Genomic DNA, 56,441 nt, shown 5'->3' on the forward strand with positions numbered 1-56,441 from the left:
TTTCGCCACCGCCAAAGCATCCAAACTCTCTTTGAACGAATCCGGCGCAATCACGATTTTCATCACTCACCTCCAGCCAAATCCACACGCAAAAACCCATAGCCCTCGGGCGAGATTTCTTTTTCACCCAGACGCACATTCAGCGGCTCGGCAAAACCCGGCATATCCAGCACGCAAGTGTGATACTCGCCGTTTTCACCGCAGGCATCCGCACCACGCTCGATCAAGCTGCGAATCACCGCGTGCGATAAGGTTTCCCCGAGCAAATCGACGCAATCCGCCCGTGCCGAGACGATCAAGGCGCGCATGCCCAGTTGCAACATCTCGTTCAGCAAATCCATACGCGATGCCTGCCACAACGGTAACCACGCCTGTACACCGACCTGCACGCAAACCTGCTCCTCCCAATCGCGGTGCGCCTGCAAATCAATATCGCCAAACACCACGTGCGATGCGTTCAAATTCTGCGCCAATGTTCGGGTTTGCTTCACCCACGCCGATTCATAGTTCGCCCAATCGGCCTGACCAAACGCCATCGGCAAACCCAAAGCCGCCGCCTGCGCGCGTAACACCGCCACCGGCAAACCGTGTGAGCGCGAACGCTCGCCGTTCTCCGCCAGCATATTCAGCAACCCAACCGGTATCGCGCCCGACTGACGCGCCCGCCAAAAAGCCAGCGCGCTGTCCTTGCCACCGCTCCAACTGGTTAAAAATCGGATGTCCTGAATGTCCTGTTCCATGCTCAAAAAATCACCGCCCACGCGTATAATCCTTACCTATTGTTTGCACACATTATGACACCGATCAAAACGATTATGAACAAAACCTGCCCACGCTGTGCCGCTGAATTTGAATGCGGCGGCTGCACCACCGGACGCTGCTGGTGCAGCGACTTTCCACCCATCCTCAGCTGTCGCGGCGCGGACGGCCACGAAGCACAATGCCTCTGCCCCGAATGCCTCAAACAATTCACCCAAGCGCACATCAATCAACACATCGACACCGCCGCCGTGCACCGCAAAGCCCCCGCGCAAGCCAGCGCATGCGCCGAACTACCACTGATCGAAGGACTGGACTACAGCATAGAAAATGGCCGTTGGGTATTCAGCCGTTGGTATCTATTGAGAAAAGGCCAATGCTGCGGCAATGGCTGCAAAAATTGCCCGTATGGGCATGTGAATGTGAAGTAACCGTAGGTGTGTAAATCTCTTTTTATTTGCACACCAAAAAGCCATCCATTTTCAAAAAAAAGTGGGCAAATACCATTTGCCCACCCTACTTGTTACTGGCTATACGCTTAATTTCAGTATTTACGTAGCTCGTGCACTTCGTCGCTGTCAGGCAAATGAACGCGCCGTTTTTACGGTCGGTTTGCTGTCTAAGCGTTTGCGTGCAAACGCGAGTTTCAAACCGACCTGATTCAAGCGTTCATTGATGTGCATGGCCGCGAACTTGATTTTTTTGACTACTTTTTTGATCAAGCAAAAAAGTAGTCGCCGCGCGGCGGAGAGCAGCATTCTCAACTCAAGCTCAGTCATACGCACTAATACGCGATGAAACCGCTAATCATACCCATGCACTTTCAATACACCATGCGTCGCGATTCGCTACACTCATGGCGACCTACAGCATCGAGGCTACGCGCTTCTTTACTATAGCCGTGATTTAGGCCGCATAGTAGAAGTCCTCCTTCTCTATTTTCGCGGCCAATCAATGTGTGAACTGGCAATTCAATCATCGAGTTACCAGAGCCTTAGAGCCAATTGACCAGCAACAACTAAAATTGGCGATCTTCCTATTTCGTAGGTATTAGATGAGTTAGCGCCGGTTTTTGGTTTTGCTTTTTGACCTTCAATAACCCATGTATTTGAGAAAGATGCTCCTGTTTTTGGCTTCAATTCTTTGCCATCCCAAATCCAAGTGTTTGAAAAGGACGCACCGGTTTTTGGTTTTATTTCCTTGCCATCAAAAACCCAAGTGTTTGAAAAAGAGGCGCCACTTTTTGGCTTGAGTTCTTTTCCGTCACAGACCCAGTTGCTCGGTAGTTCAGTTTTATTCGCCATAATAATATCCTTTGTTTATCTAGAAGCTAGGCTTCGATTCAGTGAAAGCTAACTATACTTATGCGTCAATATGACACATAACATAATTTAATAAAGACGCATAACATTCTGAACTATCTAGTAACTGTTTGATTCAATTAACTAAAAAACAATATCAGTGCGTTATACAACCTAAATACAGACAAAAACATCATCCATATTTTTTTTGATTCTACATCATTTTCTGTATCAAAAACCGAACCCTTACCCGACCAAATCAAAAAAATTATGGATTCCCCATCGCCAACCCCACCGCCAGCACATCAATCAAAGCCAATTGCAAAATCCGCGTGAGCATGGCGGGTTTGATGTGTTGGCGTTGTTCGTCGGTGTTGAGGATAATGAGGGTGTCGGTTTTTTTGGCGAGCGGGGTTTTGGCCGGCGCCATGCTGATGATGGTTGCGCCGTGCGATTGGGCGAGTTCCGCCGCTTCGATGAGCTCAGGGGTTTCACCGGAGCGCGAGATGAAAAATGCAATGTCTTGCGCGCCCAGACGCGAGGCGCACAGGTTCATCATGTAGGCGTCGGTACGCGCGGCGGCGTTCAGTCCCGAACGGATGAGTTTGTACTGTGCGTCGTCGGCGACGGGTGCGGAGCTGCCGAGACCAAACACGTCCACGCGGCGTGCGCTTTGTAAGCGTTGCATGGCTTGCTCGATGGCTTGTGCGCACACTTCTTGGCGCAGTGTGAGCAGCGCGCTGGCGGTGTTGCCCAGCACTTTGTTAGCGATGTCGGCGACGCTGTCGTCCGCACTCAGGGCTTCAAACTGTACGGCGGATTCGCCGCTCAGTGAGCCGGAGAGTTTGATTTTGAGGTCTTGCAGCCCGTCGCAGCCCATGCTGCGGCAGAATCGGATCACGGTGGGCTGGCTGACCTGCGCGGATTGGGCGATGTGTTGAATCGGGCTGTTGACGAATTGCTCCGGCTCGGCCAGCGCCCAGTCGGCGACGCGCGCTTCGGATTTACTCAGTTGCGCGCGGGCGTTGCGTATGCGCGCCAGCCATACGCCTTCGCTGTTGCCTTGTTTGCTGTATGGACGATTCATAATCCCGAATCAGAGTTCTTCGTGCCAGTTGTTACCATCGCGCGCGACCAGCGCATTGGCCGCCGGAGGCCCCCATGTGCCGGAGGCGTAGGGTTTCGGCGCAACGTTCTGTTCTATCCAAGTATTCATGATGGGTTCAACCCAGCGCCATGCTTGCTCTTGCTCATCGCGGCGAACGAACAGGGACAGGTTGCCGGACAGTGCGTCGAGCAGTAGTCGTTCGTAGCCGTCCATGCGGCGCTCGGGGAAGAAGTCGTCCGCATCCATGTCCAAATGCACGACGCCGAGCTTCATGCTGTTGCCCGGACGTTTGGCCAGACAGTACATGCGGATGGATTCCTCCGGCTGCAATTCGATCACGAGGCGGTTGGAGCCTGCGGGCATTTTGCCGATGAGTTCATACGGTACGGATTTGAATACGATGACGATCTCGGCCATGCGTTTGGGCATACGTTTGCCGGTGCGCAGGTAAAACGGCACGCCGGCAAAGCGCCAGTTGTTGATCTCGGTTTTGAGCGCGACGTAGGTTTCGGTGGTGCTGTTGGCTGGTACGCCCTGCTCTTGTAGATAGCCTTGTACTTCTTTGCCGTGCGAGACGCCGGCGATGTATTGGCCGCGCACGACGTCTTCCAATACCGTTTCGGTCGTCCACGGTTTGAGCGCACGCAGCACGCCGAGTTTTTCATCGCGAATATTGTCCGCATCCATGGTTGCGGGGGCATTCATGGCGACGAAACAAAGCAATTGCAGTAAGTGGTTTTGCACCATGTCGCGTAGTGCGCCGGTTTGATCGTAGAACTCGGCGCGACGCTCCACGCCCAATTCTTCGGAAATGGTGATTTGCACATTGGAAATGTAGTCGCGGCGCAAAATCGGCTCGAAAAAGCTGTTGCCAAAGCGCAGCGCCATCAGGTTTTGTACCGATTCTTTGCCCAAATAGTGGTCAATTCGGAAAATCTGCTGCTCGGAAAAATGGCAGGCGAACATGTCATTGATCTCTTGGCACGAGGCCAAATCGTGACCCAGCGGTTTTTCCACCACGATGCGTGAGTTTTGATTCAGCCCTTGCTCGGCCAATCCCGCACAAATATCATCGAAAATCGACGGCGCCACCGCGAGATAGAACACGCGCTGATTGCCCGCATCCTGCGCATCGAGCATATTTTTCAGCTCGGCAAAAGCGCCCGCTTCGGTCGCGTTGAACGGCAAATAGAGCACCAATTGCAAGAACTCTTGCCAACGTTGCTCGTCAAAGCGGTCTGTGACATTCGGCTTGACCGCCTCGTTCATCCAATCGCGGTAGGTCTCGTGCGTATACACGGTCCGTGCAGCACAAATCACACGGCTATTGGGCGCAAACGCGCCGTCTAAGAAACTCTGATACAGTGCCGGTAGCAATTTGCGCATGGCCAAATCACCTGTACCACCGAACATCACTAAAGAAAAAGCAGGAATTTTCATAATTTCCTCTGAATTTGAATGCTTTAATAAAGCGTTTTAAATAGTCATTAAAAATACTTTTTTAAATATTGCCGTAAAATGTAGGGAAAGTAAATAATCTTTGACTAATTTTTTTAGTTTTACTACAATTATTCAAGCAAAACTATAATTTTAATCATATTCAAGCAAAGGCCAATATGAGTACATCAAACCACATTCACCCGCAATTACATGCCATCACCGAGCGCCTGATTGAGCGCAGTCGCGCCAGCCGCGCACGTTATTTGCAACGCGTCGAACAAAGCGCGAAAGAAACGCCTTCGCGCGATCGTATGGGCTGCGCCAACCTCGCCCACGCCTACGCCGCCGCAGGTCAAGATCAGTTTCGCCTGAAAGTCGAGCGTGCGCCGAATCTCGGTATCATCACCGCCTACAACGACATGCTTTCGGCGCACCATCCCTACGCACACTATCCGAATCGCATCAAGGCGCAAGCGCGCAAACACGGTGCAACCGCACAGGTCGCCGGTGCAACGCCAGCCATGTGCGACGGCGTGACGCAGGGTTACGCGGGCATGGAGTTATCCCTGTTCTCGCGCGATGTGATTGCCCAAACCACCGCGATTGGCCTGTCGCATCAGGTATTTGACGGCGCACTGCTGCTCGGCGTGTGCGACAAAATCGTTCCCGGTTTGTTGATGGGCGCTGCTGCGTTTGGTCATTTGCCCGCATTGTTCATGCCCGCAGGGCCGATGACCACCGGCATTGGTAATGATGAAAAAGCCAAAGTGCGCCAGCGTTACGCCGTCGGTGAGGCCACGCGCGAAGAGCTGTTGCAGTCAGAAATGAGTGCCTACCATTCCGAAGGCACCTGTACGTTCTACGGTACTGCCAACTCCAACCAAATGATGCTCGAATTCATGGGTTTGATGCTGCCGGGCAGCGCCTTTGTTAATCCGGGCACACCACTGCGCGCTGCATTAGACGACGCGGCAGTGACACAATTATTGGTCAACCTGAATCATCCGAATCTGACGCTGGCGCAGTTGCTCAACGAAAAATCCATCATCAACGGCGTGATCGGCCTGCTCGCCACCGGCGGCTCAACCAACCACACCCTGCACCTCGTGGCGATTGCACGCATGGCGGGGATCGAGTTGCGTTGGGAAGACATGCATGCGCTCGGCGAAATCATTCCGCTGCTCGCGCGCGTCTATCCGAATGGTTCGGCGGACGTGAACCAATTCCACGCTGCGGGCGGGCTGGGCTATGTCATTGGTCAATTGCGTCGCGCTGGACTGCTGCACGACGACGTGGACACCGTGGTATCGAATCAAATGGGCAAAGGGCTTGCACCGTATACGCAAGAGCCGTATTTGGATGGCGATACATTGAAATGGCGTGTCGGCGTAGTGCGCAGCTTGGACAAAAACATTGTGCGCCCGTTCGCCGAAGCATTCTCGCCTGATGGCGGCTTGAAACTGCTGCAAGGAAATCTGGGTAACGCCGTGATTAAAACCTCGGCGGTCAAACCCGAACACCGCGTGATTCGCGCACAGACCAAAGTATTTGAATCGCAAACCGAATTGCAAGCTGCGTTTGACGCGGGCGAATTGGACGGACAGGACTTCATCGCCGTGGTGCGTTTCCAAGGGCCAAAATCCAACGGCATGCCTGAGCTGCACAAACTCACACCGCCGCTGGGCGTGCTGCAAGATCGCGGACAAAAAATCGCTCTCGTGACCGATGGCCGTATGTCCGGCGCTTCGGGCAAAGTTCCTGCGGCCATTCATGTCTCGCCCGAGGCTTTGGACGGCGGCTTGATTGCCAAAATCCAAAACGGCGACTGGATGGTATTGGACTCCGAAAACGGCGTATTACAACTGGAGGTCGATGAAGCTGAACTGGCCGCCCGCCCGAATGCCGTGAAACCGCCCGCCGTGACCGAATACTGGCTCGATATGTTTGCCGTGGCGCGACGCCATGTCGGACGCGCCGAGCTGGGTGCGACTTGGTTGCTGGAGGATGACACGCTGTGACCCGAGTCTTGTTCATCTGCGGCAAAAATCAACTGCGCAGCCCGACTGCGGAGCAGGTTTTTGCTGATTATGCACACACCGAAACCGATTCGGCAGGCGTTTCACACGACGCCGACGTGATGGTATCAGCGGAGCAAATCGAATGGGCAGATGTCATTTTTGTCATGGAAAATACCCACCGGCGTAAATTGACGCAAAAATACCCGCGCCTTTTGCACAACAAGCGCATTATTTGCCTCGATATTCCCGACCACTACCAATACATGCAAGCCGAGTTAATCGAATTGCTCAAACGCAAAGTAACGCCCCACCTCAGTCATTCATAAAGGAGCATCATGAACAAACTACACACCGCCCTCGCCCAATGCAAAATCGTCCCCGTCGTCGTCGTGAACGATGTCAACCATGCTGCGCCGCTCGCCCGTGCTTTGCAAGACGGCGGCTTGACCGTGGTGGAAGTCACCTTGCGCACACCTGCTGCATTGGAGGTCATCAGCACCATGCGCGCGACATGCCCTGAGCTGGTGATTGGCGCGGGTACGATTTTGAATGATGACAATATTCGCGCCGCACGCGATGCAGGCGCCGAGTTTGGTGTCAGTCCGGGCACGTCGCCGAGCTTGCTCAAAGCGATTGTCGAATCAGGTTGGTCATTCATCCCAGGCTGTGCCACGCCTTCCGAAGCATTGACCTTGGCCGATGCCGGATTCAAAGTGGTGAAACTCTTCCCCGCCGAAGTGGTCGGTGGCTTGAATATGATCAAATCTTTGGCCTCGCCTCTGCCACACATTCAATTCATGCCGACCGGCGGCGTGCGTCTGGAAAAAGTGGCCGATTATGTGGCGCAACCGAACGTCGTCGCACTCGGCGGGACATGGATTGCACCGGCAGACAAGCTGGCAAACAATGATTTTGTCGGCATTCAGGCGCTCGCACGCGAAGCGTTTTTGGCTGCGCAATCACCACAAGCGGCACAATAAGCATTGATCGCCATGAACATCGAGATTTTATACGGCGCTGCAAATCCCGAAAGCGAACGCGCGGGTTTGGCCGAATCGCCGTTGTGGGATGACCAACGCCAATGTTGGTTTTGGATTGATATTCCGAAACGCCGCATTCATCGCCATTCGGATGCAGAACACCGTGTATGGCAGTTGCCACAGCGTGATGCATTTGACCCGGGTGCGATTGCCTTGAGCGATTCGGGTGAATTACTGCTCGCGCTGCGGGCAGGTATTGCCCGATTGAATCCGGATATTGAAAGCGCCGATATTACGCCCGAAATTTGGATCGCCGCACCCTACGACACCGCCACCACACGTTTTAACGACGGCGGTGTGGATGCGCAAGGCCGCTGGTGGATTGGCTCGCTATTCGCGCCGAAAACCCATGCCGGTGCGGGGTTGTATTGTCTCGAACGAGGTGAACTCAAAGCCATTCTCGGTGAACAAGCCGCGCAAAAACCGTGGCAAGACTGGGGCGTGACCACGGCAAACGGCTGGGCGATGTCACCCGACGGTACGCGCGTGTATCACGCCGACACGCAGGCACACACGGTGTATCGCTATGATTTTTCAGAAAAATTACCCGTAGAAAGCGCATTGAGCCACCGCCAAGTGTTTGTCCAGACGGTGGACACGCGCCAGCAAAGTAATCCAAGCGAACCGTATCAAGGCCGCCCCGATGGCGCAGTGGTTGACTCGGCTGGGAATTATTGGGGCGCACTGTTTGAAGGCGGGCAAATCGTGCAAACCGCACCCGACGGTACGGTGCTGCAAAAAATCGCTTTACCGGCGAAATGCCCGACCATGCCATGCTTTGGCGGCGCAGACTTAAAGACCTTGATCATCACCACGACGGGCGATCGCCCCGTGGATGAGCTGGCTCAATATCCAGCCAACGGATTCATTCTGAGCATCCAACTGCCGGTGGCAGGTTTGCCGACGCGGCGTTACCGCCCTCAATAAATAGGTGTGCATCAAATAAGACCCATAGAAAAAGCAAGCGGTAAGCTTGCTTTTTCATTGCGCTGACTGTGATCCGGTTTATTTCACCGCATCCGCACAGCCTTTGTACACGCTCTTGCCATAGGCCAAAGTGGCGGTGAATTGGCGTTTATCACCCGTTTTAATACACTCGGACGTTTTGATGTCCAAGCTAAATGGTGTATTGCCATCTTTGCCGTTGAAAGTAGCGCCTTTGGCATAAGCGGAACGCTCCACTTTGATGGTGTGTTTTTTGCCATCCGGTGTCATGATTTCCGGTACCTCAAAGGTAACGGTGTTGCCGTCAATCATGGCTTCCCAAGCCGGTGAAAAACCATTGGCTTTGAACTTGGTTACAACGGTGTCAGTCGTTGCATTCGCAGCGGCTGGTGCTGCCGCTGTTGGTGCAGGTGCTGGCGCTGCGGCCGGAGCAGTCGTTGCCGGTGCAGCAGGTGCTGGTGCCGGTGCTTTTTCTGCTGGTTTTGAGCAAGCGGCTAAACTCATACACAACAGACCTGCTGCCGCAGTCATTAACAATTGGTGCTTCATAACAAACTTCTCCCTTGAGGTTGGATCGCCGCCACCAACCCGATGGCGGTCGTATCACTGGTAAAACGGTTCACTCGCTAAATGGATGACACAACATTGAATCCATTCGTTTAATTTAGCGCATCGCGGCGAACAGTTGATTGGCATTGTATTGCATCATTTTCAAATAGGTAGCACCATAGGCCTCGGTTTCTGATGAGAGCGATTCCGAATAGAGTTTGCCACCCACACGCACGCCGGTTTCGCTGGCAATTTGCTCAATCAGCTTCGGATTGCTGATGTTTTCGACGAACAACGCCCGAATTTGGTCTTGTTTGATCTGTTCAATCAGTTGCGCAACCTGTTTGGCCGAGGGTTGGCTTTCGGTGGTCAGTCCCTGCGCAGAATGAAAGTCCACGCCATAAGCCTTGCCAAAGTATTCAAACGAACGGTGATTCACCACCGCTTTGCGTTGCGCGCGCGGAATGCGATCCAGAATCTGGTGAATCTGAATGGATAGCTGGTTCAACTGCGCCGAATAGGCTTGCGCACGCTGTTTGTAATAGGCTTCTCCGGCAGGATCAGCGGCGATCAAGCCTTTCAGGATATTCGGCACATAATATTTTTCCACCAAAGTCGCATCGAGCCAAGCATGCGGATCCATTGCGCCATGAGCGTGACCATCTGCAGGTGCGGCTGCATTTTGGTGATCGCGCTCATGGTCATGTCCTTGCTCGCCGTGCTTGGGCGCTTCGATGGCAGGCACGCCGTTGCTTGCCACCACGCTCACGCCTTTAAATCCCGAGTTCTCCTGCATCCGCGCCATCCAGCCCTCATAATTCAAACCATTGCTCACGAATACCTGCGCATTTTTTAATTTTTGCAAATCCTGTGGCGTCGGCTGATACACATGCGCGTCTTGATCAATGCCGACCAAATTCTCAACTTGCACACGCTCCCCACCAATTTCACGCGCCATATCACCCAAAACGCTGAAACTACTCACCACACGCAGCAACTGCCCTTTGGCCGGATCTACCGAAACCGCTGTTTCAGCCGCTTTCGGCGCGCTGCCTGCCTCGCCAGACGCAGTGGGTTTTGAACCCGCGCCCTGACCACAGGCCAATACCCCCACACTGGCAAACGCCATAACCACTTTAGAAAACCAACGCATACAACCTCCCTATTATTTTTCAAAATGTTTCAACCGCACCAAACGCGGCAAGACCCCACCCACAGAGCCGAACAACAAAGACCCCACATACATCAATCCGGCAATAAAAATAATCGCCGGCCCCGAAGCCCACTCAAAATGGTATGACAACAGCAAGCCCAAAAAACCCGAGGTCAATGCAATCAATACCGAAATCGTCAACATCTTTCCGATACTATGCGACCACAATCGCGCGCTGATCGCCGGCAACATCATCAAACCAACCGACATCAGCGTGCCCAGCGACTGAAAACCCGCCACCAGATTGAGCACCACCAGCATCAAAAACACCAAATACCACACGCCGCCGCGCCCACCGACCGAGCGCAAAAAAATCGGGTCAACACCCTCAAGCACCAGCGGACGATAAATCACGGCCAAGCCGAGCAAGGAAACCGTCGAGACCATGCCCATCAACAGCAACGCCGCCGTATCCACCGCCAACACCGAGCCAAACAAAATGTGAATCAAATCCACCTGATTGCCCGATTTGGAAATCATCAGCACACCCAAGGCCAAGGCCATCAGATAAAACGCCGCAAAGTTCGCATCCTCTTTCAAATTTGAAAAACGCGTTGCCAGCCCTGCCAACATCGCCACCACCACACCGGCGAAAAAGCCACCGACACTCATGGCTGGCAAACTCAAGCCGAACCACATAAAGCCCAAGGCCGCGCCGGGCAAAACCGCATGACTCATCGCGTCACCCATCAAGCTCATGCGGCGCAACACCAGCATCAAACCCACCGGCCCGCTGCCCAAAGCCAAAGCCAAACAACCAGCCAAAGCACGGCGCATAAAGGCAAAATCGGCAAACGGTGCAATCAGCATCTGATACAAACTCATACGCGCCCTCCCGAATGCGTGTGCGCATGTTCGCCATGAGTATGGCCATCATCGTGCGAATGGTCGTGCGAATGATGGTCGTGCGTGTGATGATCGTGCGAGAGCTGCTCGACATAAATCGCCTGCACATTCAACTGCTCATCGGTCAAACAGACCTCACCCTCATCGAACCAATGTGCGCAGCGCTCATTCGCCCGCATCAAGTTTTGTGCAGTCAGCACCTCATTCGGCGTGCCCCACGCCACCACCTCATGCGCGAGCAGCAAGGCACTTTGAAAATACCGCTTGACCTGCTCAAAATCATGCAGCACCGCGATCACCGTGCGCTGCTCCTCTTGCCAACGATGTACCAAACCCAGCAACACCTCCGTGGTTTTCGCATCCACCGCATTGAACGGCTCATCGAGCAAAATCACCGGCGCATCCTGCACCAAAATCCGCGCAAATAACACCCGTTGCAATTGCCCAATCGACAACGCCGCCAAAGGCCGAGCAGTAAAACCCTGCATGCCCACCTGTTCTAACGCCTGTTCCACCCGTGCCAAACCCGCCTCATCCATGCCCGCAAACGCGCCCATGCGTCGCCACAAACCTGTCGCCACCAGCTCAAATACCGTCATCGGCATCGACAAATCAATCTCCGCCTTCTGTGGCAGATAAGCGATCTCATTCGGTGAGCAATCGCTCAAAGCCACCTTGCCATGATCGAGCGGCAAAATCCCCGCAATGGCCTTGAGTAAAGTACTTTTGCCTGCACCATTCGGCCCGACGATGGCCGTTGCCACGCCGCATTCAAAGCGTCCGCTGACGTGATGCACGGCGGGACGGCGCTGATAACTGACCGTGATATTGCTCACGTACACGCTCATCGCGCACCCCCTGAGTCACCCGCTGTCCAACCCAAGGCCCACGCAATCACCAGCCACAGCAGCGCCAACAGCCCCGCCGCCAGCGCGAGCCGAGTCACGACGGACATGGTGAGAAGATTTAATTTAGGAATTTTCATAGAACTTTGCTGAATATAATGTGCTGAATGATGACGGGTTCGGCGCCGCTTTTGCCTTCGCTCTTTGGCAAGAGAAATGCAAAAGGAAGGAAAATGTACCAACAGCCTTGTTATGATTTTTTAATCTGTTCGCTGCACTGCACGCAACGGCCATTGAGCAATAATTGCTGCTCGTCCATTTCAAACCCATGACCAGCGCATAACTGACGCAAGGTCATGAAACCTTCATCCGCCGCCATTTCATCGACTTTGCCACAATCGCGGCAAGTCAGAATCACACTCGGATGCGCGCAGTCCAAATGACGGCACACCACATAGCCATTGAGCGCCTCGACACGGTGCAAAATCCCCTGCTCCACCAAAAACTCCAAAGCGCGGTACACCGTCGGCGGCGCGGCCGAGCCGCGTGCCTGCTGCAAATCACTCAGAATTTGATAGGCTTTAACCACACCGTCGTGCGCCAAAACCAAATCAAGAACTTGGCGACGCAAATCGGTCAGATTCGCACCGTTTTTCAGGCAATGTTCGGCTGCGGATTGAAGAAATTGAGCATTGTTCATGATGTTATCAGTAGGGATTGATTTTAATTGTTATATTATAACATTAAGTCTGCGCAAGCAATAAATAATGAATGACTTACAACACGTCCAAACTCATTCATCCCAGCGTCAACCAAATCGCATCTTTGGAGTTAAACTGTGCGTATTAAACCCATACGAACAAAAATGGATGAGGAAACCAACTATGCTGAAAAAAACCGCTTTTCTCCTGCTCGTGGCTGGTGCGCTGTGCCTGCTCGCGTTCAATTTGATCGGCTCTACCGTCGATGCGCAAGGTGTTTTGCATGAGCCGTTTGGTCTGCTGCCAATTGGCTTTTTGCTGATTGTACTGGGCGCACTCATTTATATATACCAGTTGGCCAAAAACAAATGGGGTGCAGGCAAACGATAGGCCGGTGCTGACGCAGCACTGAGCCGCCAACTCCACTCATCAGAAACACCACAAAAAAAGCCTCCGACATCGGAGGCTTTTTACTCAAAACACATCCTTGAGCACTCATCAATCCATCGGATATTCCACAATGCGGTCAATCACAAATTGACGTGACGCTTCGCCATCGCGCATTTTGTATTGGATTTGGCGCATTATGCCGGTGCTCGGGCGGCTATTCGTATCTTGAGGAGCATAGACAGGGAAACGTTGTACAAACGTATTTTCCACCACAGCAAATTCATCGTGCCCCATATAGCCTTTGCCCGCTTTGGCGTGATCAGCAATATTCGGGAAAGGGACTTGGCTCAATGACTTATTGCGATTGGATGAATACGCAATTACATTACCATAGCTACCGCTGCCAGCTGATTGCGTATACACCAGCAATTCAGGATAGCCATCGACATTGAGGTCGCCCAATTCAGCACCCACCACTTGGCCATCGACTGGCATTGTGATTTTGCTATTGTCCACTTTAAATCCGTAAGGCTGGATGGTCAACTGCTGAGTAGAGCCTGCCCCCGTAGCACTTACGTTAAAACCCACCTGATTCCATGAGTTTAAATTTTTCTGGAATACGCGTGGATCGACTTGGCGCTGATCGAGTTCGCCATTGATTTTGCGGTAAGTGTCGGCCAAGCTACCGCCACCGGAGCAGTAATAATTCAGCACGCCGCGATCCGCATCGGATTTCGTCGAGATGGTGACCGTATCACGGGCAAAGGTGAACAGAATGTTTTTGCCTTCCACTGACGCTTGATACACCGTCGGGCTGAGTGGCTGTACCACCGCATCAAACGTGCAGGTTGGTTTCTTTTTATCCGCGCGTGAGCGTACGGCAATGCGCAGCTGCTTCTGATCCGCAGGAGCAACCGTTACACCGACCCAATCGTAACCTTGTGCCCGTTTGTCGTAGCCTTCGGACGCATACGAACCCAACAGCTGCTGAGTAGTTGTCGCACCCGGAGCGGAAGCCTGTGGCTTGGTTGCTGGAGCAGTGTCAGCCGGACGTTGCGCCGGCGCGCTGGCACAACCCATAATAACTAATGCACACGCACCCAACACACTTTTTTGCAGAAAACTCATAACGAATCCTTTTATCAATAATTAGTACGTCCCTCACAATGAACGCCTTGATTAAACGCACGATACATCTTAGCGTTGACGGATGAATATAACTTGTCAACGCATCAGATGGCTGCTCACAACACTTTTTCCCAAGCCTCAACTTCACCCGCCACTGGCACAAACAAAGGGTGGCATTCGGGCGTTACCACACCCGCCCATTGTTCATACACCGCGGGTGAGCGCGCGGACAACTTGCGCAACAGGTGCGCCCACTCATACGCCAATTGTCCCTCAGTCACTGTCATGCGCGCGATGGCCGATAAAGACTCAGCCTGCACTTTGCTCGCATCAAAGCGATAACCCCGCGCCACCGCCTCGGCATATACAGCCTGCAAATAGCACTCCATCGCGCCCAGCGGATCCGCATGCTGTTGGAATCGCAGCAACTGCGGATGCTGGCGGTAGCCTTTCGTTTCGCCCTTGAGCACCGCCCGCGCGAGCAACGACTCACGCCACAAGGCAACCAAACCCTGCGGATCAAGGTATTTCGGATGTAAAGACCAAACACGCATAAAACTCCCAACCCAAACAATTACATTCAATCACTCAGCGCTCGATAACTAACCAAGCGTTGCTCCAGCGTCCCCGTGTGCAGCTCAATCAAATGGCCATCAAAATCATGCACATACAGCGATAATCCCTCGCCTGCGACACGCGGACGAGGCGGCTGAAAACGCACGCCCAACCGCTGCAAATTGCGTTCATACTCCGGCAAAGATGCCTCATCTACAGCAAACGCCACATGCCGATACGAGCGCTCGGCAGGCTCACCCTGCATCACCGCGATCCACACGCCGCCCAGCACAAAAAATCGCTCAGGCGCGGTGGAAAAATACCGCTCGCCACTGTCATACACCATCTGCGCACCCAAGCCCTCACACCAAAACTGTGTGGCTCGCTCCAAATCACGAACGATAAAGGTGATATGACTGATACCGGAAATCGACATAAATAGCCCTCTAAAAATAACATAATACTTTAAGGAATCACGGAACAAGTCACGCAATCAGAGAATTGAAATAAAATAGTCACATCTTAAAAACACCAGAGGCATCCGATGCAGCAACTCAGTTTATCCGGCACGTTTGACAAATATCGTAAACGCACCAAACAAGAAATCTTCCTTGAGAAGATGGACAAGCTCATTCCGTGGAAAGAACTGTGTACCGTGATAGAACCGCACTATCCCAAAGTTGGCAAGGGTCGTCCACCACGAGGTCTGGAGCGGATGCTGCGGATGTACTTCGTAGCCCACTGGTTCAACCTTGCCGATGAAGCCTGTGAAGACTTTCTGTACAACATGCCCACAGCCCGCCATTTCTGTAAATTCGACCTTGGCAATGAACCCATCCCCGATGCCACGACATTGGAGAACTTTCGCCACCTACTTGAACGTCACAAGCTCGGCGAGCAACTCTTTGGAGTGGTCGGCAGCCTTCTGGACAATGCGGGGCTACGACTATCTGGCGGCACGATCGTCGACGCCACCATCATTGCTGCACCGAGTTCTACCAAAAATGCAAAGAGCGAACGCGACCCTGAAATGAGCTCCACCAAGAAAGGCAATCAGTGGCACTTCGGTATGAAAGTACATATCGGCGTGGACAGCAAAACCGGGCTTGTTCACAGCAGCACCGTGACTACCGCAAGTATTCACGACAGTCAGGAATTACCCAATCTCATGCACGGTGATGAAACTCGCGTGTACGGCGATTCGGCCTACATCGGCCAGAAGACCACTATGCGTGAACGCTCATCCAAAGCCAAAGACTTTACCAATCACCGCAAATTCCGCAATCGTGACCTGACCGATGAACAGCGTATGAGCAATCGCCGCAAGAGTTCTGTGCGTGCCCGTGTTGAGCATCCCTTCCTCTGGATCAAACGCATTTGGGGCTTTGCAAAAGCGCGCTACCGTGGCTTGGCTAAAAACGCTAATCGTGCGTTTGTCCTGCTTGCCTTGTTCAACATCGTCAAAGGAAATCGACCTTTGACACCATAAATCCGTCTGCAATGCGCCAAAATACGGCGCATTGCAGTAAATCACCCGTTTATCGGGACTATTTGTGATGAGTTTGAGGGGGATTCCGTTTTCAAACTCATCACTTCAATTGAAAATGGGATGGTGTGAGCTTAATCCGCGCTTCCTTAACTTATTTTAAGTCTTTGACCTTTAGCGTCATTGGCCGAACCCAAGAGAACAGCCATAAGCCTAAAGCAATCAACGTACCTACGAACAACGTAAATACGCCCGCAATAAATAAGCCTATAAAAGGACTAAGCAATAAACCCAAAGCACCCGTCAATGGCTGACCATTCCACCTCACTGTGTTGAACCCAAAAAGCGCCAATACGCCCATCAGCGTAGAAAACGGTACCATAAAACTTAAAAGACCAACCCCAAACAGCTTGTATATTGACCCGACAGATAAACGAGCAATTTGTATTGTATGCATAGTCATAATCATTCTTTCATAAAGCAAAAAGGGGAATTGGATTCCCCTTTGAGGCTGTTGACAAAGTGGTACATACGCCTAAAAAAGCTCCGTCATTCCCGCATGATTTTAGCGGGAATCTATTTTGAGACTCTAACCAATTGTTTCTATTAGAATTTCTGGATACCCACTTGCGCGGGTATAACGGCATTTTTCTTAGATTTTGTACTGAATTTGACATTGAGAAGGTTTGTCAGCAATTTGAAAGGGGAATTTGATTCCCCTTTCTCTACCATCACAAACCTAATTTTTGAATCACAAAGTCGATGTCTTTATCGCCTCGACCCGACAAATTGACCAAAATCGTTTTGCCCTGACCTTCCGCGCCCAGCTCGCGCGCGCGGCGCAGCGCATAGGCGACGGCGTGTGAGGATTCCAGCGCAGGGATGATGCCCTCTTCGCGTGAAAGCGTCATGAATGCATCCAAGGTTTCTTTGTCCGTTGCGGTTTCGTAGTTCACACGACCGATGTCTTTCAGGTGGCAATGCACCGGCCCGACCCCCGGATAATCCAAGCCGGATGCGACGGAGTGTACCGCCGCTGGGTTGCCATGTTCATCTTGCAACACATAGCAACGGAAGCCTTGAATATGTCCCGGTTTGCCCAGCGTCAATGTCGCCGCATGACGACCGGTGTCCAGCCCTTCGCCCGCAGGCTCTACACCCACGATGCGCACCTCTTTTTCATCCAAAAATCCGCTGAACAGACCAATCGCATTCGAGCCGCCCCCCACGCAGGCCGCCACTTCGTCCGGTAATTTTCCGGTCATTTGTTCGAACTGTTGGCGCGCTTCGCAGCCGACGATGGATTGAAAATACGACACCATTTCAGGAAATGGTGATGGCCCGACCACCGAGCCGATGGCAAACATGGTGTTCACCGGATCTTGCAAATACGCGCCAAACGCGCTGTCCACCGCTTCTTTGAGCGTGCCCGCCCCTTCGGATACGGGAACCAGTGTACAACCGAGAATTTTCATGCGAGAGACGTTCGGATGCTCTTTGGCGATGTCCACCACACCCATGTGAATTTCGCATTCGAGGCCGACCAATGCGGCCGCCGTGGCCAAGGCTACACCGTGTTGCCCTGCGCCGGTTTCGGCGATGACCTTTTTCTTGCCCATTTTTTTGGCCAACAAGACTTCGCCGATGCAGTGATTGATTTTATGCGCGCCGGTATGGTTCAGGTCTTCGCGCTTGAGGTAAATCTGTGCGCCATTCGGCACCAGATTGGAGAGATTTTTCGCGTGGTAAATCGGGGATGGACGACCGACGTAGGTTTCTTGCAAGCGTTGCATTTCATTTTTAAACTCGTCGTCCTGGATGATGTCGTAAAACGCCGCTTTGATTTTTTCCATTTCTGCGGCCAGCACCGGATGGTCTACCGCGCCGCCGTAGGAACCGAAAAAGCCTTGCTCGTTCGGGCGCATCATTTGGGGTAAATCGTTGATATTCACACAGTTCATATTTTCCTCACTTAAAGGTTAACTAAAGGGTTAATTAAAAGGTTAGTTCAAAGGTTGGTTAGAAATCAGATGATTGCGCTTTATAAAACGCGATGGCTCAGAGCCGGAATGCTGCTGCGCACCCGCTCAATTCGAGACAGTTTGATCGGTGCGGCGATCACGCCTTCGCCGGTTTCGTGCACGGCTTGCACCACACCCCACGGATCGATAATCATGCTGTGGCCAAAGGTTTGGCGGCCATTGTCATGGCGTCCGCCTTGTCCGCACGCCACCACATAGCATTGGTTCTCCACCGCACGCGTACGCATGAGTAATTCCCAATGCGCCTGTCCGGTGGTGAATGTGAACGCCGCGACGTTTACCCAAGCGATCACATCACGCGCCGCGCGATACAGCTCGGGAAAGCGCACGTCGTAGCAAATCGACAAACCGATTTTGCCCCACGGGCTGTCCCACACCACAGGCGCTTGCGCGGTATCACCCGCATAAATCGTGCGCGCCTCGTCGTAGGACTCCATACCGTTATTAAAGCCAAACAAGTGGATTTTGTCGTAGCGCGCCACCACCGCGCCATCGGGTGCGTAGACCAAGGTGGTGTTGTACACCTTGTCTGCATCGGGACATTTGAGCGGAATCGTGCCCGCGATCACATAGACCTGATGTTGTTTGGCAAGCATTTGCATCGCCAATTGAATCGGCGTGCTGTCATCGGGCAGATCGGCGCGATAGTCTTCGGCCACTGCCACTTTATCCGTGTCTTTTTGCCCCATGATACAAAAATATTCGGGCAATACCACCACCTGCGCGCCCATGTCCGCCGCCTGCGCAATACCGCGCGCGGCTGCATCAAGGTTATCTTGCACCGTGGTTGAGGAGACCATTTGTACGCAGGCAATCGTTAAGGGAGGATGTAGGTCGAGTTCGGACATAAAATCATTTCTAAAGAAGGATTACCTGTGCATGATAAAGTCTACCCAAGCACAAAAGCAATATCGGTGAATAAAAAAGCCCGAATCCGCAGAATCGGGCTTGTCCATGCCTATCATTTAGCCGGGCGTCGCTTCGGCCTCGATCAGATGATTCGTCCCCGCGCGCTCACGGTAAAAAGCGAGGAAGCGCGCGAAGCGTTTGATCGCTTCTTTGAGCTCTTCTTCATGCGGTAAAAACACAAAGCGCAGATGATCGTTTTTCACCCAATTAAAGCCGGTGCCTTGCACCACCAGCACTTTTTCACGCTCTAAAAATTCGAGTACGAACTCTTGATCGTTTTGAATCGGGTAAATCTTCGGATCCAGTTTCGGGAACAGGTACATGGCGGCGTTCGGCTTGACGCAGCTCACGCCCGGAATCGCGGTGATCATGTCGTAGGCCAAATCACGCTGGCGACGCAAACGACCACCCTCGGCAATCAGATCGTTGATGCTTTGATAACCGCCGAGCGCGGTTTGAATCGCATGTTGACCCGGCGCATTGGCGCACAGGCGCATGGAGGCGAGCAACACCAGCCCTTCGATGTAGTTTTTCGCCGCTTCTTTCGCGCCCGACAAAATCATCCAGCCGGCGCGGTAGCCACAGGCGCGGTAGTTTTTCGACAGTCCACCCATGGTGATAAAAAATACATCATTGGCCAACGAAGCCATGGAAACGTGTTTGTGACCGTCGTACAAAACTTTATCGTAAATTTCATCCACCATCACAACCAAGCCGTTTTCACGCGCCACCTGAATGATGTCGAGCAGTACTTCGGTCGAGTAAATCGCGCCGGTCGGATTGTTTGGGTTGATGACCACAATGGCTTTGGTATTCGGCGTGACTTTGGCGCGAATGTCGCTGATCGACGGATTCCAGCCGTTTTCCTCTTCGCACAAATAGTGCACCGGTGTACCACTGGCCAAACTGGTCGCGGCCGTCCACAGAGGATAATCAGGGGACGGCACGAGCACTTCATCGCCCGGGTTGAGCAAACCTTGCATGACAAAGCCGATCAATTCGGACACGCCGTTGCCGACGATGATGTCGTCCAAGGTCACGCCTTTGATGTTTTTTTGTTGCGCGTCGTGCTGAATCGCCTTGCGCGCGGAGAAAATCCCTTTGGAATCGGTGTAGCCACCCGCTTGGCTGATGTTACGCGCCAAATCCTGCTCCATCTCCTCGGGTACTTCGAATTTGAATGCGGCCAAATTACCGATGTTCAGTTTGATGATGCGCTGCCCATCGGCCTCCATTTGTTGCGCCCTTTGCATGATCGGGCCGCGGATATCGTAACAAACATTGTCGAGTTTATGAGATTGGATGATGGGACGCATGATAATTAATCGTAAAGTTAAATGAACGGGATAAATACTTATTCTGCTTATTCGCAAAGGCAAAACCATGAATTCATGGCGGATCCGGTTTGATGTGATATTTATTGGTGATTTAATCCGAATACACACGCAAAACTTGCTAAAATGCCTCAAACTCGTGCAAACATTCGGTGTTCGCACACTGATTTTTTTGCACTGCAACAGTATACGCCTGTTCCCCGCATTTTTCCATATAAAAGTCTATTTTTTGATGGTTTTCAAAAAATATTCTGGATAAATTTAAATAAACATTAAATTTTATTAAATTATGTTCGCAGAAGCCCAACCCAACCCATTGCAAAACACCATTACCTCGTGCGTGGACGGTGAAATTGCCATCAATAAAGTACCGCATCACAGCAGCCTGTTGATCCCGCCCATTGGCACGGTCAAAACCCTGCCCATGCGCACCGTACAGGAGCTGAGCAGCGCCGATCTGCCGATTTGGCAAGAGATGCTCAGCGGCCAGTGCAGTGACAATGGCGAAAAACCTGAGGTGGTGATCATCGGTACGGGTAACCGTCAGGCATTTTTGCCACCGAGCGTACTGGCGCCGTTTTACCAAGCCGGCATCGGTGTGGAGTGCATGACTTCAGGTGCTGCCGCGCGCTCGTACAATGTGCTGATTAGCGAAGACCGCCGCGTACTGGCATTGATTTTGCTGCCCACGACGGACAATTGATGAATATGACAAATGTTAAATAATTGATTTCAAAATATTTTTGATAAAGGAACACCATGAGCACAAACGCATCTCTGAATCACGTTGTCACAGACATTGATCTACACATGACCACCGCCACCGCAGGCGAATATCAGCCGTTCAAACTGTCCGATTACCGTGGCAAAACAGTGATTTTGTATTTCTATCCGAAAGACAGCACCCCCGGCTGTACCAACGAATCCATCGCGTTTCGTGAAAACTTCGCATCATTTGCCCAAGCCAACACCGTGATTTTCGGTATTTCGCGCGACTCGCTCAAATCACATGACCGCTTCAAGGCCAATCTGGAGCTGCCGTTCGAGCTGATCAGCGATCCCGAAGAAGCGCTGTGCCGCCAGTTTGACGTCATCAAGCAAAAAATGATGTATGGCAAACAAGTCGTCGGCATTGAGCGCAGCACCTTTGTCATCGATGCCAAAGGCACGCTCATCCACGAATGGCGCAAAGTCAAAGTGGACGGTCATGTGAACGAAGTTTTGGCGTTTGTGCGCACGCTGTAAAATAATTGACACATGACAAAAAGATGTCACAGTCACATCGTACAATGACATACAAGTAATAAATTAACCACCCAACGGAGAGCGACGCACCATGCCACTACCCAAAGCCCCGAGCAAAAAAGGCAGCTTATTAACGCAACTGACGTCCAACGCAACGTCTAATGCGACACCCCGCATGACACCGAGCACTACCCCGCTCTCCGAACAAGTACCCGCTTCAACCGCAGTTTCAACCACAGCCTCGACTACGCAAGCCAAACCGAGCCAAACGCACGCCGCAACACCGGCACACGCTGCACAGAAGCCGCACCAAACCACGACGCACAGCGCACCGCCTGCTGCCAAGGCAAAACCGATCTCAACCGTGAGCGGTGCAACTGCGCCTGCTACTCAAAAAGTGACGCCTCAAAATGTGCCGAAACACACACCGAATCATGCATCCAAGGCCGTCTCCTCAAACGCAACCGCGCAATTAGCCAAACAGCCGACCACGTCGAAAAAAGCACCTCATTCACGCGCGCGGCGAAAATTCGAACAAAACGACGGAAAAAAATTATTCGTACTCGATACCAACGTCATGTTGCACGACCCGAGCTGCTTGTTCCGCTTTGAGGAGCACGACGTTTACATTCCGCTGATTGCTTTGGAAGAACTCGACGCGCACAAAAAAGGCACGACCGAAACCGCGCGCAATGGTCGCTCGGTCTCGCGTATGCTCGATCAGTTGATGGCTGCCAGCCCGAACGATTTGGAACAAGGCATCCCGCTGAACACGCTCAATAAAATCAGCTTCACCGACCAGCTGGGCCGACTGTTTTTCCAAACCCAATTGATCAGCAGCAGTGATGCCGAATTGATCAAAGCATTGCCCGTGGGCAAAGCCGACAACCAAATTCTCGGTGTCGTGCACGCCATGCAAACGCAGCACAAAGACCGCACGGTCGTATTGGTCTCGAAAGACATCAATATGCGCATCAAGGCGCGCGCGCTCGGTCTGAACGCCGAAGACTACTTCAACGATCAAGTGATTGACGACGTAGACGTGTTGTACGACGGCCAATTTGCCCTGCCTGTGGATTTTTGGGAACACCACAGTAAAAACCTTGAATCGTGGCAAGAAGGCGCATACACCTACTACCGCGTCCAAGGACCTTTGGTCAGTCAGTGGTCAATGAACGAATACCTGTACTACGAGCATCCCGACACCACACCGCTGCATGGTCAAGTGGTTGAAATCGACCCGACCGGACGCAGCGCGGTCATCCGCACCTTGATTGACTACACCAATCCGAAACACGGTGTTTGGGGCATCGGCGCGCGTAACCGCGAACAAAACTACGCGCTGAACGTGTTGATGGACACCAATATTGACTTTGTCACCCTACTCGGTCAAGCCGGCACGGGCAAAACCCTGCTCACCATCGCCGCTGCGCTGCAACAAACCCTCGAAATGGGACGATTCGCCGAAGTCATCATCACCCGTGCAACCGTCGCTGTCGGCGAAGACATTGGCTTCCTCCCCGGAACGGAAGAGGAAAAAATGACCCCGTGGATGGGCGCATTGCAAGACAACCTCGAAGTGCTCATCAAAGGCGACGCCCACGCAGGCGAATGGGCACGTGCCGCGACCGGCGAATTGATCAAAAACAAAGTCAAGATCAAAGCCATGAGTTTTATGCGCGGTCGCACCTTCGTCGACAAACTGCTGGTCATCGACGAAGCGCAAAACCTCACGCCCAAACAGATGAAAACCCTCATCACCCGCGCCGGCTCCGGCACCAAAGTCGTGTGTATGGGCAATCTGTCGCAGATCGACACGCCGTATTTGACCGAAGCCTCATCCGGTCTGGCGTATGTGGTGGAACACTTTAAAAACTGGCCGCACAGCGCGCACATCACGCTCAAGCGCGGTGAACGCTCGCGTCTGGCCGATTTTGCCAATGAAGTGCTTTAAATTTTGACCATCAGTTTTGCCCCATCAGATGAGTAAACACACCCACCCAGATCACCCATGCCGCTGTGCATGGGTTGATTTGACCAAACCCGACTACATCGCCTACCACGATGACGAATGGAGCCAGCCCGTACACGACGACCGTGTACTGTTTGAGTTTATCGTGCTAGAGTCCGCACAAGCGGGACTGAGCTGGTACACCATCCTGCGCAAGCGTGAAAACTACCGCCGCGCCTTTGACCAATTTGACCCGAATATCATCGCACAATACGACGATGCCAAAATCGCCAGCCTGCTGCAAGACGCAGGCATCGTGCGCAACCGGCTGAAAATCAACGCCACGGTGCAAAACGCCCGCAGTTTTTTAGAAATACAAAAAGAATTCGGTAGCTTCGATACCTACCTCTGGTCATTTGTCGGTGGCAAAACAATCGATCAAGCCTTTGTCAATCTATCCGACTACCCCACCCATACCGCAGAATCCGACGCCCTCGCCAAAGACCTCAAAAAGCGTGGCTTCAAATTCATGGGTACAACGGTTTGCTACGCCTTTATGCAAGCGGTGGGATTGGTCAACGACCATCAGAAAAACTGCCTCAAACGAAAAGCGTGAAAACCGTAGGGTGGCGCAAGTGCGCAGCATTTGCCCACCACGCTGCTCATAACAAAGGGACGCAAACTTTGAACTCACGCCCTTAAAACGCTCAAAATCATCCCACGCACCCAATCACCAGATATCGTAAGTTGCAATCAGCAAAGTCCATTGCATCTATACCCTGTGCAATCAAAGCAGTAGGTACGATTAGCGTAACGTAATCGTACGGATGAAACGACGGTATAGGCATTCGTACGATTACGCGATTGCATCGCTAATGAGGCGCGAGTTGAGCGGAACCCGCGCTGGGTTGGAGCGCACGTAAGTGCGCGGAAACACGAGTGGGCGAAGCTGCGTAGCAGTTTCCGCTCGAACGATATGTTCGAGGGAGCATCGCGACCAAGGACATAGCGTTCATCAACTCGCGCCCCATTCGCGGTCGCGTAGCGACCGCGAACGTACTAGTTCAGCGGCCGCCGAAGGCGGTCCGCTGGAACGACGGGTTGGGCGGCATTTTGCAACTCATTTCTTGGTGAGATTCTTGTACGCCCCCAAAGCCGCGCCAATTGCAGCTCCCGCGGCGGGACCAATTAGTGGCACAGGAACCGCTATCGCTGCACCGACAACAGCGGCAGCAGCGGAATCCTTTGCTAGGTCGGATTTGGCTGCCTCAGATGTGACGCGGGCAACTTCTGTGGCCGCACTTTTCGCTAGGCTCAGGCCTTTTTGCGTTAGCTGCTTTAGATCTTCTTGATCCAACTTCCCGTCGCCATCTTGGTCGAGAATCGTGGTGGCTACAGTAACTGCAGAGTTTTTCGCCGTTTGTAGTGCGGATGAGATCGAACTGCCGGCGCTAGAGGCCGACTGCTTGGCGCCATTTGCGATGTTTATCAGCTGATTTTTCATTTGTGATTTCCCCGAAATTTTTGGTGCTGCACGGATTGGCCTGCTGCCTAACGCCTGAATTAAGCCGCGCCGCGAAGCGGCGTCGGCTTGAATGAATTGTTAGGTACCAGCTTACGCCAGTTGCTTGCCGAGGCGTAGATGAGCGGGTGACAAACGTTTAACGCTGTCAAAGGCACTTCTGTACGCAGAGACCTCCCATTGCCATGCCTCTTGAATCTGGTATTGGGAATCATAGAGAACCCAGATCAGGTAGTCCCAGTCGTAGTTAGTGGCTTTAGGAACCCACGTCACGAAGCTTCCGCGCTTGCCACTGGGACGATTGCCTTTGACCTGGTACCGAGCGCCATTGAAGATGAAGTCATGGCCCTTTTGAACGGCCGTTGTTCCCTGCATGGCGCATGAGTACGAATCTGTGGAGCAGCCGACCAAACACGCGGCGTCATACTCCGACAGAACGGTGGTGATCTGAGGGGCATTGCCGAATGCACGCTCCCAAGCGAGCGTGACTCTTACCAACTGCTCGCGCAGATTTTCCATGGCACCTAACACCTGAGTTAAGCCGCGCCGCGAAACGGCGTCGGCTTGGACGAATTGTTATGTTTCAGCCGGTTCCTTTCGTGCCCGATCAAGAAAGCCAATGTTCTTGTTGAAGGGCGGCTTGGAGATCCGCAAGAGAAGTGATTCAACGTGTTTTGGATAGTCATCAAATGATGTTGAGCCAACATCGTATGCCGAGATATACCTCACCACTTCCTTGCGAGTTTCCGGTTTGCTCTTGATGCCTTTGGGGAACGATACATCTATCTTTCGGCAGATAGCGGCGTTAATTTCACCGAGCAGCTTGGTGGCCTTGCCGACGTAAAGCAGATTGCCTAGGGCATCGTAGAACGCGTAGATGCCCGGATCATTCTTGTGTTCGCCGAGCATTGCCTTCAACTGGGTCAGTAGAGGCGCATTATGATCAAACGGCCAGAATTCCTGAATGACTTTAAACTCGGGGACGAGTGCGACGCTGATGAAGTATTCAATTGTTGAGCGTTGTGGGACACGCTCTCCATTGCGCCATTGCTCGATTGTCTTCTCGTGATAGCCGGTCCTCTCAGCAGCGCCCTTTGTGCTCTTGTAGTACTCCCTAACAACGAAATCGAAAAACTCACTTCGAGTTGCCATGTTGTCTCCCTGAAACATAACTATACTTATACGTCAACATGACGCATAACATGAAAAATAACTTGACTCATAACATAACTCCCAATTACGATTGATGTACATCATGTTATCTATGTTTATGAACCATGTCAATTAAAAAATGTCTATTAACACAGCCATCTCCAAACCACCTAAATTGATTGATGAACTGCGAAAAAAACTACGCTACAAGCATATGAGTTATCGCACTGAGCAGGCTTATGTCGGTTGGGTTCGGCGCTTTATTTTATTTCACCACAAACGCCACCCCAGAGAAATGGGTAAGCCTGAAATAGAATGTTATTTGACCTATTTGGCGAACGATTATGGCGTATCTGCCTCGACCCATCATCAGGCTCTGTCTGCATTGCTTTTTTTATACAAAGAGGTTTTAGGGATTGATTTGCCTTGGTTGGATGAGATACATCGCCCCAATCGTACCAAGCGTTTACCCGTTGTACTCACGGCAAACGAAATATCTTCAATACTCTCTCAATTAGAGGGGGCGCATCATTTGATGGTGCGTTTGTTATATGGAACGGGATTGCGCTTACACGAGATGTTAATGTTGCGAATCAAAGATATTGATTTTGATATGAATCAATTGATCGTGCGTTCGGGTAAAGGTGATAAAGATCGGGTAACGGTATTACCCAAATCTCTTGTCGCTGAACTCCAGCAGCAAATAGTACTGGCTCGAATGGTATTTGACGCAGATCGCGCTGCTGAACACAATGGTGTGATGTTGCCAGATGCGATTGAACGAAAATATCCAAACGCCGGAAAAGAATGGGCTTGGTTTTGGCTATTCCCAGCTCAAAACGAATCCACTGAGCCACGCGAGGGTATTGTGCGCCGTCACCATACCCATCCTCAAGCCATTCAGCGAGCATTTAAATCATCGGTCTTGCGTGCAGGTATATCCAAGCCCGCTTCTTTGCATACATTACGACATAGTTTCGCAACGCATTTATTGCAATCGGGTACAGACATCCGCACCATTCAGAGTTTACTGGGGCACGCCAGCGTTAAAACCACGATGATTTACACCCATGTCATTTCTCAAGGTGGGTTTGGGGTTATTAGTCCTTTAGACCGCATCATGAATTGAACATAAATATGGGTTTTTACCTCAAAAACTCAACTTCTCATCCACCCTCACCCGCAAAAATCGTGGAAATCGCGGCTGTCCTTTTTTCGTCAATCCATTAAATTGATAGGTAATTACAGTGCCGATCACGGGTGGATTCGTTCGCGTCGCGTCTGTCAAACCGCTGCCGACGTTGAATTCGCGTCCGTCATCGGTGCGCACGCGTAGTGAGCCGACTTTACCCGCGTATTTGCCCGTACCCGGATTGTGTGCGATGACAGTGGCTTCGGCATCTTGGCGCAGTTTGAGTTTGTACAGCGCGTCGCTGCGGCCGGTTTGGTACGGTGCGCTGGCCAGATGCAGCATCAGCCCTTCACCGCCTGCTTGGGTGATGGTGTCGAGTTGGTGCAGTAGTTCGGCGCGGTCGCGCACGCGCCATTGTTTGACCGCTTGGATATTCGGTGCATTGATATGCTGTGTGATGCGTTCGATCCGCGCCATGCGTTGGGTGAAATCGCCGTATTGGTTCTGTGGATCGGGTAACTCAAAAACCATGTATTTGATCTGTTTCCACGCAGTATCGTCGGGCTGCGCATCGCGCACGACGCTGACCACGCGTTCAAACTGTCTGCGCCCGATCCACAGTTCGCCATCGAGCGATATGTCGGGTAGCTGCGCGGTAAAGTCGTTCGGCAGCGCAATGACCGTGCCATTGCGTGAGTACATTCGGCGCTGTTTGCCGTCCCAGTAGCCACGCACGCCGTCGTATTTTTCGCTCACCCAATAGTGGCGCACGTCCACGTTTTCGGGCAAGATTTTGGCCAATATCATTTCGGGCGTTTGCGCCTGAGCCGAAACCGCCACCCACAATAAAGCCATCAAAGCCCATAATCGGGCGCTCCAGCGCTGATACCCCAGCATTTTTATCCTGCCTTTCGTATATTCGCGCATTTTCAGCGCGTTTGCCCCTGCAAACAGGCGACAGCCTGCCAATAGCGGTTTATAATAGCGAATTTGAATTAAGCGCAGCTTATTCACATGATTTGCGCCCGTTTTCGCTGACGATTATAGCGACTTCTTTGATAAAACCAAGATTTTTAGTACATCCATTATGACCACCAGCAACCCTAATCACTACCACCCTTCTGCCATTGAATCCGCGGTACAAACCGCTTGGAACGCCGCCGACGCCTATCGTGTGAATGAGCAATCGGACAAGCCGAAATTCTACGCCTGCTCAATGCTGCCGTATCCATCGGGCAAATTGCACATGGGGCATGTGCGCAACTACACGATCAACGACGTGATGACGCGTCAATTGCGCATGAAGGGCTATAACGTCCTGATGCCGATGGGCTGGGACGCATTCGGTATGCCGGCGGAAAATGCCGCGCTGAACAATCAAGTGCCCCCCGCTGCATGGACCTACGACAATATTGCCTACATGAAGCAGCAAATGCAGGCGATGGGCTTGGCAATTGACTGGTCGCGCGAAGTCGCCACCTGCCAACCCGAATATTACAAATGGAACCAATGGCTGTTCCTGAAAATGCTGGAAAAAGGCATTGCTTACCGCAAAACCCAGACCGTGAACTGGGATCCGGTGGATCAAACGGTATTGGCTAATGAACAAGTTATCGACGGGCGCGGCTGGCGCTCGGGTGCGTTGGTCGAAAAACGCGAAATTCCGGGCTACTACCTGAACATCACCGCCTACGCCGAAGAATTATTGAACGATTTGGACGGCCTCGGCTGGCCGGAGCGCGTCAAGCTGATGCAGGAAAACTGGATTGGTAAAAGCCACGGCGTGCGTTTTGCTTTCACTCACGATTTGCGTGATGCGCAAGGCGAATTGATCGGCGATGGCAAAATGTACGTGTTCACCACCCGCGCCGACACCATCATGGGCGTGACCTTCTGCGCGGTCGCGGCCGAGCATCCGTTGGCAGCCCATGCAGCAACGCTCAAGCCCGAATTGAACGAATTTATCGAAAAATGCAAACGCGGCTCGGTGATGGAAGCGGACATGGCGACCATGGAAAAAGAAGGCGTTGAAACCGGCCTGACCGTCACTCACCCGTTGACTGGCGAACAAGTTCCGGTGTGGATCGGCAACTACGTGCTGATGAGCTACGGCGACGGCGCGGTGATGGGCGTACCGGCGCACGATGAGCGCGATTTTGCCTTTGCAAAAAAATACGGCATTGCGATCAAGCAAGTGATTGATGTCAACGATCAAACCTTCTCCACCGACGCGTGGCAGGAGTGGTACGCCGACAAAGAGCATGCCAAATGCGTCCATAGCGGCGTGTATGATGGTATGAACCACAGCGACGCAGTACAAAAAATCGCCGCCGATTTGGCAAGCAAAGGTTTGGGTGAACTGAAAACCACCTACCGCTTGCGCGACTGGGGCATTTCACGTCAGCGCTACTGGGGCACGCCGATTCCGTTGATTCATTGCGAATCATGCGGCGTTGTACCCGTTCCCGAAACCGATTTGCCGGTGGTTTTGCCCGAGGATTGCATCCCCGATGGCACGGGCAACCCATTGAACAAACGTGCGGATTTCACCGATGTCGCTTGTCCAAAATGTGGCAAACCGGCGCGACGCGAGACCGACACGATGGACACCTTCGTCGACTCGTGCTGGTACTACATGCGCTATACCTGTCCAGACAGCGCGGATAAAATGGTGGACGCGCGCAATGATTACTGGATGCCGATGGATCAATACATCGGTGGGATTGAGCACGCGATTTTGCACTTGCTATACGCACGTTTTTGGACGAAAGTCATGCGCGATTTGGGTTTGGTCAAATTCAACGAGCCGTTCAAAAACCTGCTCACGCAAGGCATGGTACTGAACGAAACCTATTACCGCGAGCAAAGCAACGGCAAAAAAGACTGGTTCAATCCGGCGGATGTGGACGTGACCACCGACGACAAGGGACGCATCATCGGCGCGGTATTGCGCGCGGATGGTCAGCCAGTTGAGGTCGGCGGCGTGGAAAAAATGTCCAAATCGAAAAACAACGGCATTGACCCGCAAGCCTTGATCGAGCAATTTGGCGCGGATACCTCGCGCCTGTTCACCATGTTTGCCTCACCGCCGGAGCAAACATTGGAATGGTCGGATTCAGGCGTGGAAGGCTCCAATCGCTTCCTGCGCCGCGTATGGGCGTTTTGCCAAGCACAAAAAGAAACCATCGCCGCACTCAAAGACGCCGAGTTAACCCCGAGCGCCGAGGCGAAAAACCTGCGCTTTGTCATGCATTCACTGCTCAAACAGGTGAATTTTGACTACGACCGCATTCAGTACAACACCGTCGCCTCCGGCGCGATGAAAATGCTGAACGAGCTGGAAACCGCGTGCAAAGGTGACGTGAAACAACTGGGCAAAGCGTTACCGGAAGGCATTTCGATTCTGCTGCGCGTGCTCTACCCGATCGTGCCGCACATCACCTACGCGCTGTGGCAGGATTTGGGCTACGCGGTCTCTTGCGGTGATTTGCTCGATACGCCATGGCCAAACGTGGACGAATCCGCTTTAGCGCGTGACGAAGTGCAATATGTGGTTCAAGTCAACGGCAAACTGCGCGATCATTTGACCGCTCCGGCCACCGCTGACAACGCCGCTCTGCAAGAAATGGCACTCGCGCTGGAGAATGTCAAACGTTTCACCGACGGCCTGACCGTTCGCAAATGTGTGGTAGTTCCGAAAAAATTGATCAACATTGTGGTATCGTAAGCCAATACACGGCAAACAGGAGCAAGTGGTGCGCAAAACGACAGGATTCACATTTTTCCATATTGGTCTCAAAGGACTGATGGCACTGGCGATCAGTCTGAGCCTGTCGGCGTGCGGGTTTCACCTGCTGGGCAGTAACGGCTCCATGCAAAACGGCACCATTGGCTGGGGTGAATTGCCACACAGCGTGGCCTTTGTCGGCGATTCGGATAACCAAATCGCTGATTTTCTCAAGCAGCAAAAACCAGCCAATGTCACCTACGCACCGTCTGATAAAGCCGACTTGACCCTCGATATGAGCAGCATCAACACCGGTAAAAGCGTGCTCTCAACCAATTCGCAAAGCACGGCAACCGAATACCGCGTCACCATGTCGGTCATCGTGCAGATATACGATGCGCAGAAAAATCAATTACTCGTACCCACCCGCCTAAGCACCAGCCGCAATTTAATCATCGGCGCGGGTTACGCCACCGCCGAGGATGTGGAATACGAGCGTCTGTACACCGATATGGCGCAAGAATTGGCCAATAGCATTGCCTATCGAATACGCGCCGTTTGGTTCACGCGCACCCAGCAGAAATAATCGCACATCATGAGCGAACACCGTTTTTCTACCCCACTCGCCCCACTGTATATTTTTTGCAGTGATGAGGTTCTGTTACTCCAAGAAGCCATTGACGAACTGCGTCAAACCGCGCGAGCCGAAGGTTTTAGCGAACGTGAAATTTACAACGTAGAAGGCCATTTCGCATGGCACAACGTCATCGCCTCACAACAAAGCCTGTCACTGTTTGGCGATAAAAAAGTCATCGAACTGCGTATTCCATCCGGCAAACCCGGCAAAGATGGCGGCGACGCTCTGAAAAATGTGGTGAACAACCTATCCGAAGACATCGTTGTGATTATCTCCTTGCCGCGTTTGGACAAAGCCAGCAAATCATCGGTCTGGTTCAAGGCACTGTCAGCCGCTGCCGGACGGCATGTATTCGAAATCGGTACAGTCGAATTAAGCCAATTGCCCGCGTGGATCGCCACGCGCCTGCGACGCAATCGGCAAAACGTATCCGCAGAAACCCTACAATGGCTCGCCACACAGTTCGAAGGCAATTTACTCGCGGCGCACCAAGAGATTCAAAAGCTCGCTCTGCTCTACCCCACGGGTGAAATTCTTGAGGATGACGTGCGCGAATCCGTGCTCAATGTCGCACGCTACGATATGTTCAAACTGACCGAAGCCATGCTTGCAGGTGACGTTGCGCGCACCAGCCGCATGATCGAAGGTCTGCGCGCCGAAGGCGAATCCATCGTGCCCATCGTCTGGGCACTGACCGATGAGGTGCGCAAACTCAATCTATTCAAAACACAGGTCGAGGCAGGCGAATATTTACCCAACCTGATGCGGCAAAACCGCATCTGGGGCATACGCGAAAAACTCATCCCGCAGGCGCTGCCACATCTAAGCAGCCCTTTTCTCAAAACTGCCTTGCGCCGCACCAGTGATTTAGACCGTATGGCCAAAGGCTTGGACAGAACCGACCCGTGGTCTGCCACGCTCGAATTGGCCAATCAAATCGCTCTGCAAATCGGCACAGCAGCGCGTCGCAAAACCCGATAAAATCAAACCTTCAAATTTATCGCCAGCAATTGCCCCAAGGCCAACAACGCATTGCAGGCTCATTCATCCAGCAGGTACATCATGAATACTGAGATTCAACACTATATGCAACAACTCGGGCAAACCGCACGCACCGCTTCGCGTGCGATGGCGCGCGCCGACACCGCCATGAAAAATTCCGCCCTGCGACAAATGGCGGTGCTCATCGAGCAGCAAGCCGACGCGCTGCAAGCGGCAAATGGCAAAGACCTCGAACAAGCGCGTGCCAAAGGTTTGGACAGCGCATTCATCGATCGCCTCACCTTGTCCGACAAAGCTATCAAAACCATGATCGACGGTTTGCGCCAAATCGCCGAACTGTCTGATCCAATTGGACAAATGAGCGGTTTCAAAACCCTGCCTTCCGGCATCACCGTCGGCCAAATGCGCGTACCGCTGGGCGTGATTGGCATTATTTACGAATCACGGCCAAACGTCACCATCGATGCGGCCGCGCTGTGCATCAAATCCGGCAATGCCACGATACTGCGCGGCGGCTCCGAAGCGCTACACTCGAATCAAGCCTTGGCAAAAATTGTCCAAGCAGGCTTGGCGCACGCCGGTTTACCCGAATCCGCGGTGCAAGTGGTCAACACGCCGGACCGCGCCGCCGTCGGCGAACTCATCACCATGACCGAATATGTGGACGTGATCGTACCGCGTGGCGGCAAATCATTGATCGAACGCCTGATGCGCGACGCGCGCGTACCGATGATTAAGCATTTGGACGGCATTTGTCACACCTATATTGATATTGCCGCCGACATCAACAAAGCGATCAAAATCTGTGACAACGCAAAAACCCAGCGCTATGCGCCATGCAATACGATGGAATCATTATTGGTACACGCCGATATCGCCCCAAAAGTATTGCCCGAACTGTGCCAGATTTACCAAGCAAAAGGCGTAGAACTTCGTGTCGATACAGCGACCCGCCAAACGCTGGAAAACGCCGGTTTGAGCAACTTAGTCAGCACGACTGAAGAAGACTGGTCAACCGAATACCTTGCTCCGATCTTATCCATCAAGACCGTAGCGACGATCGATGATGCCATCAGCCACATCAATCACTACGGTTCTGCGCATACCGATGCGATCATCACCGAAAACCTCACCACCGCACAGCAGTTTTTGCGCGAGGTTGACTCATCCTCGGTCATGGTGAACGCCTCCACCCGATTTGCCGATGGTTTCGAATACGGTTTAGGTGCGGAAATCGGTATTTCCAATGACAAATTGCACGCTCGCGGCCCAGTTGGTTTGGAAGGATTAACCAGCCTGAAATACATCGTCTATGGCGATAAGAGCGGCAGCATCCGTATATAAGAACTGAATGCGACAATCGCCTTTTTATATCACTCGTCGTACGGTATTGTTAAGCTCCCTACTGTTGTTAGGTTGCCAACTACCGCCCGCGAATGCCCCCAAACCACTCGCACCGCTGGATCAACTGCGCTTGGAGTGGGCAGATATTTATGCTGAGCGTGAAAAAGGATTAATGAACCGCTCCCATTTGGGCGAAAACGCCGGCATGATGTTTGTGTTTGAAACGCCGAAAACGTATTGCTTTTGGATGAAAAATACCTTGATTCCCTTATCCGTCGGCTTCATCGATGCGCAAGGCCGACTGGTACAAATCAACCATATGCAACCACGCAGCTTAGAGCACCATTGCGCGAAACAGCCGATTTTATACGCCTTAGAGGTCAATCAAGGGTGGTTTGAGCGCAACAATGTGCGCGTTCAAACGCGGGTACTTGAGCCGCAAAAATAATCTATACGCATGGTTTTGCCACAAAAATAATCCATACGCATGGTTTTTACACAATTATGTTTAACCCCACATCACAAATTTTGCCAATCGTTGCCACCCAGTGCTTTGTACAGTAAAACGCCATCCGACCACTGCCGTCGTATGGCATCTATTCGCTGATTATCTATTTGTAACCAATTGCGTTGCGCATCCAGAACCGGCAGCTCGTCAATCAAACCACCGCGAAACTGTGCCTGAGCCATGTGATGCAGTTTTGCCGCTTGTTTGGATTTATCGGTTAAATCCTTGACTTGTTGCGCGTCGGATTGATATTGGCTGAGTAATGAATCAACCTCATGCCACGCGGTGAGTACAGTTTTTTGATAATTGACTGCGGCTTCTTGCTGTTGTAATTCACGCAAGGTCACGATACTGCGCCGTCGCCCCATATCAAATATCGGTAACGAAATACTCGGGCCAATACTCCATTGAAAGCTGGTAACGTCAAAGAACGTACCGGCATTAAGGCTGCTCCAGCCTGCATTTGCGCCCAGTTGCACACGCGGGTAGAGGTCGGCCACCGCCACGCCGGTATTGGCAACTGCCATTTGGAACTGCGCTTGGGCTTGAATAATATCAGGGCGACGCTGCGTCAACTGCGATGGCAATCCCAATTGCAAAGATGGCAATGTGTGATTGAGCAATAACACTTTTGGCTGAAGTAACGCTTCATTCATCGAACCGGGCAAACCTCCAACCATCAATGTAATTTGATTCATCAGCACAGTTTGCCGTGCCAGTAATTGACTGTGTTGTTGTTGCAACTCATCAACCACGGTCTGCGCTTGGGTTGGCTCGCGCGCATCAAGCAAACCACCGTTAAATTTAGCGGCCAACAGATGCTGACTGGTTTTTGCCGCATCCAGTTGCTGATTCAGTACAGCCAACTGCTGTTGCAACGCACGCAACTCGATGTACTGCCGCATCAACTCCGCTTGCAGGCTGATTTGTACTTGACTCAAGAGCGCCTGCGCCGCCCGTTCATTGGCATTCGCCGCTTCAATGCTGTGGCGAACACGTCCCCACAAATCAATTTCCCAGCCGACATCCAAGCCACCTTGGTACGCTGTGAATGGCTCGCCCAATATTTTCAACACCTTATCTTTTGCCGCACCCGACAAACCCATCGCGTCAATCGTGCGCGTATTCGGCCCGTTTTCACTCACGGCTTGGCGATTCACACCGCCATTTAGATTTACGTTTGGCCCCGTTTGAGCCTGAGCACTGCCTGTTTGCGCGCGTGCCTGCGCCCAGCGCAAGGTGGCGGTTTGTAAATCGAAATTCTGTGCATTCAATTGCGTCAATAGCTCGTGCAACACCGGATCTTGAAAGCCATCGGCAAAGCGCAATGCCAGCGTCTCACTGCTTTGCCGCCATTGCGGGTTGGCCAAAGTTTGATCGCCGCCGTGCCAGCTTTGCCAATTATCGGGCGTTTCAGTGTGTAATGGCGTGTATTTGGGACCGACTGCACAGCCGCCCAATGCGAGCACGCAGAGGATCGTCCCGATATATTTTTTATGTTGATCGATCAATTTCATGTTTATCCTTTTAAACCAGACGGTTGCGAAATAGCCAAGCCGCACAAGGCAAAGTTATCGCCGCAACCAACAACATTGGTACCAAATCCGGCGCGACCAAAGCAAACGATGCACCTTCCAAATAAACCCGCCGAACAAAATCCATCGCAAAGCGCAACGGATTGGCATAAGTAATCCATTGCAATACTGTCGGCATATTTTTCACCGGCGTCATCAGACCCGAAAGCAGCATCAACGGCATAAGCAACACAAAGCTGTACAACATCGCCTGCTGCATATTCGCAGACAGGGCTGAGATGGCCAAACCGATGCCCACCGATGATATGGTGAAAATCAGCAAACCAATCAGCAGCGTCAACACTGATCCCGCAAATGGAATATGAAACCAAAAAATTGAGATCAGCAGCACAATGATGGATTGCGCTACGCCGATCAGTACCGGCGCCAGAGCCTTGCCCGCCATGATTTCATACGGTGACATCGGCGTGACCATCAACATATCGAAAGTCCCCTGCTCACGCTCACGCGCGACCGACAACGCAGTCATCATTAATGTTTGTAAAAAAGCTAACGAAGCGATTAGCGCCGGAATGATATTCCAGCGGGATTCCAAATTAGGGTTGTACCAAGCGCGCGTCTCCATCTGAATCGCCATCGTAGAACCACCATGTACCACTCGCCAATCTTGATTAAACTGCCCCACGACAGAACTTAAGTATTGAGCCGCCATCCCCGCAGTACTTGAATTTCGTGCATCCAAGATCACTTGGACGGGCGAATTCTGACCATTGACCAACAAGCGCTCAAAATCTGCCGGAATCTGGATCGCCAGCAAGGCATCCTGTCGATCAATCACTGCGGCGATTTGATCTGCATTCTGCAACGTCGCAATGCGATGAAAAACCCCAGTACTATCCAGATGAGCCAGCAAATTCTGCGAGGGCGCGCTTTGACTCTGGTCAATCACCACATAAGGCACATCATTTAAATCAAACGTCGCCGCATAACCAAATAACAAACTCTGTACAAACACTGGGACAAACAGAATAATTCGGTTGGCCGGATCATTAAAAATTACTTTGAATTCTTTTTGCATCAAGTTAAGGATGCGCAGAACAACAGACTGTATCGAAGCATACATCACGACCTCACTGATCCAAACGTTTACGGGTAAAGCGCAGCGCCAACCCCAAAAGCACGACCGACTGCACCAATAAAATAGCGCAATCTTTCACAATCTGCGACCACACATTACCGGCCAAAAACAAACTCTTAATCAATTCCATAAAATGTGTCGCCGGAAAAATCTGGCTGATGATCTGGATAATCAGCGGCACATTGCGTAAATCAAACATAAAGCCCGAGAGCATCATCGCCGGCATAAAGCTCACGATGAGCGCCATCTGGCTGGCTAAAAACTGATTTTTCGTCGCAGACGAAATCAGTAAACCCAACCCCAAAGCTGCCAACATATACAACACACTGGAGAATAAAATAATTGCCATCGAACCCAAAATCGGCACATGAAACAAAAATCGCGCGGCGAGCAAACAAAGCATTAAGCCCAACATCCCAACGCCCAGATACGGAATAATTTTCGCCAATAAAATTTCCACCGGCTGTACAGGCGTGACGAACAACGACTCCAGCGTACCGCGCTCCCATTCGCGCGCCATGACCAAAGCGGTCAAAAAGGCGCCGATGATGGTCATCACTAAGACAATCAAACCCGGCACTAAATACCATGTGCTGGTATTGGCATCATTAAACCATTGCCGCTGCTCGATGCTCACCTGCCCTATTGTTCTTGCAGTACCTTGTGAACCCACGCGGTCTTGCTGTTTGGCATTCCACAAACCAATCGCCGCCTGAATATAACCACTGACAACGCCGGCTCGTTGTGCGTCCACCGCATGCACAATCACCTGAATTTTCGTATCACCGCCCTGCGCCAAAGAGCTGGAAAAATTACTCGGAACCCTCACAATCGATTCAACCTGATGACTAAGCAGCAACTTCTCCGCATCAGACATTGAGTGCACCACCACTGGCGTCAAATACTCCGAACCGCTCAAACCGCTGAGCATATCGCGTGCATTCGGCGAGGGATCCTCCAAAACCACGGCGACCGGTACATTTTTCACATCCATCGTGATCCCGTAACCAAACAGCAGAATCAACATCACCGGCAACACGATGGCCAACAGTAAATTGCTTTTATCACGCCATAATTGCCAAAATTCTTTTTGAACCAGTGTGCGCAAGCGCCGCCAAGATACCGTCATCATGCTTTTCTCCCTTGCCCGCGCGCCATCTCGACAATTCCAATAAACGCCTCATCCATCGTCGCATACGATTGTCCATTGAAATGCCGCACCTCGCTCGGCGTTCCCAGCGCCAACACTTTGCCTGCATCCTGAATCACAATACGGTCACAATACTCAGCCTCCTCCATGAAATGCGTGGTGACCACGATGGTCGTGCCGTTTTGTGATAAATCAGTGATTCGCCGCCAAAACTCGCGTCGTGCAATCGGATCGGTGCCGCTGGTCGGCTCGTCCAAAAACAACACTTCCGGCTCATGTAGCAGACCAACCGCCATCGCCAAACGTTGCTTAAATCCTCCCGGCAGTTGACCGCTGATGGCCTCCGTACTGTCCTGCAAATCAAATTGTTGCAATACAGTCTGAATCCGCTGTACCAAACGTTCCCCTTGCAAGCCATACGCTTTGCCATAAAAAGTCAAATTCTCCATCACACTGAGCAAACCATACAGTGCAAATTTTTGTGACACATAACCGACGTTTTGCCGCGCTTGCGCACGCGCCGTGCGTAGATTAACCCCTGCCACTTGCAGAAAACCGCTGGTCGCAGGCAAGAGACCACAGAGCATACGAAACGTCGTGGTTTTACCCGCGCCATTCGGCCCGAGCAAGCCAAACACCTCGCCCCGCCGAACGCTAAAATTGGTGCGATCCACAGCGGTGAAATCTCCGAATTTTCTAACCAAATCTTTCACCTCGATCACGACATCAGACTTCATCGAGGCATCAGAACTCGGCTCAGGCAGTGAGAACGCAACCGCTGGCAACTTTGCGGAATCGCTCTGATTCGGGTTCTGCGCCATTTGCTGCCGTAGCAACAGCATGAAACCATCCTCTAATGTTGGCTCAACCGACGTCAAACCGTGCGGCAACCATGCTTGAATGGTCGCTGCCTCCACCTCTGGCCGACGAATCAAGTGAATCGAGTCGCCTTTCGGTACCGCATCAATGATCCAATCATGACGATCATATATATGCGCTTGCAGTAAACGACTGTTGTGCTGCTCGCTGACCGGTAATTGCGCGCACAAGCCGCGCGCGACGGCGGCAATCTCCGCTGGCTTTCCTTGCGTAAGCAACCGTCCTTGGTGCAAGACAAACACCTCGTCACAGGCCTCGGCTTCATCTAAATAAGTAGTTGCAATGATGACTGAGAGCTGCTCCTGACTGACCAAATTTTGTATGATTTGCCATAATTCGCGACGTGACAGTGGGTCAACACCCACCGTCGGTTCATCCAGCAACAATAAATCCGGTGAACGCACCAAGGTACACGCTAAACCGAGTTTTTGTTTCATCCCACCGGACAATTGTCCCGCCAAACGCTCCGCAAAGCGTCCTAAATCGGTCATGTGCATCAGTTGCTCGTAGCGTTGGTCGCGCTGTTGCGTCGAAACGCCATGAATCTCGGCATAGAGCCTGAAATTTTCACGCACTGATAAGTCTTCGTACAGACCGAATTTTTGCGGCATATAGCTGATTCGATTCTGAATTATTTGCGCATCACGCACGCTGTCCTGCCCCAGAACCGTCATTGTTCCACTACTGGGTTGAATCAATCCTGTAACCAAACGCACCAAGCTAGTTTTACCAGCGCCATCAGGCCCCAACCAACCGACAATTTGTCCAGCAGGGACCTGCATATCAATGTGCCGCAATGCTTGTACCGGCGGTGCGCTTTTGGTCGCCCCCGGGAAAGTGAGCGACAGATCATGTGCTTGGACAACCCAGTTTGAGTGAGCATTTTGCATACTAATGCGTCTCGCCTAATGTTACCGTTGCCGGCATACCGAGACGCAATACGTTATTCGGATCGTCTACCTGTACCCGCACTTCGTAAACCAAGCTGGTTCTCAGCTCTTGTGTTTGCACCGTTTTTGGTGTGAATTCTGCTACCGAAGAGATGTAGCCAACCGTGCCACTCAAGCTGTCTTTGAGCCCATCAATTTGAACGTTCATGACGCCACCCGGATGAATGCGGCTCAGGTCTGTCTCTGGTATGTAAATACGAATCCATTTAGGCTGTGTCAATGCGATGGTGAATGCTGCTTTTTGTGGTGAGACCATATCACCCACTTCGATTAAGTGTAGTAGCCACGACTTGACCTGACAGACAGTTATTAGGCTGTCGCTAAAACTGACTCGGTTGTCTGAAATGTCCGATTCAGTTGTTTCTCGATAGCGATATGTTTGCTATCTAAAAAAGTTTGCATGGGTGTTTTACCAAAGCAATGCTTCCCTGAGTGGGTTCGTTGCTCGTTGTAATCCAGCACCCATGCGTCCAAGTCGACTTGTAACTCTTCCAAACTGTTGTATATTTTACGCCGAAATGCGGTGGCGTAGAATTCGTTTTGTATGGTTTTGTGGAAACGTTCACAAATGCCATTGGTTTGCGGATGCTTGACCTTGGTACGCGTGTGCTCAATGTCCTCTAAGTCCAAATATAACTGATACTCATGCGTTTCTCGGTTGCCACAGTATTCACTGCCTCGGTCTGTAAGGATGCGTAACAGCGGTATGTCGTGCGCCTCATAGAACGGTATCACACGGTCATTAAGCAAATCAGCCGAAGTAATGGCGTGTTTTTGTTGATACAGTTTGACAATCGCCAGCTTGCAGTAAGTGTCGATGTAGGTTTGTTGATAAATCCGCCCCACGCCTTTAATCGTGCCGACGTAATAGGTGTCTTGCGAACCCAAATAGCCTGGATGTTCGGTTTCGATTTCACCATGCGCTTGTTTCTCTTCGCGAGCACGTTCGAGTGCAAACAGTTGGTCTTCTGTGAGTATGATGCCGTCTTGTGCGATTTTGGCTGATAATGCTTTGAGTCGCTTCTGGAAGGTTTCTAAGTCATGGCGTAACCAAATGGAACGAACGCCACCACCTGAAACAAATACGCCAACTTTGCGTAATTCATTGCTCACTCGGTGCTGTCCATACGCGGGTTTGTCTATGGCGAAGTTGACCACCGCTTCTTCTATTGACGGGTCGATACGGTTCTTGAGTATCGGTTTACGGCGACTGATTTCTTGTAACGCCGCCTCACCTCCGCGCTCATACAAATCTCTAAACCGATAGTAACTGTCTCGACTAAATCCCATCGTCTTGCAGGCTTTTGAGACACTGCCCAAAGTTTGGGCTAAATTGAGCAAACCTAATTTATTTTTGATAATCTTGTGACTTGATTGAGTGTTCATTTCTGACTCCTTTGTTTCCTATATGATAAACAAAACGTCAGATTAAGTCTTAACTAATACAGATTAAGCGACTGCGTACAACTCCTGCTATCGGCGCTTTGAGTTCAGCATCCTTCAATCGTTGCTCCAATAACGCTACCTGCGCTTTGCCTGCATCCGTCTGTGCCGCGGCAGCGTCAATGTCTTCTTTACGAGGGCCGGCTTGCGTGAGCCGGTAATTATTTTGCGCAACGATGGCTTTGGCTTGCGCGCTTTGATAGCGGGCGCGTGCCGCTTCCAGATCAGATTTGCTCACCGCATTTTGATCGGTACTCGCATGTACGCTCTGCATACGCTGAAACTGCTGAGTCGCATATTGTGCATCCGCTTGGGCGGCGTTCAGGTTGGCTTTGGCCTGATTGATTTCTTCCGGTCTGCTGCCGTTTTTCAGGCGTTGCAGGCTTTGTTGTTGCACCGCCAACTGTGCTTTGGCTTGCATCAATTGTAAATTCAGCGTTGTCGTATCCAATCGCGCCAGTATTTGCCCAGCCTCAACTGCCTCGCCCTCCTGTACCAAGATGTCTTTCACCCGATCCGAGCCATTGAATGCCAAGCTCACCTGACGAATATCCACATTGCCGTGATAGACAGCCGCTGTGTCGCTGTGTTTACTCTGATACCACTTCACACCTGCTCCGATCAATACAAGGAGTAAGGCAAGCAACGCAAGGATTTTTTTATCGATTTTCATACGAATCTTTCATGAGAGAAAGTTGATTAATTGCATCAGTGGATACATACTCATAATAAAAATTATAATTTGAATTTTAATTGTAATGCAAGGATTTTTTGTTACATGATATGATACGAAAAACACATCAAAATAAATCACTATGCCCAAACTCAAAACGTCACATACACGCTCCCGCAACCCCCGTTCCGATGGCGACGACACACGTGCGCGCATCCTCAATGTGGCCGGTCAGTTGTTTGCCGATCATGGCTTCGAAAGCGTAACCAGCAAAATGATTTGCGAACAGGCCAAGGTCAACATGGCCGCCGTCAATTATCACTTCGGCAGTCGCGAAGGCCTGTACCGCGCTACTTTGTTGGAGGTTCATCAGCATTTGGCCAATTTGGATGTTCTCAATCAGTTGGCACAAATATCTGTGCCTGCACAAAAAAAACTGGAGTTGATTATTCGAGCGATTCTGAGTCAATTGGGCAATCAGAACTGGCATATTCGCTTTTATGTGCGTGAAGTCATTGCAACCAGTGAAATGTTTTTTGAAGTATTTGTACAACAAGCTGTCCCTAAAGTACATGTTGTGCGGCAAATTTTCAGCCAGATCACCGGATTGAGTGAGGATGACCCGAAATTACCCCATATCGTACTGAGCGTGCTCGCGCCCTGCATATTGCCGCTGCTTGCTAATCCCAAAGCGGTCTCCATCGTCTGGGGTACGAGCGTATTTGAATTGGAGACATTGGTACAACATCTCAGTCAATTTGCATGGACAGGTATACAAAACATGAATACCTTTGCCACAGTGACCAGCAAGGAAACAGTGAATTAATAGCGCATCTTGGCTAAGCATTATCTGACCGAGCAGACGATTGCTGATAATTCACCATAAAAAACCGCCGCTCTCAAACAGAGAACGGCGGTTTTTTTAATACAGGTTTTGGGTGCATCAACGAATTATGCAAAACCTTCGTTTTTCATCTCGTTGCTTGGCGCAACGGCGGCCTCTTCAGCCGCTACTGCCGGTGTTACAGCAGCGGTGTCACGCGGCTCACGCGCTGGTTTTTCCAACAACGCTTTCATCGAGAGCTTCACACGGCCACGATCATCGGTTTCAATTGCTTTGACCGATACAACCTGACCTTCTTTGAGGTAGTCAGAGACTTGATTCACGCGCTCGTGCGCGATTTGTGAAATATGCAGCAAGCCGTCTTTACCTGGGAATACTTGAATAATCGCACCGAAGTCCAAAATCTTCAGCACCGTACCTTCGTATACTTTGCCCACTTCAATTTCAGCGGTCAACTCGGTAATGCGACGTTGTGCTTCAGCCGCTTTTTCCGCATCGTTCGAGGCGATGGTGATGGTACCGTCTTCTTGAATATCGATCGTCGTGCCGGTTTCTTCGGTCAATTGGCGAATGGTTGCGCCGCCTTTACCAATGACGTCACGGATTTTGTCTTGATTGATTTTCATGGTGTACAAACGCGGTGCGAATGTCGACATTTCTTCACGACCGCCGCTGATCGCGGTTTGCATTTTGCCGAGGATGTGCATACGACCTTCTTTGGCTTGCGCCAAAGCGACTTGCATGATTTCTTTGGTAATGCCTTGAATCTTAATGTCCATTTGCAGTGCAGTAATACCGATTGCTGTACCCGCTACTTTAAAGTCCATATCGCCCAAGTGATCTTCATCACCCAAGATATCCGTCAATACAGCGAATTTACCACCGTCTTTGATCAAGCCCATCGCGATACCTGCAACGTGTGCCTTCATCGGTACACCCGCGTCCATCAGTGCCAAACAGCCGCCACAAACAGAAGCCATTGACGACGAGCCATTTGACTCGGTGATTTCTGATACCACACGCACGGTGTATGGGAATTCTTCTGCGGAAGGCAAGCACGCGATCAAGGCACGCTTGGCCAAACGACCATGACCGATTTCACGGCGTTTTGGTGAGCCGACGCGACCGGTTTCGCCGGTTGCAAACGGAGGCATATTGTAGTGCAACATGAAGCGGTCACGCGATTCGCCTTGCAACGCATCAATAATTTGCTCGTCGGTTTTCGTGCCCAATGTCGCGACAACCAGACCTTGTGTTTCACCACGAGTAAACAACGCCGAACCATGTGTGCGTGGTAATACGCTCAAATCGATTTCAATCGGACGCACAGTGCGCGTGTCACGGCCGTCAATGCGCGGTTTACCATTCAGAATTTCTGAGCGAACCACTTTGGCTTCGAGGTCAAACAGAATGTTGCCTACTTCCACTTCGTCGGCTTCTACACCTGCCTCAGCCAAAGCGGCCAGAGTTTTGGCAGACACATCACGCAAAGCGGTGGTACGCAATTGTTTTTCACGGATTTGATAAGCGGCTTGCACGTCTGCACCAGCGATTTCTTCAATTTTGGCAATCAAAGCATCGTTTTTCGCAGGCGCAGTCCAATTCCATTCAGGTTTACCGCCATCGCGAACCAAGTCGTAGATCGCGTCGATTGCAGCTTGCATTTGTTCATGACCATAGACCACAGCACCGAGCATGACCTCTTCCGGTAATTGTTGTGCTTCAGATTCAACCATCAATACAGCCGCTTCAGTACCCGCAACGACCAGATCCATGCGTGATTTTTCAAGTTGGCTAAACGTTGGGTTCAACACATATTGACCATCAATATAACCCACACGCGCTGCGCCCACGGGACCCGCGAACGGTACACCAGAAATCGCCATCGCCGCAGAAGCCGCGAGCAATGCTGGAATATCTGGATTCACTTCTGGGTTAGATGATAAAACCTGAACCACGACTTGAATCTCGTTGTAAAAACCTTCTGGGAACAACGGACGCAATGGACGATCGATCAAACGGCTGACCAAAGTTTCATTTTCAGATGGACGACCTTCGCGACGGAAAAAACCGCCGGGAATGCGACCTGCTGAGTAGACTTTCTCAATGTAGTCCACGGTCAACGGGAAGAAGTCTTGCCCTGCTTTGGCTTGCTCTTTCGCAACCACAGTGGCCAAAACCACAGTGTCGTCCATATTCAGCAATACCGCGCCTGACGCTTGACGCGCGATGCGACCGGTTTCCATGGTCACGGTGTGTTGACCGTATTGGAAGGTTTTGGTGACTTTATTAAACATGCTCATGTCATATCCTTATCAAAGTGGATGCGCCCAACATGCTATTCCAACAACATTTTGTGGTTTTGTACCGCCCGAAAAATATTCTTGGAATAACACCTGTCAAAACACATCCGATTAAAAAATTTTGCCTCGCAGCGTATGTGAACGTATGCGAAGCAATGGTCAAGTAAAAATGCCTGCATCGAGCGACACAGGCATTTCGGTATTGATTATTTACGCAAGCCCAAACGCTCAATCAGCGAACGGTACGCATCAGCGTCTTTGCGTTTCAAGTAGTCCAACAACTTACGGCGACGGCTTACCATTTTCAACAAGCCACGACGTGAGTGATGGTCTTTTTTGTGCGCTTTGAAATGTTCGGTCAAATCATTGATGCGGGCAGTCAACAACGCCACTTGAACTTCCGGAGAACCGGTATCGCCAGCAGCACGCTGGAATTTCGCCACAACTTCGGCTTTTTGTGCAGTAATAGACATTTGATATCCTTAAAGTTAACTTGCGGTCACGCTGGTCTAACAGCGCGCCGTGCGCTCAAAATGAGCAACTGGTATTATAAGCAATATCGGCTTTTTTCACAAGTTTATTCGCAGAAAAACGCGTGCTTTCGCGCGAAAATCGAACGCTTTGCTCGTTTTTGCGATTACCCCAGAATTTTGCTCAATGTGAGCATGAGCAAGAGGAACAGTACGAAAATCATCGCCCGCCAAAACATACCCACGCCACTGTTGAGCGTGCGCACATCCGGCGCAGGTCCATTACCGATTTGACCAGCGGATTGGGTGGTCTCTTGCGTTTTAGACATCGCATCCTCGTTATACAGCGCGAGCTCATGCTCATCCATCATATCCTGTGTACGTTGGCCAATGCCTTCGCGCAAAGTCACGCCCAAAGCTCCGGCGCCTGCGGTCAAAATCACCGAGGCAGCGTCTGATTCGCCCAACTGGCGCAAACTGGCCGCCTGAGTGCGCCATGAGTGGAGCGCTTCTTCAAAATTACCCACCACGGCGAAAACCACCGCCGCAAAACGCGCGGGCAAAAATTCGATCCAGCCCATCATTTTGCGTGCATAGCGGGTGTACGCATCATCTTTGCCTTCGGCACGCAAATGCCAACGACGCGCCAGCAAATCGGCCAAACGATAAAATACAATCCCCGCCAAACCAATTTTAAACGGCACAAAAAGTAAGTACCAAAACAGTCCTGCAAACACATAACGCAAGCTGGACAAAATCGCCATTTCCAAGGCCTGGCGAATCACCTGCACTTCGGTCAATTGCGCAACCTGCACGCTGCCACGATATCCAGTCAATTCCGCTTCTTCGCGCAGCCATTCGGCTAAAGCGGTACGCGCTTGCCCGTCGTCTTTCGCCGTCAGCGCCTCACGAATTTTGCTATAATAGTGACTGAATTGACGGATACCCAAAGTCAAATATAAGACGGCGATGGTGAAGATCAAACCCAACATTTGATTGGTCGTATCCAACGCATAATTGAGCAAACCGGCAATCAGCGCACCTACCAAGGTAATGAACCAAAATGTTTGCCACGGTTTGGCTTGATCCATCGATAGCGCGCGCTCAATATAGTCAATCGCATTGCGCAGCACTTCTCGCAGCTTGGAGTAACTCGCCAGCGGAAAAATCTGTTCTAAAAACAAAGCACCCAAAATTGCGATCAAACTCATATCGGTTTCCTTATATCTCTTTTGTCTCTTTTATATCTCTCGCTTCTAATTCCAATCGGCTTTGCAAAAAACCGCTGAAAAGCGCGTGAAAACGCCTTTAAAATAACGTTATCATTGTAGCGCAATCTCAAAAAATATGATGAACGAGCGTGCATAAATTCAAATTCTAAATTCCGCGCACACAGGCTTAGCCACGATTCCAATGCGCCCGTAAAATCAAATCAAAATTATGCAGCATTGCCATACTCGCCCCCCAGATGAAAAACTCATCGTGCACCACGGTGTGCGTCACACTCAAAAATTGCCGCTTGAATCCCGCGTATTCAAACGTATGTACGCGCATGGCATTTCGATCAAACACACGATGCAAAGGCGCCAAAAATACCCGATCCACTTCGCGCTCATCCACCCGAATGTTTTGCTCGCGCCAATCCGACTCCGTCATCACCGCGACCACCGGAGCCACGGAAAAACCCGAAATGGTTTGATAATTCGGCAGCGCACCCAACACATTCACACGCTCAATATCCAAATGGATTTCTTCAAACGCTTCGCGCAGTGCCGCCTCTTCAACGGTTTCGCGCCCTTCCAAACGACCACCGACAAAGCTAACTTGCCCCGGATGATGGCGTAAATGCTGCGCGCGCGTGGTTAATACCACCTGATAACCCGTATCGGAAGCAACTAATAAAACCAATACCGCTGCAGGCATCAACGGACGCTCAAATACCAGATCATGCGTCCATAAGTGCGAAACCAGATCAGCTCCATGCAATGCCGACTGAATGCGCTGCTGCGTTAAATTTTGCCACTGATCAACCGGCCAGTCGGGGAACGTAGAGAGCGCAGGCACAGCAATGCCCGCCTCCAGCCACGGCACACTGGGGACTTCACGTGGATTGATGATGAGCGGTGGGGTTTGTGTCATGATCCGGCATTGTAGCCCAAATACAGGCAATAAAAAACGCGAGCCATACAGGTTCGCGTTTTCATGCTTATCAAGTCGTATACTCGATTATTTCGCCACCGCAGATTTGCGCGCAGGCAATTTTTCTTTAATACGAGCCGATTTACCAGAGCGATCACGCAAGTAGTACAACTTCGCACGACGCACATCACCGCGACGTTTTACTTCGATACCAGCGATGGTTGGTGAGTACAATTGGAATGTACGCTCTACGCCCACGCCTGATGAAATTTTACGTACGATGAAAGATGAATTCAAACCGCGATTGCGTTTTGCAATCACAACACCTTCATAAGCCTGAACACGTTTACGCGTACCCTCAACTACATTAACGCTGACCACCACGGTATCACCAGGTGCGAATTCAGGAATGGTTTTACCCAAGCGAGCAATTTCTTCTTGCTCTAAAATTTGAATCAAGTTCATTTATTTACTCCAAATCCATCGTTTGCCATCGGTTTTTATTATAGATGACCAGAGGATGGCGATGATGCATGAGCACACAGCCCAACACACCACACATTTACACTGTTTGGGCATTGATACAAGCTAAGCCCAAACCCCAATCGGCAACACCAACTCATGTAGCAGCAGAACCACCAACATTCATCAAGTGCGCCAAAAACGCTTCGTCCTCAACACTGAGCAAACCTCGCTCACGCGCCCGATCAATCAAATCCGGCCGCTTGCGCCACGTTTGACGAAGCGCCTGCTGACGACGATAACTTGTTATTTTAGCATGATCTCCTGATAAAAGAACAGGAGGAACAGCGATATTTTCAAAAATTTCTGGTCGCGTGTAATGTGGACAGTCTAAAAGCCCATCCAAAGCGTCCGAAAAAGAATCCTGCACCGCCGACAAATCATCATTCAATACGCCCGGCACGCAGCGCAACAAGGCATCCAGCATCACCATCGCGGCCAATTCGCCACCCGAGAGCACTACATCACCAACGCTCAGCTCTGCATCAATCAATCCCAAATCAAACAAGCGCTCGTCAATCGCTTCGTAACGCCCGCACAAAACAATCAGACCGCGTGGTACGACCGAAGTTTCCGATTCATCTGGATAATGCCCTGTTTTAGGCTGGATCAACGCTAATTGCTGATGAATCCACGCTTGCGTCAGCTTTTCACCCTGCGGCGACATAAAAACCACAAACGGTAAAAATCCCCGCTCAATTTGGCGAGCACGCGCCGCGCGAATGGCCTGCGCCAACGGCGGCGCCATCATCACCATACCCGGGCCACCGCCGTACGGACGATCGTCAACCGTTTTATAAGCGTTGCTGGCAAATTCACGCGGATTAATCAGATTAAAATCCACTTTTCCCGAATCAAATGCGCGACGCACCACGCCTTGTGCCACCAATGCCTGAAACATTTCGGGAAACAAAGTGATGACATCAATTGCAATTGGAGAAACAGCGAAATCGCTCATAGAAAATCAATCAAGAAGAATGGAGCAGTCAAGAGTGTACTACTCAAGCAGCGAGAAAATTTTTGAGTCTATCAACTAAAAATAATTGATTAATCAATCATTTATGCGGTGGCCGCCACATCCCAAGTCACTGCAATAGTTTTTGGCGTGGCGAGCAAATCCACTTCACCGACAAAAGCTGAAACAAAAGGAATCAAATACTCTACCGGCTTTTGCTTTTCAGACGAATCTTGAGCGCGAACAGTCAATACGGTGTGTGCGGCATTTTCAAGAAAGCCAACGACTTCACCCAGAACCACCTGATCTTGATTAATCACCTGCGCACCCAGCAAATCAACCCAGTAAAATTCGCCTTCATCGGTTTGCGGGAAATCGGCGCGCGCAATGGCAATTTGCCAACCTTTGAGTCGCTCCACCTGAGTGCGATCCGCCCATTCAGTGCACACCCCAACCCAAGCATCAGCATGCGGCTTTAATTGTGACGGGGAAACCACTTGCCACTGCGCCTGCTTGACTGCTTGCTCAGGGATATAGGGCGCGATCCACCAGCGTTTGGCATGCAGCAACGCATCGGGAGAATGCGAAAAAGGATGGATTTTCGCCCATCCTTTGATACCGTATGCGGTACCGATCCGGCCGACCACTATCAAATCATGTGGTTGTTCGGCTGAATCGCGCGTCGCTTGAGCCTGATCTAAAAGCGTTTGCTCTGTGGCACGTTTTTTCTTTGGAACGAACGTTGACATAGACAGTGGCTTTACAATGATCGAGTGACCGACTCAAGCGAGCGGTATTATTTTGCAGATTTGACCAAACGCGCAACTGCTGGGCTCAATTGAGCGCCAACGCTTTGCCAGTGAGCCAAACGCTCTTGCTCAATGCGCAAGCCTTCAACGCCTTCTGCCGCCAATGGATTGTAGAAACCCACGCGTTCGATATAACGACCGTCACGACGGTTGCGAGAATCAGCCGCTACGATGTTGTAAAAAGGACGTTTTTTAGAGCCGCCACGAGCCAAACGAATTACTACCATTTTTATTTACCCTTCAAATTCATCGGCTCGCACGAACCGACATTAACTAAAATTGTTACGTTAATTGGTTATTTTGACCGACTCATCACACCCATGAGCCACGTCATAAACGTTTAATTATACAGCGCAAACTGTTTTTTAAGCAAGTTTAAATTATACACCGAATAATCATTAAACGCCCAAGGCCAAAGCCAAGGTCTCTTTGACCTCTTCCATGACCACATAGCTTTTCGAATTCGCCACACCCGGCAGTCGAAGCAATACGTCCAATAATTGACGGTATTCGCTCATCTCGCGGATACGCGCTTTAATCAAGTAGTCAAAATCGCCCGATACCAGATGACATTCTTGTACCTGTTCCACTTCCAAAACCGAACGGCGGAACTCTTCAAATTTGCCATTGGCCATATCGCGCAAACTGATTTCGACAAATACCAGCAGGCTCGCGCCCAACTCCTGAGGGTTAAGGCGGGCGTAATAGCCCAAAATAATGCCGCTGCGCTCCAATCGACGAACGCGCTCAATACATGGTGTCAGTGACAAACCGACCTGTTCGGCCAAATCGGTCATGACAATCCGTCCGTCGTTTTGCAAAATGGTTAAAATTTTACGATCAATCTTGTCCAAGGTTTTACTGGCTTTTTTTTCTACGCGCATAGTCGCCTCTTTTATAATAAACAGTCACTATTTAACAAATAGTGCGTCAAATTCAGAAAGTAATTCTATCATTATTTCGATCCGAGCCGATTGTCTATTCGTGTTTTTGTCTATTTTTGCCGGAAATATCAATAAATATTACTTATTTTGTTGCATAAACCCATTAACTTACTATTTTACTCGGGCAATTGATCGCACTATTTCATTGAGCACTTCCCTAATCCTTTCTTAAGCGCCCTATGATACAATCCGCCATTATTTTTCGTATGGATCGCTCTTATTATGTCTAATACCATTACCGTTCTGCCGTCTCAAACCACCTTCCCGATTGAAGACAACGAAACCATTTTAGAAGCCGCATTGCGCGCCAACGTCGTGTTGCCCTACGGCTGTAAAGATGGCGCATGCGGCTCATGCAAGGCAAAATATGTCTGCGGCGATGTGGATATTGGCATGAACAATGCGATGACGCCGGATGATTACCAAAAAGGTATGCTGATTACCTGCAAAACCACCGTAAGCTCGGACGCGACAATCGAGATTGCAATTGCCAGCGAAGGCGCATTTCCTGTGCGCAAACTGCCCTCACGCATCATCGAGATGACCCGTGCAACGGATGATGTGATGATCGTGCAATTGCAATTGCCGGCGAATGATCAGTTTGAATTCCATCCCGGTCAATATATTGACGTGATTCTGCGCGATGGTTCGCACCGCAGCTATTCGATGGCCTGCGCCCCGCGTTTGGAACAAAAAACCTTGGAACTGCATATTCGTCACATGGCCGGCGGCGTTTTCACTGACCAGTTGTTCAGCTCGGTGAAGGAGCGCGATATTCTGCGTTTGGAAGGCCCGCACGGTACGTTTTATCTGAATGAGCAATCCGGCGCACCGATGATTTTTATCGCTTCCGGTACAGGTTTTGCGCCGCTCAAGGCCATTATCGAAGGAATGCAGGCCAAAGGCATTAGCCGTCCGATTCATTTTTACTGGGGCGTGCGCCGTCCAAAAGATTTGTATATGAACGAATTGGCTGAGCAATGGGCGAGAGAGATTCCGAATTTCAAATACACACCGGTGATTTCGGATGCCGAGCCGGAGGATCAATGGGATGGACGCATCGGTTTTATTCATCAAGCCGTGGCCGCCGATTATCCCAATATGAGTATGCACGAAGTGTACGCCTGCGGTGCACCGGTGGTGGTGCGCTTGGCGCATAAGTTGTACACCACGCAGCATCAATTGCCCGAATCATCGTTCTACTCCGATGCATTTTTGAGCGCAAAAGATAAGGTTTAATCCGGAAAGTCACCATGACGCATGCTCTGCTGGCTGGTTTTTTAACCGGTCTGAGTTTAATTCTCCCTATCGGCGCGCAAAACGCCTTCGTGCTCAAGCTCGGCTTGTTGCGTCAGCATGTATTTGCCGTGGCGTTAATTTGCGCTTTATCCGATGCGATATTGATTTTCTTGGGCACGACTTTCGTCGGCTTTGCGCTCGGCCAGCACAGCCTCGCATTGCAGGTGGTCAAATGGTTTGGCGTCGCCTTTTTGCTCTATTACGGCGCAAAAGCGTTTTACAACGCCTTTCATCACGCCAAAGCAGGCAGCGATAATACGCCTTTGAACCAAAACATCGGGCTGAAAAGTGCTGTGTTGACCTGCTTGGGCTTCACCTTCCTCAATCCGCATGTCTATTTAGACACCTTTTTGTTGCTCGGCTCCATCAGCGCACAGTACAAACCTCTACACTACACATTCGCAACCGGCGCAGCATTCGGCTCGTTTTTCTGGTTTTTCAGCTTGGGTTATGGCGCCCGCATCCTCACACCACTCTTTAAAAAATCCATCACCTGGATGATTTTAGAATCCGCCATCGGTCTGATTATGTGGAGCATCGCCTACAAAATTTGGACACTGCCATTAAACTAAAGGCTCAGCAATATAAGCACAAGATCAGCACGAGCGTACAGAATTCAGTATAATCAAAAATCATCATCCGATTCACACAAATCAACACAGGAGTAAACACCATGGGAATTTTTGACTCAGTTAAAAACATTGTAGAAAAAGCCGTTAGCGAAGCCAAAGAAGTCGGTGAAGAATTGGCAGAAAAAGCCGAACACGCTGCTGACAAAGCCAAAGATTTAGCCGAAGACGCACTGGAAGAAGCAAAAGAATTCGCCGATCAAGCCGGTGATAAACTAACCGAAGTCGCATCAGCCGCATCGGTCAAAGCCGATGAAGCCTTGAAAACTGCGAAAGAATTCGCAGACCAAGCGGGTGACAAATTGTCTGAAGTCGCTTCCACTGCCAGCGAAAAAGCAGGCCAAGCATTCGAATCAGCCAAAACCGTTGCCAGCAATGCCGCTGAGCACGCCAAAGATTTGGCCGAAGACGTGACCAACAAAGTCAAAGGCGGTGACGGCGCGCCAAAAGCGTAATCAATGCCATCATTTGACTTGCCATCAGGCACAAAAAACCAGCGAATGTTTGTATCATTTCGCTGGTTTTTTCTATCTAAGACTCGAATACGAAGACACTAATTACAAATCCTTTACCTCAATCACATCTCGCTCCAGATACTCCTTCGACTGCATCTCGACCAGACGCGATACCGTGCGGAAAAACTCATTCGCCATCTGTCCCTCAGTGTACAGCGCCTCGGCCGGTGCCTCGGCACTGATAAATAGCTTTACATTGTGGTCATACATCACATCAATCAGCCAGGTGAAGCGACGCGCCTGTGACGCCATCGCCGGCGTCATGACCGGCACATTCGACAACAAAATCGTGTCAAACAAACGAATCAATTCCAGATAATCGGTCTGCGAGCGCGCGGTCACGCACAACTCGGAAAAGTCAAACCACGCCACAGAACCGGCGTAGGCTTTGGCCTTGATTTCACGGTGATTGATGTGCAGCACCTGCCCTTCATTGTGTGAGCTGAGCCGATGAAACAAGTCACTCAAGGCTTTTTCTGCTGCGTCATCGTTGGGCGAATAATAAGTCTGCGCCCGGGTCAAAGTACGGCGGCGATAGTCAATCCCTGCATCCACGTTGACCACATCGGTCACGCGCTTAATCAACTCGATCGCCGGCAAAATCCGATCGCGGTGCAAACCATTCGGATACAAATCATCGGGCTTGTAGTTCGAAGTCATGACAAAGCCCACGCCGTTGCGCACCAAACCATCGAGCAAACGGTGCAAAATCATTGCGTCGGCAATGTCGGACACATGAAATTCGTCAAAGCAAATCAAGCGGTAGCGCTCCGCCACACGTTTGGCCACCTCTTCCAACGGGTCGGATTGCCCTTTGAGCGTTTCCAATTCGCGGTGCACACCGTGCATGAACTCGTGAAAGTGAATGCGAATTTTGCGCTGAACCGGACTTTGCTCATAGTAGGTATCCATCAGCATGCTTTTGCCGCGCCCCACGCCACCCCAAAAATACACGCCCTTCGGAATCTGTGGTTTGGTAAAGAAGCGGGTCAATTTATTCGCCCGTTTCGCTTTGTACTCAGTCCATTCGTCTTCGCATTGTTGCAAGCGTTTGGCCGCTGCTTCCTGCGCAAAATCCGGCGTATAGCCATGCGCCGCCAAGGTATTCAAATAAGTTTGTAAAAAAGTACTGTTACTCATGCCGCTCTTTGTCTCAAAATATCATCATGATGTTCTACGAATCACGCATCAGGTCAAACGATGCCCTTGCTCATACGGGTCATCAAAACCCAAACGCGCCAAAATCTGGCGTTCCAAATCCTCCATCAGCTCGGCTTCGTCATCGTCCATGTGATCAAAGCCTTGCGCATGCAGCACGCCGTGTACCACCAGATGTGCGGCGTGTGCAACCACCGTTTTGCCCTGCTCCTGCGCTTCGCGCGCCAATACCGCACCGCAGAAAATGATGTCCGCCTCGATAAGCTGATCTTCACCCATTTCCTCGGCCAACTGCGCGCGCACCTCTTCGGGCAAGTCCTCAAAATCATCGCTGTCGTTGTAAGCAAAGGTCAATACATTGGTGGCGTAATCTTTACCGCGAAACTCTTTGTTCAAGGCGCGCCCTTCCGCCTCATCGACAAAGCGCAGGGTCAAACGCGCATCTTGCTGCAACGCGGCTTTAACCCAACGGCGCAACAGCGGTCGGGGCAAATCCGCCATCCAATCGTGGCTGGCATCGGCGTATTGAACGGATAAAGAGAGTTTTGCCATACAAATCCTGTCATTAAGTGGGCTGAATAATCATCTGCGCGGCACGCACGCCGCTCAAATAGGCTCCATGCGTCGTACCAAAATAATGTTTGTGCGTCGCTTCGCCGGCGAAATACACGCGCTGCGCGATCGGCTGCGCCAGCGCATCGCGCGCATCCTCCGCCATGCCCAGTGCATTGAACGAATAGGAACCAAAGCTGTATTCATCCTGCGCCCAGCGGGTAATTTGCGCGTCGATTGGATTCGGTATCTCGCTGCCCAGCATCTGCCGCACGACATTCATCGCTTCCCGAACAATCTCGTCATTGCTTTTACGCTCGATCGCGCGCCCATAATCGGCCGCGTTAAAGCCTAATAACACAGGGATTTTCGCGGCATGCGCGAAATCCACCCATTCGCTCCACTGCCCTGTCTGATTGGACACCCATTCGAGCCAAACCGACTTCGGTTGCCAATGAATTCGATCAAAACGCAGATAAACTTTATTCAAAACCCCCATGCCCAAGCTGCGTATCGCCTGCTGTTTCGCTTCGGGTAGCGACGGGCTAAAAGCAATTTTTTCCGCCTGAAGCACGCCCAAAGGCACGGTCACCACCACCGCATCCGCTTTGAGTGCCTTTTGTCCGCGCAATCCAACCGTCACACCCGCATCGGTATGCTCGATTGTGTCCACGACATGGTTGGTTAAAATCGTCAAGCCTTGCG

The 56,441-nt window shown here is 51.2% G+C and carries 61 protein-coding genes and 1 pseudogene (2 of these 62 only partly in view); 21 read left to right on the forward strand and 41 right to left on the reverse strand.

Annotated features, from left to right (window positions below; translation table 11 throughout):
• Both ACZ41M_RS03930 and ACZ41M_RS03935 read right to left on the reverse strand, forming a co-directional pair.
• On the reverse strand, positions 1-63 hold the 5' end (the start) of the coding sequence (locus ACZ41M_RS03930) for a glycerate kinase (protein WP_464730219.1). It extends 1,068 nt beyond the left edge of the window; only the first 63 of its 1,131 coding nucleotides appear in the window; it begins with the start codon at positions 61-63; its stop codon lies beyond the left edge, outside the window.
• Positions 63-761 carry a Dph6-related ATP pyrophosphatase gene (locus ACZ41M_RS03935; protein WP_464730218.1) on the reverse strand — a complete coding sequence of 233 codons (699 nt, stop codon included), beginning with the start codon at positions 759-761 and terminating at the stop codon, positions 63-65. Before ACZ41M_RS03935 ends, ACZ41M_RS03930 begins: the two co-directional genes overlap by 1 nt.
• Before the next feature lie 33 nt (positions 762-794).
• Here ACZ41M_RS03935 and ACZ41M_RS03940 point away from each other — a divergent pair, with 33 nt between their 5' ends.
• Complete coding sequence (locus ACZ41M_RS03940; RefSeq protein ID WP_464730217.1) at positions 795-1,190, forward strand: DUF5522 domain-containing protein; 396 nt, start codon at positions 795-797, stop codon at positions 1,188-1,190.
• A 552-nt stretch (positions 1,191-1,742) separates the two neighbouring features.
• On the opposite strand, the gene ACZ41M_RS03945 is transcribed toward ACZ41M_RS03940, so the two are convergent.
• From ACZ41M_RS03945 to zwf, 3 genes are all read right to left on the reverse strand, one after another.
• Positions 1,743-2,063, reverse strand: coding sequence for a hypothetical protein (locus tag ACZ41M_RS03945; RefSeq protein ID WP_125875134.1), 321 nt, complete (start codon positions 2,061-2,063; stop codon positions 1,743-1,745).
• A 265-nt stretch (positions 2,064-2,328) separates the two neighbouring features.
• Complete coding sequence (locus ACZ41M_RS03950; protein ID WP_464730216.1) at positions 2,329-3,147, reverse strand: SIS domain-containing protein; 819 nt, start codon at positions 3,145-3,147, stop codon at positions 2,329-2,331.
• A 9-nt stretch (positions 3,148-3,156) separates the two neighbouring features.
• Positions 3,157-4,608, reverse strand: a complete 1,452-nt coding sequence (gene zwf, locus ACZ41M_RS03955; RefSeq protein ID WP_464730215.1) for a glucose-6-phosphate dehydrogenase — start codon at positions 4,606-4,608, stop codon at positions 3,157-3,159.
• Between the two features lie 176 nt (positions 4,609-4,784).
• Between zwf and edd the strand changes: the two genes are divergently transcribed.
• The 4 genes from edd to ACZ41M_RS03975 are packed head-to-tail and all read left to right on the forward strand — an operon-like array spanning position 4,785 to position 8,593.
• Positions 4,785-6,626 (forward strand): phosphogluconate dehydratase, encoded by a 1,842-nt coding sequence (gene edd, locus ACZ41M_RS03960; RefSeq protein ID WP_464730214.1) that lies wholly within the window; start codon positions 4,785-4,787, stop codon positions 6,624-6,626.
• Positions 6,623-6,952, forward strand: a complete 330-nt coding sequence (locus tag ACZ41M_RS03965; protein WP_464730213.1) for a low molecular weight protein tyrosine phosphatase family protein — start codon at positions 6,623-6,625, stop codon at positions 6,950-6,952. Before edd ends, ACZ41M_RS03965 begins: the two co-directional genes overlap by 4 nt.
• A 9-nt stretch (positions 6,953-6,961) precedes the next feature.
• Positions 6,962-7,606: a bifunctional 4-hydroxy-2-oxoglutarate aldolase/2-dehydro-3-deoxy-phosphogluconate aldolase gene (gene eda / locus ACZ41M_RS03970; protein ID WP_464730212.1), complete on the forward strand. Its 645-nt coding sequence runs from the start codon at positions 6,962-6,964 to the stop codon at positions 7,604-7,606.
• A 12-nt stretch (positions 7,607-7,618) separates the two neighbouring features.
• Positions 7,619-8,593, forward strand: a complete 975-nt coding sequence (locus tag ACZ41M_RS03975; RefSeq protein WP_464730211.1) for an SMP-30/gluconolactonase/LRE family protein — start codon at positions 7,619-7,621, stop codon at positions 8,591-8,593.
• 78 nt (positions 8,594-8,671) lie between these two features.
• On the opposite strand, the gene ACZ41M_RS03980 is transcribed toward ACZ41M_RS03975, so the two are convergent.
• The 6 genes from ACZ41M_RS03980 to ACZ41M_RS04005 form a co-directional block, all read right to left on the reverse strand.
• Positions 8,672-9,160, reverse strand: a complete 489-nt coding sequence (locus ACZ41M_RS03980; RefSeq protein WP_464730210.1) for a hypothetical protein — start codon at positions 9,158-9,160, stop codon at positions 8,672-8,674.
• 115 nt (positions 9,161-9,275) lie between these two features.
• The gene (locus ACZ41M_RS03985) at positions 9,276-10,313 is read right to left on the reverse strand and encodes a metal ABC transporter solute-binding protein, Zn/Mn family (protein WP_464730209.1); all 1,038 of its coding nucleotides are present in this window, start codon (positions 10,311-10,313) and stop codon (positions 9,276-9,278) included.
• A gap of 12 nt (positions 10,314-10,325) precedes the next feature.
• Positions 10,326-11,198, reverse strand: a complete 873-nt coding sequence (locus ACZ41M_RS03990) for a metal ABC transporter permease (RefSeq protein WP_464730208.1) — start codon at positions 11,196-11,198, stop codon at positions 10,326-10,328.
• Positions 11,195-12,067: a metal ABC transporter ATP-binding protein gene (locus tag ACZ41M_RS03995; protein WP_464730207.1), complete on the reverse strand. Its 873-nt coding sequence runs from the start codon at positions 12,065-12,067 to the stop codon at positions 11,195-11,197. The genes ACZ41M_RS03990 and ACZ41M_RS03995 overlap by 4 nt, the downstream gene beginning before the upstream one ends.
• Positions 12,064-12,204 (reverse strand): hypothetical protein, encoded by a 141-nt coding sequence (locus ACZ41M_RS04000; RefSeq protein WP_464730206.1) that lies wholly within the window; start codon positions 12,202-12,204, stop codon positions 12,064-12,066. The genes ACZ41M_RS03995 and ACZ41M_RS04000 overlap by 4 nt, the downstream gene beginning before the upstream one ends.
• A gap of 110 nt (positions 12,205-12,314) precedes the next feature.
• A complete protein-coding gene (locus ACZ41M_RS04005; RefSeq protein WP_464730205.1) occupies positions 12,315-12,764 on the reverse strand; it encodes a Fur family transcriptional regulator in 450 nt (149 codons plus the stop codon).
• A 184-nt stretch (positions 12,765-12,948) separates the two neighbouring features.
• Between ACZ41M_RS04005 and ACZ41M_RS04010 the strand changes: the two genes are divergently transcribed.
• Positions 12,949-13,155 (forward strand): DUF3955 domain-containing protein, encoded by a 207-nt coding sequence (locus ACZ41M_RS04010; protein ID WP_464730204.1) that lies wholly within the window; start codon positions 12,949-12,951, stop codon positions 13,153-13,155.
• Between the two features lie 108 nt (positions 13,156-13,263).
• Here ACZ41M_RS04010 and ACZ41M_RS04015 read toward each other — a convergent pair whose 3' ends face one another.
• The 3 genes from ACZ41M_RS04015 to fosX all read right to left on the reverse strand — a co-directional run bounded on the left by ACZ41M_RS04015 (position 13,264) and on the right by fosX (position 15,274).
• Entirely contained in the window at positions 13,264-14,283 is a 1,020-nt protein-coding gene (locus ACZ41M_RS04015) for a PliI family lysozyme inhibitor of I-type lysozyme (RefSeq protein ID WP_464730203.1), read from the reverse strand.
• Between the two features lie 116 nt (positions 14,284-14,399).
• Positions 14,400-14,837, reverse strand: coding sequence for a pyrimidine dimer DNA glycosylase/endonuclease V (locus ACZ41M_RS04020; protein WP_464730202.1), 438 nt, complete (start codon positions 14,835-14,837; stop codon positions 14,400-14,402).
• A gap of 26 nt (positions 14,838-14,863) precedes the next feature.
• Positions 14,864-15,274: a FosX/FosE/FosI family fosfomycin resistance hydrolase gene (gene fosX, locus ACZ41M_RS04025; RefSeq protein ID WP_464730201.1), complete on the reverse strand. Its 411-nt coding sequence runs from the start codon at positions 15,272-15,274 to the stop codon at positions 14,864-14,866.
• Between the two features lie 108 nt (positions 15,275-15,382).
• Here fosX and ACZ41M_RS04030 point away from each other — a divergent pair, with 108 nt between their 5' ends.
• Complete coding sequence (locus tag ACZ41M_RS04030; RefSeq protein ID WP_464730200.1) at positions 15,383-16,327, forward strand: IS5 family transposase; 945 nt, start codon at positions 15,383-15,385, stop codon at positions 16,325-16,327.
• Positions 16,328-16,478: 151 nt separating this feature from the next.
• Here the strand turns inward: ACZ41M_RS04030 and ACZ41M_RS04035 are convergent, their stop codons facing one another.
• The 4 genes from ACZ41M_RS04035 to ACZ41M_RS04050 all read right to left on the reverse strand — a co-directional run bounded on the left by ACZ41M_RS04035 (position 16,479) and on the right by ACZ41M_RS04050 (position 20,591).
• Entirely contained in the window at positions 16,479-16,787 is a 309-nt protein-coding gene (locus tag ACZ41M_RS04035; RefSeq protein ID WP_464730199.1) for a hypothetical protein, read from the reverse strand.
• A gap of 268 nt (positions 16,788-17,055) precedes the next feature.
• Positions 17,056-18,285, reverse strand: a complete 1,230-nt coding sequence (trpB, locus tag ACZ41M_RS04040; RefSeq protein ID WP_464730198.1) for a tryptophan synthase subunit beta — start codon at positions 18,283-18,285, stop codon at positions 17,056-17,058.
• A gap of 80 nt (positions 18,286-18,365) precedes the next feature.
• Positions 18,366-19,214: a carbon-nitrogen hydrolase family protein gene (locus ACZ41M_RS04045; RefSeq protein WP_464730197.1), complete on the reverse strand. Its 849-nt coding sequence runs from the start codon at positions 19,212-19,214 to the stop codon at positions 18,366-18,368.
• A gap of 117 nt (positions 19,215-19,331) precedes the next feature.
• The gene (locus tag ACZ41M_RS04050) at positions 19,332-20,591 is read right to left on the reverse strand and encodes a pyridoxal phosphate-dependent aminotransferase (protein WP_464730196.1); all 1,260 of its coding nucleotides are present in this window, start codon (positions 20,589-20,591) and stop codon (positions 19,332-19,334) included.
• Between the two features lie 307 nt (positions 20,592-20,898).
• Here ACZ41M_RS04050 and ACZ41M_RS04055 point away from each other — a divergent pair, with 307 nt between their 5' ends.
• The 4 genes from ACZ41M_RS04055 (at position 20,899) to ACZ41M_RS04070 (ending at position 24,421) form a co-directional block, all read left to right on the forward strand.
• Entirely contained in the window at positions 20,899-21,312 is a 414-nt protein-coding gene (locus ACZ41M_RS04055; RefSeq protein WP_464730195.1) for an Mth938-like domain-containing protein, read from the forward strand.
• 56 nt (positions 21,313-21,368) lie between these two features.
• Positions 21,369-21,854: a peroxiredoxin gene (locus ACZ41M_RS04060; protein WP_464730194.1), complete on the forward strand. Its 486-nt coding sequence runs from the start codon at positions 21,369-21,371 to the stop codon at positions 21,852-21,854.
• A 91-nt stretch (positions 21,855-21,945) separates the two neighbouring features.
• Positions 21,946-23,808 carry a PhoH family protein gene (locus tag ACZ41M_RS04065; protein WP_464730193.1) on the forward strand — a complete coding sequence of 621 codons (1,863 nt, stop codon included), beginning with the start codon at positions 21,946-21,948 and terminating at the stop codon, positions 23,806-23,808.
• A 28-nt stretch (positions 23,809-23,836) separates the two neighbouring features.
• Positions 23,837-24,421 (forward strand): DNA-3-methyladenine glycosylase I, encoded by a 585-nt coding sequence (locus ACZ41M_RS04070; protein WP_464730192.1) that lies wholly within the window; start codon positions 23,837-23,839, stop codon positions 24,419-24,421.
• Between the two features lie 504 nt (positions 24,422-24,925).
• On the opposite strand, the gene ACZ41M_RS04075 is transcribed toward ACZ41M_RS04070, so the two are convergent.
• From ACZ41M_RS04075 to ACZ41M_RS04085, 3 genes are all read right to left on the reverse strand, one after another.
• Positions 24,926-25,309, reverse strand: coding sequence for a hypothetical protein (locus ACZ41M_RS04075; RefSeq protein ID WP_141630298.1), 384 nt, complete (start codon positions 25,307-25,309; stop codon positions 24,926-24,928).
• Between the two features lie 111 nt (positions 25,310-25,420).
• Positions 25,421-25,846 (reverse strand): hypothetical protein, encoded by a 426-nt coding sequence (locus ACZ41M_RS04080; protein WP_464730191.1) that lies wholly within the window; start codon positions 25,844-25,846, stop codon positions 25,421-25,423.
• Between the two features lie 57 nt (positions 25,847-25,903).
• Positions 25,904-26,479, reverse strand: coding sequence for a hypothetical protein (locus ACZ41M_RS04085; protein WP_464730190.1), 576 nt, complete (start codon positions 26,477-26,479; stop codon positions 25,904-25,906).
• Positions 26,480-26,618: 139 nt separating this feature from the next.
• Between ACZ41M_RS04085 and ACZ41M_RS04090 the strand changes: the two genes are divergently transcribed.
• Positions 26,619-27,608, forward strand: coding sequence for an integron integrase (locus ACZ41M_RS04090; RefSeq protein ID WP_464730189.1), 990 nt, complete (start codon positions 26,619-26,621; stop codon positions 27,606-27,608).
• Positions 27,609-27,629: 21 nt separating this feature from the next.
• Here the strand turns inward: ACZ41M_RS04090 and ACZ41M_RS04095 are convergent, their stop codons facing one another.
• Complete coding sequence (locus ACZ41M_RS04095; protein ID WP_464730188.1) at positions 27,630-28,508, reverse strand: DNA ligase; 879 nt, start codon at positions 28,506-28,508, stop codon at positions 27,630-27,632.
• Positions 28,509-28,698: 190 nt separating this feature from the next.
• Between ACZ41M_RS04095 and leuS the strand changes: the two genes are divergently transcribed.
• The 5 genes from leuS to ACZ41M_RS04120 all read left to right on the forward strand — a co-directional run bounded on the left by leuS (position 28,699) and on the right by ACZ41M_RS04120 (position 34,769).
• Complete coding sequence (gene leuS, locus ACZ41M_RS04100; RefSeq protein WP_464730187.1) at positions 28,699-31,338, forward strand: leucine--tRNA ligase; 2,640 nt, start codon at positions 28,699-28,701, stop codon at positions 31,336-31,338.
• A gap of 28 nt (positions 31,339-31,366) precedes the next feature.
• Positions 31,367-31,924, forward strand: coding sequence for an LPS-assembly lipoprotein LptE (locus ACZ41M_RS04105; protein WP_464730186.1), 558 nt, complete (start codon positions 31,367-31,369; stop codon positions 31,922-31,924).
• A gap of 9 nt (positions 31,925-31,933) precedes the next feature.
• Positions 31,934-32,956: a DNA polymerase III subunit delta gene (gene holA, locus ACZ41M_RS04110; RefSeq protein WP_464730185.1), complete on the forward strand. Its 1,023-nt coding sequence runs from the start codon at positions 31,934-31,936 to the stop codon at positions 32,954-32,956.
• An 81-nt stretch (positions 32,957-33,037) separates the two neighbouring features.
• Positions 33,038-34,321 (forward strand): glutamate-5-semialdehyde dehydrogenase, encoded by a 1,284-nt coding sequence (locus ACZ41M_RS04115; protein WP_464730184.1) that lies wholly within the window; start codon positions 33,038-33,040, stop codon positions 34,319-34,321.
• Positions 34,322-34,328: 7 nt separating this feature from the next.
• On the forward strand, positions 34,329-34,769 hold the full coding sequence (locus ACZ41M_RS04120; RefSeq protein ID WP_464730183.1) for a DUF192 domain-containing protein: 441 nt from the start codon (positions 34,329-34,331) through the stop codon (positions 34,767-34,769).
• A gap of 71 nt (positions 34,770-34,840) precedes the next feature.
• On the opposite strand, the gene ACZ41M_RS04125 is transcribed toward ACZ41M_RS04120, so the two are convergent.
• The 7 genes and pseudogenes from ACZ41M_RS04125 to ACZ41M_RS04155 form a co-directional block, all read right to left on the reverse strand.
• Positions 34,841-36,346, reverse strand: a complete 1,506-nt coding sequence (locus tag ACZ41M_RS04125; protein WP_464730182.1) for an efflux transporter outer membrane subunit — start codon at positions 36,344-36,346, stop codon at positions 34,841-34,843.
• Positions 36,347-36,356: 10 nt separating this feature from the next.
• Entirely contained in the window at positions 36,357-37,487 is a 1,131-nt protein-coding gene (locus ACZ41M_RS04130; protein WP_464730181.1) for an ABC transporter permease, read from the reverse strand.
• Positions 37,488-37,494: 7 nt separating this feature from the next.
• Entirely contained in the window at positions 37,495-38,631 is a 1,137-nt protein-coding gene (locus ACZ41M_RS04135; RefSeq protein WP_464732122.1) for an ABC transporter permease, read from the reverse strand.
• Positions 38,631-40,421 carry an ATP-binding cassette domain-containing protein gene (locus ACZ41M_RS04140; protein ID WP_464730180.1) on the reverse strand — a complete coding sequence of 597 codons (1,791 nt, stop codon included), beginning with the start codon at positions 40,419-40,421 and terminating at the stop codon, positions 38,631-38,633. The genes ACZ41M_RS04135 and ACZ41M_RS04140 overlap by 1 nt, the downstream gene beginning before the upstream one ends.
• A gap of 1 nt (position 40,422) precedes the next feature.
• Positions 40,423-40,755, reverse strand: a pseudogene (locus ACZ41M_RS04145) (hypothetical protein); the annotation flags it as partial.
• 35 nt (positions 40,756-40,790) lie between these two features.
• On the reverse strand, positions 40,791-41,867 hold the full coding sequence (locus ACZ41M_RS04150) for an IS481 family transposase (RefSeq protein WP_464729930.1): 1,077 nt from the start codon (positions 41,865-41,867) through the stop codon (positions 40,791-40,793).
• A gap of 49 nt (positions 41,868-41,916) precedes the next feature.
• Positions 41,917-42,597, reverse strand: coding sequence for an HlyD family secretion protein (locus tag ACZ41M_RS04155; RefSeq protein WP_464730179.1), 681 nt, complete (start codon positions 42,595-42,597; stop codon positions 41,917-41,919).
• Between the two features lie 142 nt (positions 42,598-42,739).
• Between ACZ41M_RS04155 and ACZ41M_RS04160 the strand changes: the two genes are divergently transcribed.
• Positions 42,740-43,423: a TetR/AcrR family transcriptional regulator gene (locus tag ACZ41M_RS04160; RefSeq protein ID WP_464730178.1), complete on the forward strand. Its 684-nt coding sequence runs from the start codon at positions 42,740-42,742 to the stop codon at positions 43,421-43,423.
• A 125-nt stretch (positions 43,424-43,548) separates the two neighbouring features.
• Here ACZ41M_RS04160 and pnp read toward each other — a convergent pair whose 3' ends face one another.
• The 9 genes from pnp to ACZ41M_RS04205 form a co-directional block, all read right to left on the reverse strand.
• Complete coding sequence (pnp, locus tag ACZ41M_RS04165; protein ID WP_464730177.1) at positions 43,549-45,744, reverse strand: polyribonucleotide nucleotidyltransferase; 2,196 nt, start codon at positions 45,742-45,744, stop codon at positions 43,549-43,551.
• A 206-nt stretch (positions 45,745-45,950) separates the two neighbouring features.
• Entirely contained in the window at positions 45,951-46,217 is a 267-nt protein-coding gene (rpsO, locus tag ACZ41M_RS04170; RefSeq protein ID WP_464730176.1) for a 30S ribosomal protein S15, read from the reverse strand.
• A gap of 164 nt (positions 46,218-46,381) precedes the next feature.
• Positions 46,382-47,425, reverse strand: a complete 1,044-nt coding sequence (ampE, locus tag ACZ41M_RS04175) for a regulatory signaling modulator protein AmpE (RefSeq protein ID WP_464730175.1) — start codon at positions 47,423-47,425, stop codon at positions 46,382-46,384.
• 187 nt (positions 47,426-47,612) lie between these two features.
• Positions 47,613-48,353 (reverse strand): NUDIX hydrolase, encoded by a 741-nt coding sequence (locus tag ACZ41M_RS04180; protein WP_464730174.1) that lies wholly within the window; start codon positions 48,351-48,353, stop codon positions 47,613-47,615.
• A gap of 87 nt (positions 48,354-48,440) precedes the next feature.
• On the reverse strand, positions 48,441-48,818 hold the full coding sequence (gene rplS, locus ACZ41M_RS04185) for a 50S ribosomal protein L19 (RefSeq protein ID WP_464730173.1): 378 nt from the start codon (positions 48,816-48,818) through the stop codon (positions 48,441-48,443).
• 154 nt (positions 48,819-48,972) lie between these two features.
• Positions 48,973-49,833, reverse strand: coding sequence for a tRNA (guanosine(37)-N1)-methyltransferase TrmD (trmD, locus tag ACZ41M_RS04190; RefSeq protein WP_464730172.1), 861 nt, complete (start codon positions 49,831-49,833; stop codon positions 48,973-48,975).
• A 101-nt stretch (positions 49,834-49,934) separates the two neighbouring features.
• Positions 49,935-50,579, reverse strand: coding sequence for a ribosome maturation factor RimM (rimM, locus tag ACZ41M_RS04195; RefSeq protein WP_464730171.1), 645 nt, complete (start codon positions 50,577-50,579; stop codon positions 49,935-49,937).
• A gap of 47 nt (positions 50,580-50,626) precedes the next feature.
• Positions 50,627-50,866, reverse strand: a complete 240-nt coding sequence (rpsP, locus tag ACZ41M_RS04200) for a 30S ribosomal protein S16 (protein ID WP_464730170.1) — start codon at positions 50,864-50,866, stop codon at positions 50,627-50,629.
• Between the two features lie 171 nt (positions 50,867-51,037).
• Complete coding sequence (locus ACZ41M_RS04205; RefSeq protein ID WP_464730169.1) at positions 51,038-51,523, reverse strand: Lrp/AsnC ligand binding domain-containing protein; 486 nt, start codon at positions 51,521-51,523, stop codon at positions 51,038-51,040.
• A gap of 282 nt (positions 51,524-51,805) precedes the next feature.
• On the opposite strand from ACZ41M_RS04205, the gene ACZ41M_RS04210 reads away from it, so the two are divergent.
• The 3 genes from ACZ41M_RS04210 (at position 51,806) to ACZ41M_RS04220 (ending at position 53,966) form a co-directional block, all read left to right on the forward strand.
• On the forward strand, positions 51,806-52,822 hold the full coding sequence (locus tag ACZ41M_RS04210; RefSeq protein ID WP_464730168.1) for a CDP-6-deoxy-delta-3,4-glucoseen reductase: 1,017 nt from the start codon (positions 51,806-51,808) through the stop codon (positions 52,820-52,822).
• 14 nt (positions 52,823-52,836) lie between these two features.
• Positions 52,837-53,454: a LysE/ArgO family amino acid transporter gene (locus tag ACZ41M_RS04215; protein ID WP_464730167.1), complete on the forward strand. Its 618-nt coding sequence runs from the start codon at positions 52,837-52,839 to the stop codon at positions 53,452-53,454.
• Positions 53,455-53,555: 101 nt separating this feature from the next.
• Positions 53,556-53,966 (forward strand): hypothetical protein, encoded by a 411-nt coding sequence (locus tag ACZ41M_RS04220; protein ID WP_464730166.1) that lies wholly within the window; start codon positions 53,556-53,558, stop codon positions 53,964-53,966.
• A gap of 102 nt (positions 53,967-54,068) precedes the next feature.
• Here the strand turns inward: ACZ41M_RS04220 and zapE are convergent, their stop codons facing one another.
• The 3 genes in view from zapE to ACZ41M_RS04235 are tightly spaced (at most 48 nt apart) and all read right to left on the reverse strand, a layout consistent with a single transcriptional unit that may run on beyond the window.
• Entirely contained in the window at positions 54,069-55,166 is a 1,098-nt protein-coding gene (gene zapE / locus ACZ41M_RS04225; protein WP_464730165.1) for a cell division protein ZapE, read from the reverse strand.
• Between the two features lie 48 nt (positions 55,167-55,214).
• The gene (gene ybeY / locus ACZ41M_RS04230) at positions 55,215-55,736 is read right to left on the reverse strand and encodes an rRNA maturation RNase YbeY (RefSeq protein WP_464730164.1); all 522 of its coding nucleotides are present in this window, start codon (positions 55,734-55,736) and stop codon (positions 55,215-55,217) included.
• Between the two features lie 13 nt (positions 55,737-55,749).
• Positions 55,750-56,441, reverse strand: partial view of a flavin monoamine oxidase family protein gene (locus tag ACZ41M_RS04235; protein ID WP_464730163.1) — the 3' portion only. 619 nt of this gene lie beyond the right edge of the window; 692 of the gene's 1,311 nt are visible here — the last part of the coding sequence; its start codon lies beyond the right edge, outside the window; its stop codon occupies positions 55,750-55,752.

Source organism: Puribacter membranae (assembly GCF_055380425.1).

Bases quoted from the DNA above. Each gene is read 5' to 3' on its own strand.
- ACZ41M_RS04210 (WP_464730168.1), top strand. From the start codon at position 51,806: ATGTCTAATACCATTACCGTTCTGCCGTCTCAAACCACCTTCCCGATT.
- holA (WP_464730185.1), top strand. From the start codon at position 31,934: ATGAGCGAACACCGTTTTTCTACCCCACTCGCCCCACTGTATATTTTT.
- ACZ41M_RS04075 (WP_141630298.1), bottom strand. From the start codon at position 25,309: ATGAAAAATCAGCTGATAAACATCGCAAATGGCGCCAAGCAGTCGGCC.
- ACZ41M_RS03980 (WP_464730210.1), bottom strand. From the start codon at position 9,160: ATGAAGCACCAATTGTTAATGACTGCGGCAGCAGGTCTGTTGTGTATG.
- edd (WP_464730214.1), top strand. From the start codon at position 4,785: ATGAGTACATCAAACCACATTCACCCGCAATTACATGCCATCACCGAG.
- eda (WP_464730212.1), top strand. From the start codon at position 6,962: ATGAACAAACTACACACCGCCCTCGCCCAATGCAAAATCGTCCCCGTC.
- ACZ41M_RS03990 (WP_464730208.1), bottom strand. From the start codon at position 11,198: ATGAGTTTGTATCAGATGCTGATTGCACCGTTTGCCGATTTTGCCTTT.
- ACZ41M_RS03950 (WP_464730216.1), bottom strand. From the start codon at position 3,147: ATGAATCGTCCATACAGCAAACAAGGCAACAGCGAAGGCGTATGGCTG.
- trmD (WP_464730172.1), bottom strand. From the start codon at position 49,833: ATGAGCGATTTCGCTGTTTCTCCAATTGCAATTGATGTCATCACTTTG.
- ACZ41M_RS04080 (WP_464730191.1), bottom strand. From the start codon at position 25,846: ATGGAAAATCTGCGCGAGCAGTTGGTAAGAGTCACGCTCGCTTGGGAG.
- ACZ41M_RS04050 (WP_464730196.1), bottom strand. From the start codon at position 20,591: ATGCGTCCCATCATCCAATCTCATAAACTCGACAATGTTTGTTACGAT.
- ACZ41M_RS04095 (WP_464730188.1), bottom strand. From the start codon at position 28,508: ATGCTGGGGTATCAGCGCTGGAGCGCCCGATTATGGGCTTTGATGGCT.
- ACZ41M_RS04020 (WP_464730202.1), bottom strand. From the start codon at position 14,837: ATGCGTGTTTGGTCTTTACATCCGAAATACCTTGATCCGCAGGGTTTG.
- ACZ41M_RS04205 (WP_464730169.1), bottom strand. From the start codon at position 51,523: ATGCGCGTAGAAAAAAAAGCCAGTAAAACCTTGGACAAGATTGATCGT.
- fosX (WP_464730201.1), bottom strand. From the start codon at position 15,274: ATGTCGATTTCCGGTATCAGTCATATCACCTTTATCGTTCGTGATTTG.
- ACZ41M_RS03995 (WP_464730207.1), bottom strand. From the start codon at position 12,067: ATGAGCGTGTACGTGAGCAATATCACGGTCAGTTATCAGCGCCGTCCC.
- trpB (WP_464730198.1), bottom strand. From the start codon at position 18,285: ATGAACTGTGTGAATATCAACGATTTACCCCAAATGATGCGCCCGAAC.
- ACZ41M_RS04005 (WP_464730205.1), bottom strand. From the start codon at position 12,764: ATGAACAATGCTCAATTTCTTCAATCCGCAGCCGAACATTGCCTGAAA.
- rpsP (WP_464730170.1), bottom strand. From the start codon at position 50,866: ATGGTAGTAATTCGTTTGGCTCGTGGCGGCTCTAAAAAACGTCCTTTT.
- ACZ41M_RS04130 (WP_464730181.1), bottom strand. From the start codon at position 37,487: ATGTATGCTTCGATACAGTCTGTTGTTCTGCGCATCCTTAACTTGATG.
- ACZ41M_RS04215 (WP_464730167.1), top strand. From the start codon at position 52,837: ATGACGCATGCTCTGCTGGCTGGTTTTTTAACCGGTCTGAGTTTAATT.
- ACZ41M_RS04035 (WP_464730199.1), bottom strand. From the start codon at position 16,787: ATGACTATGCATACAATACAAATTGCTCGTTTATCTGTCGGGTCAATA.
- ACZ41M_RS04010 (WP_464730204.1), top strand. From the start codon at position 12,949: ATGCTGAAAAAAACCGCTTTTCTCCTGCTCGTGGCTGGTGCGCTGTGC.
- ACZ41M_RS03940 (WP_464730217.1), top strand. From the start codon at position 795: ATGACACCGATCAAAACGATTATGAACAAAACCTGCCCACGCTGTGCC.
- ACZ41M_RS04150 (WP_464729930.1), bottom strand. From the start codon at position 41,867: ATGAACACTCAATCAAGTCACAAGATTATCAAAAATAAATTAGGTTTG.
- ACZ41M_RS04155 (WP_464730179.1), bottom strand. From the start codon at position 42,597: ATGAAAATCGATAAAAAAATCCTTGCGTTGCTTGCCTTACTCCTTGTA.
- ACZ41M_RS04140 (WP_464730180.1), bottom strand. From the start codon at position 40,421: ATGCAAAATGCTCACTCAAACTGGGTTGTCCAAGCACATGATCTGTCG.
- rimM (WP_464730171.1), bottom strand. From the start codon at position 50,579: ATGTCAACGTTCGTTCCAAAGAAAAAACGTGCCACAGAGCAAACGCTT.
- ampE (WP_464730175.1), bottom strand. From the start codon at position 47,425: ATGAGTTTGATCGCAATTTTGGGTGCTTTGTTTTTAGAACAGATTTTT.
- ACZ41M_RS04125 (WP_464730182.1), bottom strand. From the start codon at position 36,346: ATGAAATTGATCGATCAACATAAAAAATATATCGGGACGATCCTCTGC.
- ybeY (WP_464730164.1), bottom strand. From the start codon at position 55,736: ATGGCAAAACTCTCTTTATCCGTTCAATACGCCGATGCCAGCCACGAT.
- ACZ41M_RS04055 (WP_464730195.1), top strand. From the start codon at position 20,899: ATGTTCGCAGAAGCCCAACCCAACCCATTGCAAAACACCATTACCTCG.
- leuS (WP_464730187.1), top strand. From the start codon at position 28,699: ATGACCACCAGCAACCCTAATCACTACCACCCTTCTGCCATTGAATCC.
- rpsO (WP_464730176.1), bottom strand. From the start codon at position 46,217: ATGTCTATTACTGCACAAAAAGCCGAAGTTGTGGCGAAATTCCAGCGT.
- ACZ41M_RS04180 (WP_464730174.1), bottom strand. From the start codon at position 48,353: ATGACACAAACCCCACCGCTCATCATCAATCCACGTGAAGTCCCCAGT.
- ACZ41M_RS04115 (WP_464730184.1), top strand. From the start codon at position 33,038: ATGAATACTGAGATTCAACACTATATGCAACAACTCGGGCAAACCGCA.
- ACZ41M_RS04060 (WP_464730194.1), top strand. From the start codon at position 21,369: ATGAGCACAAACGCATCTCTGAATCACGTTGTCACAGACATTGATCTA.
- ACZ41M_RS04000 (WP_464730206.1), bottom strand. From the start codon at position 12,204: ATGAAAATTCCTAAATTAAATCTTCTCACCATGTCCGTCGTGACTCGG.
- ACZ41M_RS04015 (WP_464730203.1), bottom strand. From the start codon at position 14,283: ATGAGTTTTCTGCAAAAAAGTGTGTTGGGTGCGTGTGCATTAGTTATT.
- ACZ41M_RS04030 (WP_464730200.1), top strand. From the start codon at position 15,383: ATGCAGCAACTCAGTTTATCCGGCACGTTTGACAAATATCGTAAACGC.
- ACZ41M_RS03945 (WP_125875134.1), bottom strand. From the start codon at position 2,063: ATGGCGAATAAAACTGAACTACCGAGCAACTGGGTCTGTGACGGAAAA.
- ACZ41M_RS04045 (WP_464730197.1), bottom strand. From the start codon at position 19,214: ATGTCCGAACTCGACCTACATCCTCCCTTAACGATTGCCTGCGTACAA.
- ACZ41M_RS04160 (WP_464730178.1), top strand. From the start codon at position 42,740: ATGCCCAAACTCAAAACGTCACATACACGCTCCCGCAACCCCCGTTCC.
- ACZ41M_RS04065 (WP_464730193.1), top strand. From the start codon at position 21,946: ATGCCACTACCCAAAGCCCCGAGCAAAAAAGGCAGCTTATTAACGCAA.
- ACZ41M_RS04220 (WP_464730166.1), top strand. From the start codon at position 53,556: ATGGGAATTTTTGACTCAGTTAAAAACATTGTAGAAAAAGCCGTTAGC.
- ACZ41M_RS04085 (WP_464730190.1), bottom strand. From the start codon at position 26,479: ATGGCAACTCGAAGTGAGTTTTTCGATTTCGTTGTTAGGGAGTACTAC.
- ACZ41M_RS04090 (WP_464730189.1), top strand. From the start codon at position 26,619: ATGTCTATTAACACAGCCATCTCCAAACCACCTAAATTGATTGATGAA.
- ACZ41M_RS04135 (WP_464732122.1), bottom strand. From the start codon at position 38,631: ATGACGGTATCTTGGCGGCGCTTGCGCACACTGGTTCAAAAAGAATTT.
- rplS (WP_464730173.1), bottom strand. From the start codon at position 48,818: ATGAACTTGATTCAAATTTTAGAGCAAGAAGAAATTGCTCGCTTGGGT.
- ACZ41M_RS03985 (WP_464730209.1), bottom strand. From the start codon at position 10,313: ATGCGTTGGTTTTCTAAAGTGGTTATGGCGTTTGCCAGTGTGGGGGTA.
- ACZ41M_RS04120 (WP_464730183.1), top strand. From the start codon at position 34,329: ATGCGACAATCGCCTTTTTATATCACTCGTCGTACGGTATTGTTAAGC.
- ACZ41M_RS04070 (WP_464730192.1), top strand. From the start codon at position 23,837: ATGAGTAAACACACCCACCCAGATCACCCATGCCGCTGTGCATGGGTT.
- ACZ41M_RS03975 (WP_464730211.1), top strand. From the start codon at position 7,619: ATGAACATCGAGATTTTATACGGCGCTGCAAATCCCGAAAGCGAACGC.
- zwf (WP_464730215.1), bottom strand. From the start codon at position 4,608: ATGAAAATTCCTGCTTTTTCTTTAGTGATGTTCGGTGGTACAGGTGAT.
- pnp (WP_464730177.1), bottom strand. From the start codon at position 45,744: ATGAGCATGTTTAATAAAGTCACCAAAACCTTCCAATACGGTCAACAC.
- zapE (WP_464730165.1), bottom strand. From the start codon at position 55,166: ATGAGTAACAGTACTTTTTTACAAACTTATTTGAATACCTTGGCGGCG.